Annotated in this window: 60 protein-coding genes (1 of these 60 cut by a window edge); 10 read left to right on the forward strand and 50 right to left on the reverse strand. The window is 42.0% G+C overall.

What is annotated here, in order from left to right; all coding sequences use genetic code 11:
- From J2X07_RS12105 to J2X07_RS12125, 5 genes are all read right to left on the reverse strand, one after another.
- Positions 1–304, reverse strand: partial view of an extracellular solute-binding protein gene (locus J2X07_RS12105; protein WP_310258961.1) — the start only. 974 nt of this gene lie to the left of the window's left edge; the window shows 304 of its 1,278 coding nt (coding positions 1–304); the start codon lies at positions 302–304; its stop codon lies off the left edge, out of view.
- Positions 305–481: 177 nt separating this feature from the next.
- Positions 482–1,534, reverse strand: coding sequence for a Gfo/Idh/MocA family protein (locus tag J2X07_RS12110; RefSeq protein ID WP_310258962.1), 1,053 nt, complete (start codon positions 1,532–1,534; stop codon positions 482–484).
- Entirely contained in the window at positions 1,531–2,595 is a 1,065-nt protein-coding gene (locus tag J2X07_RS12115; RefSeq protein ID WP_310258963.1) for a Gfo/Idh/MocA family protein, read from the reverse strand. Before J2X07_RS12115 ends, J2X07_RS12110 begins: the two co-directional genes overlap by 4 nt.
- Before the next feature lie 118 nt (positions 2,596–2,713).
- Positions 2,714–3,202, reverse strand: coding sequence for a GNAT family N-acetyltransferase (locus J2X07_RS12120; RefSeq protein WP_310258964.1), 489 nt, complete (start codon positions 3,200–3,202; stop codon positions 2,714–2,716).
- A gap of 17 nt (positions 3,203–3,219) precedes the next feature.
- Positions 3,220–3,828 carry an SGNH/GDSL hydrolase family protein gene (locus tag J2X07_RS12125; protein WP_310258965.1) on the reverse strand — a complete coding sequence of 203 codons (609 nt, stop codon included), beginning with the start codon at positions 3,826–3,828 and terminating at the stop codon, positions 3,220–3,222.
- Between the two features lie 145 nt (positions 3,829–3,973).
- Here J2X07_RS12125 and J2X07_RS12130 point away from each other — a divergent pair, with 145 nt between their 5' ends.
- Entirely contained in the window at positions 3,974–5,005 is a 1,032-nt protein-coding gene (locus J2X07_RS12130) for a class I SAM-dependent methyltransferase (RefSeq protein ID WP_310258966.1), read from the forward strand.
- 17 nt (positions 5,006–5,022) lie between these two features.
- Entirely contained in the window at positions 5,023–6,063 is a 1,041-nt protein-coding gene (locus J2X07_RS12135) for a hypothetical protein (protein WP_310258967.1), read from the forward strand.
- Positions 6,064–6,486: 423 nt separating this feature from the next.
- Here J2X07_RS12135 and fabZ read toward each other — a convergent pair whose 3' ends face one another.
- The 4 genes from fabZ to J2X07_RS12155 all read right to left on the reverse strand — a co-directional run bounded on the left by fabZ (position 6,487) and on the right by J2X07_RS12155 (position 9,009).
- A complete protein-coding gene (fabZ, locus tag J2X07_RS12140; protein WP_310258968.1) occupies positions 6,487–6,912 on the reverse strand; it encodes a 3-hydroxyacyl-ACP dehydratase FabZ in 426 nt (141 codons plus the stop codon).
- Between the two features lie 133 nt (positions 6,913–7,045).
- Positions 7,046–7,339, reverse strand: coding sequence for a DNA-directed RNA polymerase subunit beta (locus tag J2X07_RS12145; RefSeq protein WP_310258969.1), 294 nt, complete (start codon positions 7,337–7,339; stop codon positions 7,046–7,048).
- A gap of 15 nt (positions 7,340–7,354) precedes the next feature.
- Positions 7,355–8,167, reverse strand: a complete 813-nt coding sequence (locus tag J2X07_RS12150; protein ID WP_310258970.1) for a flagellar hook-basal body protein — start codon at positions 8,165–8,167, stop codon at positions 7,355–7,357.
- Between the two features lie 11 nt (positions 8,168–8,178).
- Positions 8,179–9,009: a flagellar hook-basal body protein gene (locus J2X07_RS12155; protein WP_310258971.1), complete on the reverse strand. Its 831-nt coding sequence runs from the start codon at positions 9,007–9,009 to the stop codon at positions 8,179–8,181.
- Positions 9,010–9,221: 212 nt separating this feature from the next.
- Here J2X07_RS12155 and J2X07_RS12160 point away from each other — a divergent pair, with 212 nt between their 5' ends.
- A complete protein-coding gene (locus J2X07_RS12160) occupies positions 9,222–10,283 on the forward strand; it encodes a P1 family peptidase (RefSeq protein WP_310258972.1) in 1,062 nt (353 codons plus the stop codon).
- A 204-nt stretch (positions 10,284–10,487) separates the two neighbouring features.
- Here J2X07_RS12160 and J2X07_RS12165 read toward each other — a convergent pair whose 3' ends face one another.
- The 4 genes from J2X07_RS12165 to spoIID all read right to left on the reverse strand — a co-directional run bounded on the left by J2X07_RS12165 (position 10,488) and on the right by spoIID (position 14,817).
- Entirely contained in the window at positions 10,488–11,489 is a 1,002-nt protein-coding gene (locus J2X07_RS12165; protein WP_310258973.1) for a rod shape-determining protein, read from the reverse strand.
- Between the two features lie 189 nt (positions 11,490–11,678).
- Positions 11,679–11,945: a sporulation transcriptional regulator SpoIIID gene (gene spoIIID, locus J2X07_RS12170; RefSeq protein WP_026677325.1), complete on the reverse strand. Its 267-nt coding sequence runs from the start codon at positions 11,943–11,945 to the stop codon at positions 11,679–11,681.
- A 523-nt stretch (positions 11,946–12,468) separates the two neighbouring features.
- Entirely contained in the window at positions 12,469–13,425 is a 957-nt protein-coding gene (locus tag J2X07_RS12175) for a M23 family metallopeptidase (protein ID WP_310258974.1), read from the reverse strand.
- Positions 13,426–13,788: 363 nt separating this feature from the next.
- Positions 13,789–14,817 carry a stage II sporulation protein D gene (gene spoIID / locus J2X07_RS12180; RefSeq protein WP_396194132.1) on the reverse strand — a complete coding sequence of 343 codons (1,029 nt, stop codon included), beginning with the start codon at positions 14,815–14,817 and terminating at the stop codon, positions 13,789–13,791.
- A 509-nt stretch (positions 14,818–15,326) separates the two neighbouring features.
- Here spoIID and J2X07_RS12185 point away from each other — a divergent pair.
- Complete coding sequence (locus J2X07_RS12185) at positions 15,327–15,941, forward strand: DUF3298 and DUF4163 domain-containing protein (RefSeq protein WP_310258976.1); 615 nt, start codon at positions 15,327–15,329, stop codon at positions 15,939–15,941.
- Positions 15,942–15,994: 53 nt separating this feature from the next.
- On the opposite strand, the gene J2X07_RS12190 is transcribed toward J2X07_RS12185, so the two are convergent.
- The 16 genes from J2X07_RS12190 to J2X07_RS12265 all read right to left on the reverse strand — a co-directional run bounded on the left by J2X07_RS12190 (position 15,995) and on the right by J2X07_RS12265 (position 32,511).
- Complete coding sequence (locus J2X07_RS12190; protein WP_310258977.1) at positions 15,995–17,662, reverse strand: M4 family metallopeptidase; 1,668 nt, start codon at positions 17,660–17,662, stop codon at positions 15,995–15,997.
- 456 nt (positions 17,663–18,118) lie between these two features.
- Positions 18,119–18,265, reverse strand: coding sequence for a lmo0937 family membrane protein (locus tag J2X07_RS12195; RefSeq protein WP_310258978.1), 147 nt, complete (start codon positions 18,263–18,265; stop codon positions 18,119–18,121).
- A gap of 571 nt (positions 18,266–18,836) precedes the next feature.
- The gene (gene murA / locus J2X07_RS12200) at positions 18,837–20,147 is read right to left on the reverse strand and encodes a UDP-N-acetylglucosamine 1-carboxyvinyltransferase (protein WP_310258979.1); all 1,311 of its coding nucleotides are present in this window, start codon (positions 20,145–20,147) and stop codon (positions 18,837–18,839) included.
- A 30-nt stretch (positions 20,148–20,177) separates the two neighbouring features.
- Positions 20,178–20,924, reverse strand: a complete 747-nt coding sequence (locus J2X07_RS12205; RefSeq protein ID WP_310258980.1) for a YwmB family TATA-box binding protein — start codon at positions 20,922–20,924, stop codon at positions 20,178–20,180.
- A 118-nt stretch (positions 20,925–21,042) separates the two neighbouring features.
- A complete protein-coding gene (locus J2X07_RS12210) occupies positions 21,043–21,276 on the reverse strand; it encodes a DUF1146 family protein (protein ID WP_310258981.1) in 234 nt (77 codons plus the stop codon).
- A 387-nt stretch (positions 21,277–21,663) separates the two neighbouring features.
- Positions 21,664–23,193, reverse strand: a complete 1,530-nt coding sequence (gene nuoN / locus J2X07_RS12215; protein ID WP_310258982.1) for an NADH-quinone oxidoreductase subunit NuoN — start codon at positions 23,191–23,193, stop codon at positions 21,664–21,666.
- 3 nt (positions 23,194–23,196) lie between these two features.
- On the reverse strand, positions 23,197–24,717 hold the full coding sequence (locus tag J2X07_RS12220) for a complex I subunit 4 family protein (RefSeq protein ID WP_310258983.1): 1,521 nt from the start codon (positions 24,715–24,717) through the stop codon (positions 23,197–23,199).
- Positions 24,714–26,594, reverse strand: coding sequence for an NADH-quinone oxidoreductase subunit L (gene nuoL, locus J2X07_RS12225; RefSeq protein WP_310258984.1), 1,881 nt, complete (start codon positions 26,592–26,594; stop codon positions 24,714–24,716). Before nuoL ends, J2X07_RS12220 begins: the two co-directional genes overlap by 4 nt.
- A 16-nt stretch (positions 26,595–26,610) precedes the next feature.
- Positions 26,611–26,925, reverse strand: coding sequence for an NADH-quinone oxidoreductase subunit NuoK (gene nuoK, locus J2X07_RS12230; protein ID WP_310258985.1), 315 nt, complete (start codon positions 26,923–26,925; stop codon positions 26,611–26,613).
- On the reverse strand, positions 26,922–27,437 hold the full coding sequence (locus J2X07_RS12235) for an NADH-quinone oxidoreductase subunit J (protein ID WP_310258986.1): 516 nt from the start codon (positions 27,435–27,437) through the stop codon (positions 26,922–26,924). Before J2X07_RS12235 ends, nuoK begins: the two co-directional genes overlap by 4 nt.
- Positions 27,434–27,853 (reverse strand): NADH-quinone oxidoreductase subunit NuoI, encoded by a 420-nt coding sequence (gene nuoI / locus J2X07_RS12240; RefSeq protein WP_310258987.1) that lies wholly within the window; start codon positions 27,851–27,853, stop codon positions 27,434–27,436. Before nuoI ends, J2X07_RS12235 begins: the two co-directional genes overlap by 4 nt.
- A gap of 254 nt (positions 27,854–28,107) precedes the next feature.
- A complete protein-coding gene (gene nuoH, locus J2X07_RS12245) occupies positions 28,108–29,109 on the reverse strand; it encodes an NADH-quinone oxidoreductase subunit NuoH (RefSeq protein ID WP_310258988.1) in 1,002 nt (333 codons plus the stop codon).
- The gene (locus J2X07_RS12250; protein WP_310258989.1) at positions 29,109–30,209 is read right to left on the reverse strand and encodes an NADH-quinone oxidoreductase subunit D; all 1,101 of its coding nucleotides are present in this window, start codon (positions 30,207–30,209) and stop codon (positions 29,109–29,111) included. Before J2X07_RS12250 ends, nuoH begins: the two co-directional genes overlap by 1 nt.
- Positions 30,210–30,212: 3 nt before the next feature.
- Entirely contained in the window at positions 30,213–31,634 is a 1,422-nt protein-coding gene (locus tag J2X07_RS12255) for an NADH-quinone oxidoreductase subunit C (protein WP_310258990.1), read from the reverse strand.
- A complete protein-coding gene (locus J2X07_RS12260; RefSeq protein ID WP_310258991.1) occupies positions 31,631–32,146 on the reverse strand; it encodes a NuoB/complex I 20 kDa subunit family protein in 516 nt (171 codons plus the stop codon). Before J2X07_RS12260 ends, J2X07_RS12255 begins: the two co-directional genes overlap by 4 nt.
- Positions 32,137–32,511: an NADH-quinone oxidoreductase subunit A gene (locus J2X07_RS12265; protein ID WP_310258992.1), complete on the reverse strand. Its 375-nt coding sequence runs from the start codon at positions 32,509–32,511 to the stop codon at positions 32,137–32,139. The genes J2X07_RS12260 and J2X07_RS12265 overlap by 10 nt, the downstream gene beginning before the upstream one ends.
- Positions 32,512–32,736: 225 nt before the next feature.
- Here J2X07_RS12265 and J2X07_RS12270 point away from each other — a divergent pair, with 225 nt between their 5' ends.
- Together J2X07_RS12270 and J2X07_RS12275 are read left to right on the forward strand one after the other, a co-directional pair.
- Positions 32,737–32,934, forward strand: coding sequence for a hypothetical protein (locus J2X07_RS12270; protein ID WP_310258993.1), 198 nt, complete (start codon positions 32,737–32,739; stop codon positions 32,932–32,934).
- A gap of 75 nt (positions 32,935–33,009) precedes the next feature.
- The gene (locus J2X07_RS12275) at positions 33,010–33,351 is read left to right on the forward strand and encodes a DUF1722 domain-containing protein (protein WP_310258994.1); all 342 of its coding nucleotides are present in this window, start codon (positions 33,010–33,012) and stop codon (positions 33,349–33,351) included.
- A gap of 98 nt (positions 33,352–33,449) precedes the next feature.
- Here the strand turns inward: J2X07_RS12275 and J2X07_RS12280 are convergent, their stop codons facing one another.
- From J2X07_RS12280 to J2X07_RS12345, 14 genes are all read right to left on the reverse strand, one after another.
- Positions 33,450–35,114, reverse strand: a complete 1,665-nt coding sequence (locus J2X07_RS12280) for a glycerol-3-phosphate dehydrogenase/oxidase (protein ID WP_310258995.1) — start codon at positions 35,112–35,114, stop codon at positions 33,450–33,452.
- Between the two features lie 273 nt (positions 35,115–35,387).
- Positions 35,388–36,890: a glycerol kinase GlpK gene (gene glpK / locus J2X07_RS12285; protein WP_310258996.1), complete on the reverse strand. Its 1,503-nt coding sequence runs from the start codon at positions 36,888–36,890 to the stop codon at positions 35,388–35,390.
- A 21-nt stretch (positions 36,891–36,911) separates the two neighbouring features.
- Positions 36,912–37,739 (reverse strand): MIP/aquaporin family protein, encoded by an 828-nt coding sequence (locus J2X07_RS12290; protein ID WP_310258997.1) that lies wholly within the window; start codon positions 37,737–37,739, stop codon positions 36,912–36,914.
- Positions 37,740–37,950: 211 nt separating this feature from the next.
- A complete protein-coding gene (locus tag J2X07_RS12295) occupies positions 37,951–38,496 on the reverse strand; it encodes a glycerol-3-phosphate responsive antiterminator (protein WP_310258998.1) in 546 nt (181 codons plus the stop codon).
- Positions 38,497–39,066: 570 nt separating this feature from the next.
- Complete coding sequence (locus J2X07_RS12300) at positions 39,067–39,474, reverse strand: F0F1 ATP synthase subunit epsilon (protein WP_310258999.1); 408 nt, start codon at positions 39,472–39,474, stop codon at positions 39,067–39,069.
- A gap of 22 nt (positions 39,475–39,496) precedes the next feature.
- Positions 39,497–40,885: a F0F1 ATP synthase subunit beta gene (gene atpD, locus J2X07_RS12305; RefSeq protein ID WP_310259000.1), complete on the reverse strand. Its 1,389-nt coding sequence runs from the start codon at positions 40,883–40,885 to the stop codon at positions 39,497–39,499.
- 59 nt (positions 40,886–40,944) lie between these two features.
- Complete coding sequence (atpG, locus tag J2X07_RS12310) at positions 40,945–41,799, reverse strand: ATP synthase F1 subunit gamma (RefSeq protein ID WP_310259001.1); 855 nt, start codon at positions 41,797–41,799, stop codon at positions 40,945–40,947.
- Positions 41,800–42,036: 237 nt separating this feature from the next.
- The gene (atpA, locus tag J2X07_RS12315) at positions 42,037–43,536 is read right to left on the reverse strand and encodes a F0F1 ATP synthase subunit alpha (RefSeq protein WP_310259002.1); all 1,500 of its coding nucleotides are present in this window, start codon (positions 43,534–43,536) and stop codon (positions 42,037–42,039) included.
- Between the two features lie 19 nt (positions 43,537–43,555).
- Positions 43,556–44,107, reverse strand: a complete 552-nt coding sequence (locus tag J2X07_RS12320; RefSeq protein ID WP_310259003.1) for a F0F1 ATP synthase subunit delta — start codon at positions 44,105–44,107, stop codon at positions 43,556–43,558.
- Positions 44,104–44,628 carry a F0F1 ATP synthase subunit B gene (atpF, locus tag J2X07_RS12325; RefSeq protein WP_310259004.1) on the reverse strand — a complete coding sequence of 175 codons (525 nt, stop codon included), beginning with the start codon at positions 44,626–44,628 and terminating at the stop codon, positions 44,104–44,106. The genes J2X07_RS12320 and atpF overlap by 4 nt, the downstream gene beginning before the upstream one ends.
- Before the next feature lie 109 nt (positions 44,629–44,737).
- A complete protein-coding gene (gene atpE, locus J2X07_RS12330) occupies positions 44,738–44,953 on the reverse strand; it encodes a F0F1 ATP synthase subunit C (protein ID WP_310259005.1) in 216 nt (71 codons plus the stop codon).
- A gap of 80 nt (positions 44,954–45,033) precedes the next feature.
- Positions 45,034–45,744: a F0F1 ATP synthase subunit A gene (gene atpB, locus J2X07_RS12335; RefSeq protein WP_310259006.1), complete on the reverse strand. Its 711-nt coding sequence runs from the start codon at positions 45,742–45,744 to the stop codon at positions 45,034–45,036.
- A gap of 6 nt (positions 45,745–45,750) precedes the next feature.
- A complete protein-coding gene (locus tag J2X07_RS12340) occupies positions 45,751–46,137 on the reverse strand; it encodes an ATP synthase subunit I (protein ID WP_310259007.1) in 387 nt (128 codons plus the stop codon).
- A complete protein-coding gene (locus J2X07_RS12345) occupies positions 46,134–46,355 on the reverse strand; it encodes an AtpZ/AtpI family protein (RefSeq protein WP_396194111.1) in 222 nt (73 codons plus the stop codon). Before J2X07_RS12345 ends, J2X07_RS12340 begins: the two co-directional genes overlap by 4 nt.
- Before the next feature lie 302 nt (positions 46,356–46,657).
- Here J2X07_RS12345 and J2X07_RS12350 point away from each other — a divergent pair, with 302 nt between their 5' ends.
- The gene (locus tag J2X07_RS12350; RefSeq protein WP_310259008.1) at positions 46,658–47,056 is read left to right on the forward strand and encodes a DUF3889 domain-containing protein; all 399 of its coding nucleotides are present in this window, start codon (positions 46,658–46,660) and stop codon (positions 47,054–47,056) included.
- Between the two features lie 293 nt (positions 47,057–47,349).
- Here the strand turns inward: J2X07_RS12350 and upp are convergent, their stop codons facing one another.
- From upp to J2X07_RS12365, 3 genes are all read right to left on the reverse strand, one after another.
- On the reverse strand, positions 47,350–47,979 hold the full coding sequence (gene upp, locus J2X07_RS12355; RefSeq protein ID WP_310259009.1) for a uracil phosphoribosyltransferase: 630 nt from the start codon (positions 47,977–47,979) through the stop codon (positions 47,350–47,352).
- 600 nt (positions 47,980–48,579) lie between these two features.
- The gene (locus J2X07_RS12360) at positions 48,580–49,326 is read right to left on the reverse strand and encodes an ABC transporter permease (protein ID WP_310259010.1); all 747 of its coding nucleotides are present in this window, start codon (positions 49,324–49,326) and stop codon (positions 48,580–48,582) included.
- Entirely contained in the window at positions 49,323–50,240 is a 918-nt protein-coding gene (locus J2X07_RS12365) for an ABC transporter ATP-binding protein (RefSeq protein ID WP_310259011.1), read from the reverse strand. The genes J2X07_RS12360 and J2X07_RS12365 overlap by 4 nt, the downstream gene beginning before the upstream one ends.
- 215 nt (positions 50,241–50,455) lie before the next feature.
- On the opposite strand from J2X07_RS12365, the gene J2X07_RS12370 reads away from it, so the two are divergent.
- A complete protein-coding gene (locus J2X07_RS12370) occupies positions 50,456–51,556 on the forward strand; it encodes an acyltransferase (protein ID WP_310259012.1) in 1,101 nt (366 codons plus the stop codon).
- A 23-nt stretch (positions 51,557–51,579) separates the two neighbouring features.
- On the opposite strand, the gene glyA is transcribed toward J2X07_RS12370, so the two are convergent.
- Positions 51,580–52,815: a serine hydroxymethyltransferase gene (gene glyA, locus J2X07_RS12375; protein ID WP_310259013.1), complete on the reverse strand. Its 1,236-nt coding sequence runs from the start codon at positions 52,813–52,815 to the stop codon at positions 51,580–51,582.
- Between the two features lie 199 nt (positions 52,816–53,014).
- On the opposite strand from glyA, the gene J2X07_RS12380 reads away from it, so the two are divergent.
- Positions 53,015–53,461: a hypothetical protein gene (locus J2X07_RS12380; RefSeq protein WP_310259014.1), complete on the forward strand. Its 447-nt coding sequence runs from the start codon at positions 53,015–53,017 to the stop codon at positions 53,459–53,461.
- 11 nt (positions 53,462–53,472) lie between these two features.
- Here J2X07_RS12380 and J2X07_RS12385 read toward each other — a convergent pair whose 3' ends face one another.
- Positions 53,473–55,011: a gluconokinase gene (locus tag J2X07_RS12385; protein ID WP_310259015.1), complete on the reverse strand. Its 1,539-nt coding sequence runs from the start codon at positions 55,009–55,011 to the stop codon at positions 53,473–53,475.
- Between the two features lie 194 nt (positions 55,012–55,205).
- On the opposite strand from J2X07_RS12385, the gene J2X07_RS12390 reads away from it, so the two are divergent.
- A complete protein-coding gene (locus J2X07_RS12390; RefSeq protein WP_310259016.1) occupies positions 55,206–55,673 on the forward strand; it encodes a GNAT family N-acetyltransferase in 468 nt (155 codons plus the stop codon).
- Positions 55,674–55,867: 194 nt separating this feature from the next.
- Here the strand turns inward: J2X07_RS12390 and J2X07_RS12395 are convergent, their stop codons facing one another.
- On the reverse strand, positions 55,868–56,440 hold the full coding sequence (locus J2X07_RS12395; protein WP_310259017.1) for a TIGR01440 family protein: 573 nt from the start codon (positions 56,438–56,440) through the stop codon (positions 55,868–55,870).
- A 32-nt stretch (positions 56,441–56,472) separates the two neighbouring features.
- Positions 56,473–56,913, reverse strand: a complete 441-nt coding sequence (rpiB, locus tag J2X07_RS12400) for a ribose 5-phosphate isomerase B (RefSeq protein WP_310259018.1) — start codon at positions 56,911–56,913, stop codon at positions 56,473–56,475.
- Positions 56,914–57,017 lie beyond the last annotated feature (104 nt).

The following is a 57,017-nucleotide window of genomic DNA, read 5'->3' on the forward strand; positions in this document are numbered from 1 at the left end:
TGTCCATTCTCATGAGGTCAGGAGCAGCATTCCCAGATACACCGGCAATGACTTGTTGTTTTAAACCTTCATAAGGCATGCGCGTCAATTTCAATTTTATATTTGGATGTTCTTTTTCAAACAGCGGTTTAATCTTTTCTTTTAAAACCTTTTCTTCTTGATCACTGTAAGTATGCCAATATTCAATTGTTACTTTATCTCCTGAGCTCTTGTCCGTTGAGTTATCAGAAGATGAACAAGCACTAACCAGCAGCAATGCCACAATGGATAATAAGCCTAACAGTTTTGAAAAAAGCTTTTGCATCTTTTACTCCCCCTTTTATTGTTAATTTCATTATGAATAATTTTTGTAATATTTGTAACCGCTTTCATTCCAAGAATGGTGTATTATCTACCAAAACCATCTACTAGTTTTGTTAAACAAATAAAAATGGTGTACGATTTCTCTTTTTAGAGAGAAAATATACACCATCTTGTCCATCTATTTTTCAATTTTGCTGTAAGAAGCTTTTTCGAGAATTTGATCCATTACGACTTGTGTGAGATGACCATCATAAAAATCAGGCTGATCAACAGGAACATATGGTTCTGCTATCCGATCTGCCCATTTCCATATTTCATTTTGTGAAGTAAGGCGCCACGGCCGGAAATTTTCTTCACAGCTGCCTTCTTTTACAATCCACGTGTGTTTCTTTTTCGTATCATTGGTGACATTGAGCGTAATACCAACCTCTGTGGAGAGAAGTTCCATCTTCCCTTTATCACCATAAACGTTGATTTTTATCGTTTGACCGTTGCTTCCTTGATATCGGACCCAGCTTGTCTGGAAACTTGCATGTGCACAGTTTGGAAGTTGTGCTGTAAAAAAAACTGAATCAGGAGCTCTTTCTGTCTCATTCGAATCTTTTTTTATCACTTGAACGGATGCATCTAGTGGATGTATAGTTCCTTCAAATAAAAATTGTGCAAGGTCAATAAGATGCGAGCCTAAATCAGCCAGTACCCCGCCGCGCCCCCCGATCTCTACTTCACCTCTCCAACCTGGTGATGAATGTATACCGTAATCTCCTGTATATTCAAAATCCGCTTCCAATATGGATCCAATTTTGTTCCTGACCAAATAGTCTTTCATTTGTTTTACCGCAGGATTTTCACGATATGTAAAATTTACTGCATGAATGATAGCTGATTTTTGCACACTTTCAACGATTCTCTTTGATTCTTCCATATCCATAGCCAGCGGTTTTTCACATATAACGTGTAATCCTTTCTTCACGGCAGTTAATACGATATCAGCATGTGTGTTGTTAGGGGTAATGATGCAAATACCGTCTAATTCCTCTTGGTCAACCATCTCTTCAAAAGAAGTGTAAGTAGCAGGAATATTATATTTCTCAGCCATTTTTTTCGCATTTTTCCCGTTTTTACTGCATATCGCACTTAGGCTTACAGTCGGATGCATTTGGAGAACAGGCAAATACCACAAATCTGCAAACCAGCTCGCTCCTATGATCCCAACTTTAACACTGCTCATTTAATTGCCTCGCGTTCAGTGAACGTTTTGGCGCTTTCAATGATTTCATGCAGTACTTTTTGATTCTCAAAGCCATCATAAAAATTTGGACAGTCTTCCTGCGAATTTCCTTTTATTAAATCAATAAAGTCTTCTAATTGGTTTCTTCTGTAAGTCACCGGAACTTCTACAGTTGTTTTTTCTCTTGTTTTTTGTTCATGATTAAATTGTATGAGCTTTATCTCATCAGGAAGTTCACACGAAAGCTCCATTGTACCCTCATCACCAAACAGAGTAACTTCCAGAGCGTTTGAAAAACCAACCGCATTACGAGTTGTCATAAACTGACCGACAATATCATGATCAAGCTGGGCAATAAACGCAGAATAATCATCCACATCCACTTCATTAAGCTCAGATGATTGATTGATGGATGCCCTTTCTTTTACAAAAGTCCTGTTTAAACTTTTTACTTGTATAAATTCTCCTGCAAAAAATCGGGCAGCATCTATCATATGGGAACCAAGATCACCGAGAGCACCTGATCCAGAAAGCGCTTCCTTAAAACGCCATGTTAAAGGCGTTCCGGCTGCTGGAATACCCCAGTCTTGCAAATAACGTACGGAGATGTGTCTGAGTTGTCCTATGGTATTTTGGTGCAACAATTTTTTGGCGTATCGAAACGCAGAAACATAACGGTATGAGAATCCCACCATACAAGGAATCGGTTGTTTTTCGTATAAAGTTTTAAGATCTTTGGCTTCTTCAAAGTTCAATGTAAATGGTTTTTCTGTCATGATTGGCTTTTGGTGTTCTATACAGCTGCTGATGATTTTGGCATGCAGATAGTTTGGAACGATCGAAATGACCGCATCCACTTCAGAATCTCTTATTAGTTCCTCGTAATCTTCATATCTTTTATGCGAGGGAATATCTAGTTTATCGCCAATGGTTTGGAGCTGTTCTTTATTTACATCTGAAATAGCACTTACAGAAACGTTCTCTAACTGTGATAATAGGTAAATGTGGTGATTCGCCATGCCACCCAATCCAATTAAACCTATCGAAATATGATTTTTCATCTCATGCATTCCTCCTTTAGTATTACCCCCTCTATACAAGAGAAAGCCAAAAAAACCTTCTCTAATAAACAAGTTTAGTAAAATAGACACTAAAATCGGATGATAAAACGAAAAATAATTATTGTTTTTTGATATCGTAATGCATCACATACTGAGGTCCAGCTGGTCCATGTTTGATCTGACCTCGATCTTCAAAACCTGCTTTTTCATACACTTTCTTTGCTGTTTCATTTTTAAAATTCACCGAAAGAATGAGCTCATTAATTTCAGGAAAGTTTTTTGAAACAAACTCCGGCAGCTGTAGCATTGCTTCCTTCGCATATCCTTTTCCCTGTTCTACTTGATTAATGGAAAGCGCGCGTATCACCATCGCGTTTGTGTTTGATGTATAGTCCCTGATGTTTTCTCCTTCATGCAGCACGAAAAAGCCCACTGCTTTTCCGCTGATGTCTGTGATGACAATGGGATATCGTCCAGGGTCTTCGTTACATTTTCTTAAGGCGTCTACCGGCAGCGCTGTAAATTGTTCTTGTTCGAGAGGCAAATAGAAAGCGAGTAATTCTTCATGATAAGTTTGATCGTAAAATGAAAGTGAGCCATTTTTCATATGTAATCCCCAATTCCTTATAAAATTTCTTTTACTGCTTTTAACCAAGCATTCGCCATAAGTTCGTTGCCTATTACTTTCATATGTACACCGTCTGTTGTTAATGCGGCTTCGGGCTCGTTTTTTAAGTGCGTGATAAAAACCTCATGTGTTGGAACATGAATGGCATCAAACTCCTCGACCAATTTTTGAACGATTTCTACATAAGAAATGAGCATTTGGTTGCCTTTTGACTCAGGGTTTTCTTCGATTATTGTTGGTTCCATGAGGACAATTTGTGCAGATGTATTTGTTTTGAGCTGTGTTAAAAGCTCTCGGTAAACAGCTTCAAACTTTTCTGTGCCTACTTGATTCAAGTCAGGAGAATCCAGCTGTCTCCAAACGTCGTTAACTCCTATTGAGATCGAAACGAGATCTGGTTCAAGATCAATCACATCCCTCTTCCAGCGAAAAGCAAGATCTGTCACGCGATGACCATTTACACCTTTGTTTATGATCTGTATCTCTTTGCCGCTTTTTTCAAGGTGCTCTTTTATCATCCTCACATATCCATTTCCAAGTCTTTCTTGGTCTGCGTTTTTATTAGAAGCTGTAATGCTGTCTCCAATAAAGATAATTTTTTTCATGTGCATGCCTCCATTTTTAGGGGTCTGTCCCGGGGTCAGACCCCCTTCTTATTTGTTTATATTTTATCATGAAGCTATAAATTTAAAGGGTTTTACACTCTTTTTTGGAATTAGTAAGAAAAGATCCTTTTGTAGGAGGAAAAGTATGCTTGAAACAGCTGTTAATCGATCTGTAACGTTTGGCCAAACGGAAATGACCCCTTCTTTTCGTATGGATTTGCGCAAATATAATCAAAAAGAATACGAGAAATTTGTAAAAGTAAATACAGTGAACGATTGGTCCCAGGTTTCTTGGAAAAACATTGGCAAGCCTTACGAGGTAACCAGTTTTTCAAAAGAAAAAACGGAGTGGGAAAAGGAGCATGGTGAAATGCTTCCTGTTCATACGTCATGGACGATGTTTAATAAATCTTTTCACGAGTGGTTCACAAAAGATGTCCCTGCTGAGATGGATGCCAAGAAGCGTGATTTTTTTTACAGTTTAAAAAGCTTTAAGCCTTCAGAGATAAAGGCTGCACTTGGTGATTATGCCAGGATCCATCTTTGGAATTACGCGCACCGCATTCAAGATGGCATTTGGGATCCTCGGGGTAAACGCGCTTTGTTTGAGGGATTGGACGTTCTAAAGCCTCGCATTCTTTTTCTAGGTGCCGCTGAAGGATATGAAGCCATGCAATTGTCGGCCATGTATCCAGGAGGAGAGGTGGTTTTGGTCGATTATGATCCGTTTTGCAGGGATGAACGGTTCGGAGAGTTTCCTGATTCTTATCCATTTTTAGGGCGAAATCCGAGCACTGGCGGGGATAAAGTTTATTATAAAAATGATTTCAACATCTCATATGTAGTCGATGATATTCGGAATCTGCCATTCGGTCACGAGTTTGATATTGTACTGAGTGTCGGCTTGCTCGAGCACTTTCCAGATTCAATGAAAGCGGAAGTCGTCGAGTGGCATCGGAAGTTTTTAAAACCTGGCGGCTATATCGTGATGACGACACCGCGCGCCCAGCTGCGATCCAAGCTGTACTATGAAATCATGGCCGACGTGATGAACCACACGTACCGCGAGCTGATGACACTTGAACAAATGGGTCTGTATTTGTACGAAAACGGTCTGGATATTATGAAGCACGGTTATATAAAAGTGCATAACGGAATCGTGGCAAAAGCGAAGTAAAAAGGCAGGTGATCCCTATGAGAATTGAAACGGCGCGTTCGGCTGCAGCTGAATGGGTGATGAAATTCGCCAGTGATGAGTCTTGGTTTCGTGGTGCTTATTTTAGCGGTTCTACTGTATCAATGCCAGATGATGCTGTACTGCCCGTCGGATCTGATGTAGACGTTGTGATTGTAACAGCACTGGACGATCCGCCTCTGAAACTTGGAAAATTTACTTATCAAGACACTTTAATTGAGGTCACATATCTAGCCTGGAATCAGCTTATGTCTGTTGATGAAGTATTATCATCCTACCATTTAGCAGGAAGCTTTCGCACGGATACTATTATTGCAGATCCTACAGGCCATTTGAGCAAGCTTCTTAAACTCGTATCTCTCCATTTTGCGGAAAAAGTGTGGATTCGCCGCCGATGTGAGGATGCTCGGAATAGGATTGAAAATGGGCTGCGCGGGTTTGATGATTCTTTGCCATGGCATGATCAAGTAACGAACTGGCTGTTCCCTGCTGGGGTAACGACACATGTTCTTTTAGTAGCAGCCCTTCGTAATCCAACTGTACGATTGCGTTATTTAGCCGCACGAGAAGTTTTAACGGAATATGGATATGAGGATGTATATGCGAAGTTGCTGATTTTGTTAGGATGCGCCGATATGAGTGCCGAGTGTGTGATGGAACATTTGTCTGCGCTTGAACGAACTTTTGATGCTGCAGCAGCTGTTGCGAAGACGCCTTTCTTTTTTAGTTCAGATATTACAATGGAAGCACGATCAATCGCTATCGATGGCAGCCGTGAACAAATTCGGAATGGAAACCATCGTGAGGTCGTGTTTTGGATTGTGGCGACATTTGTACGCTGTCATAAAATATTGGCTGTTGACGGAAGTGCTGAACTGCAGCGCGAACTGAATCCTTATTTTGATGCTGTTTTGAGAGACCTTGGCATTACGAGTTCGGATGACTTACTGCGTCGGAGCAAAGAAGTTTTGGAGTTTTTGCCACGATTGTGGGAGACGGCTGAAAGGATTATAGAAGCGAACCCGTTACTAATAAAATAGGAAAAAAATGACCTGAAAACGGCAAAATCCATCATGTTTTCGCCATTGTTATTAACTAATGGTATAAAAAATAAGATAATTAAGGATTTTTACCTGTAATAGTAGATTTCTGCATAGGAAATCTACTATTTTTATTTTTTCAGAGCAAGTGTGAGCAATCTATGAGCGTAAATTGAAATTCTATGAGTAAAATCTCTAATCCTATGAGCAAAAAGGAAATTCTATGAGCAAAAACCCTTTTTTTATGAGCGAATGTGTAACAGCTAAAATAACACGTACCGTAAAACTCCATTAATAACATCAGTACTAAAAAAGGAAAGAGCCAAGCCGTAGTTACGCTTGGCTCTTTCCCTTATTTTGCGCTGAGTGTCCACCCCACAAATACAAAACCGTGGTTTTGTATTTGTCTGGGGTCTGTACCCCCTACTTGCCTAGGGCGAAGGTGATTTCGACTTCGCATGCGACTTGGCCGTCAACTGTTGCGATGCCTTTACCTTTTCCGATTGCTCCACGTACACGCGTCATCTCGACTTCCAAACGAAGCTGGTCTCCAGGAACAACTTGTTTCTTGAAACGGCAGTTGTCGATTCCCGCGAAGAATGCTAGGCGACCACGGTTCTCTTCTTTTTTCAGCATGGCAACTGCACCGACTTGTGCTAATGCTTCAACGATCAGTACACCAGGCATCACAGGATATTCAGGGAAATGTCCGTTAAAGAACTCTTCGTTTGCAGTAACATTTTTAATTCCGACTGCACGCTGCCCTTCATCTACCTCTAGGATGCGGTCAATCAACAAAAATGGGTAGCGATGCGGGATTATCTCTTTAATTTCTTCAATCGTTAACATGGTTCATCCACCTTTCAAAATTTCTTATTGTTGTTTTACTTATATTATAACGTGGTATTGTTACCTGGTACTAATCCAAATCAAAAGAAAAACAATGACGATTACTTATAGCCATTGTTTCCCTATTATATCTTTACACATCTTTTTGTACAAGGTCGACGATATGAGTCCATGTTTCTTTTTCAAACACATTCATCGGTTTGCCGTCGCCAAGAACGCCATAGCCTACCATCGTTCCCACAACAAAACAAACGATAATTCCGCAGATCAATAGCAATAAACGCAGCCAAATCGGGAAGCTTCTTTTTCTTCCGCGGTTGACCAGCTTTTTCTCCTCATCACGCGAAGATTTATCACGCTCTTGATAACGCTGTGTTTTCGGTTTATTTTCTTTTTTATTCATATCTTGCATTTCGTTCGGCATCATATAAACCTACCTCATTTAGCGAAGCCCGTTAACTAACCCCATCATCTGGTCAGCCATTGTAAGAGAACGCGCATTAAATTGATAAGAACGTTGTGTTTGAATCATGTCAGTCATCTCTTTAGAAATATCTACGTTGGATGACTCTAATGCTCCTTGCTGTACAAAGTTTCCTGATCCTGCACCTAATTGCTGAAGAAGCTGATTCAATGGAATACCTTGTGGAGCTTGAAAATTTTGTCCAACAGCAAGCATAAGCTGCGGCCGAACAATATTTACGAGTGAAAGCTGTCCAGATTCAACAACTGTTCCATTATTTAACGTTACCGAAACTTGACCATTTTGTCCAATGGAAATTTTCTGGTTGTCAGCAGGAATCGTAATCGGTCCATTTACACCCATCACCAGGTTGCCTTCAGATGTTACGAGCTCCATTACATTTGGATTGTTCGCAGATGGTGATAAATAAAATGCACCATTTCTCGTGTATTGTGTCCCATCTCCGGTTTGAATTTGAAAAAACATCCCCGGCTCATTCAGCGCGACATCCAGCGTACGGCCCGTTTGCTGCAGTGCCCCTGCGTTTAAACTTACAGAAGTGGAAGAAGCACGTGCACCCGTTCCGAGTCTCGTTCCATTCGGAGTCGTTCGTCCTACTTCGGCATCATTTAGCTGGTTACTTTCAATCTGCTGAACTAGAAGATCGGAAAACTGTACATCGCGGCGTTTATAGCCGTTTGTGTTGCTGTTCGCCATATTATTTGAAATGGTATCGAGCTTTTGCTGAAGCTGTCCCATTGTCACCGCTGCTGAAATCATAGATTGATTCATGATTTATCCCCCTAGCCGATCCGGCCGACTTCGTTTGCTGCTTTTTCCATCGAACGATCATAGGCTTGCAGCACTTTTTGATTTGCTTCAAATGCACGGTATGCCGTCAGCATATCTGTCATCGTAGATTCTACATTAACATTAGAACGCTCCACGAAACCTTGCTGCAGCTGAAACGCCGCTTCAGGATTATCGATGGCGCTTTTTGCTGTTCCACCGTTCAGCTTGAAAAGTCCGTTTCCTTCTTTTACAAGTTTGTTAGGGTTTGCTATTAGAGCAACATCGATCTGACCCGCGATTCTTCCATTATCCAGAACCGTACCATCTTTATTCACTGAAAAATTCTCATTTGTAACGTTAATTCGGTTTCCGTTTTTTCCGAGAACGTAATAGCCTTCTGCTGTAACTAAATCACCGGATGCATCAACGGAAAAATGACCGTTACGAGTAAATCGTTCTTCGCCATTTACGTTTAATCGGAAAAACAATCCGCCAGGGGTCTTTGTTTCAGGATCTAAAGGTACTTGGCTTTGCAAAAGCGCCATATCCGTTTTGATCCCTGTTTCACTAAGGTCACCTTGGAGGAAGTTCGGAGTCGTTTCTTGTACATAGACTCCTGTTCCAAGACCTGCTTGTCCTAGCGAGTAGTTGTTTGGAATCGATCTGCCGTTTAGTTTCGTCTCTCCCATATGCTGCAAAAGCATCGTTGGAAACGTGCGCAGACTGGCGGTGTCTGCTTTATATCCAGGTGTATTGGCATTTGCCATATTGTTCGTTAATATCTCTTGTTTGCGCTGCTGTGCCAGCATGCCGGATGCAGCGTTATAAAAACCTCTTAACACGGAGTATTCCTCCTGTAATTGTAATCTGGACACAAAATGTCTCTTCGTAAATATCGACAGTTTTTTACATTCCTTAATACAATTCTGCGAACAATGGCGAATTCCTTTTTAAAATGAGGAATTTGTACTAAAAGATGTTCTGATAATGCAGGAAGTTGCTCGTGATAAAATGAAAGAATCTTTTACTAAATGAAATTGAGGGTGATTGTTTGATGTTTCATCAAAAACGAATACATGATTATGGAGTGAAAATAGGACGCCTAAAAAAAGGACCCTTAAATGCCATAACGGATGTGGAAGGCGTTACAGTCGGACATGTTACCCTTAGTGATGGAGACATGCAGACAGGGGTTACCGCCATCATTCCCCATTCCGGTAATATTTTCAAAGAAAAATTGATTGCGTCGAGTCATGTAATTAATGGGTTTGGAAAAACGATGGGGACGGTTCAAATGCAGGAGTTAGGTGTGATTGAAACACCCATCATATTAACGAACACATTAAGCATCGGGACAGCCGCCGACGTATTGATCCAATACATGCTCGAACATAATCCTGAGATCGGCCGTTCAACCGGAACCGTAAATCCGATTGTAGGAGAATGCAATGACATGCTGCTGAATGATGTCCGTGCTCAATTCATTAAAAAAGAGCATGTTTTCCAAGCCATTCACAATGCTTCTACTGAATTTTTGGAAGGAAGTGTTGGCGCGGGGACAGGCATGCTTTGTTATTCCTTAAAAGGAGGCATAGGTTCAGCATCTAGACGTATTTCTTTAGCACATGGAGAATATACAGTCGGCGTGCTCGTGTTATCGAACTTTGGTATTTTGAGTGATCTCATGATTAACGGCAGATCGATCGGGCAAGAGCTGAAGGAAGCTCTATTGCGTTCATGGGAAGAAAAAGATAAGGGTTCCATTATTGTCATTATTGCGACTGATCTTCCTGTTTCTGAGCGTCAGTTGAACCGTCTAAATAAAAGAGCTGTTGCGGGATTATCACGAACAGGATCAATCATCACTCATGGCAGTGGCGAAGTTGTGATCAGTTTTTCCACCGCAACAAAAATTCCACATGACAAGCCATCGCACTGTTTAACGATCCCAACCATTCATGAGGAAGATATGGATGAAGTTTTCCGGGCTGTCGTTGAGGCAGTTGAAGAATCTGTGCTAAATTCTTTAGTGACGGCTACTCATGTCATCGGAAGAGATGGGAATGAACGGCCTGCCTTTCAAGATTTGCTAAAGGAATTTGATATTCATTTGTGAGTGTTTGAGACTGCGCGCGAATTTCGAATTTTGTCAGTTCGTGGTTAAATACCATTTAATGTGGAATTAATCAGATTTACCGAGGATAAAACAAAATTAACGTGGATATATGGACCACGGATTTCCAACTGGATCACAGTCAAATAAAACAAAAAAACTGGCTATCTCGTGCAAAATCCACACGTTTATGCCAGTTTTCCTTTATTAAAACACTTTTCTTTTCGCGATTTTATCCATATGTTCAAGCATTAAGCCAGTTCCTTGTGCTACTGCTCTCATTGGCTCTTCTGCAATCAATACAGGTACTTTTAACTCTTCGGCAAATAGCTTATCGATTCCGTGAAGGAGCGCTCCTCCACCTGTCAACATGATACCGCGGTCGATGATGTCTGCTGAAAGCTCTGGCGGTGTTTTCTCCAGAACGCTTTTCGCTGCCTGAACGAGAACCATCACAGGCTCCATCAATGCTTTTTGAATCTCTTTTGAGTGTACTGTGATTGTGCGGGGCAATCCAGACACCATATCGCGTCCGCGGATTTCAAGCTCTTCTTCACGAGCACCAGGGTAAACAGTAGCCACGTTCAGCTTAATGTTTTCAGCTGTTCGTTCACCGATCAATAGCTTATATTCCTTCTTTATGTACTGAAGAATTTCAGCATCGAACTTGTCCCCTGCCATTTTAATAGAAGAGGAGGTGACAATATCGCCCATACTCAAGACAGCAATATCCGTTGTGCCACCACCGATGTCCACAACCATATTACCGCTTGGCTGGAAGATATCCATCCCCGCCCCGATTGCTGCAACTTTAGGCTCTTCTTCTAAAAAGATATGCTTCGCGCCGCACTTTTGCGCCGCTTCTCTAATGGCTTTTTGTTCAACAGACGTAATGTTTGTTGGTGTGCAGATTAAGATTCTTGGTTTGGCAAACACGCCCTTCACTTTAATTTTGTTAATAAAGTGTTTCAGCATTTGCTCTGTTACTTCAAAGTCAGCAATAACGCCGTCTTTTAACGGACGAATCGCTACGATATTACCTGGTGTACGGCCAACCATGCGGCGAGCTTCTTCTCCAACAGCAAGCGCTTTCCCGGTGTTCGTGTCAATCGCAACAACTGATGGTTCATCGAGTACGATCCCTTTTCCTTTTACGTAAATCAGTACATTAGCGGTACCAAGGTCAATTCCAACGTCCCTTGTAAGCATTTTTTATCCTCCCTGTTAAACAGTCCATACTTTATAATGACATTTATAGTAAAAAATCGAAGTTCTATCCAATTTATCATTATAGCATAAGTATGTCGAATTAGGAGAAAAATTGTCAAAAATACATCAAAAAGACGTTTTTACAAGGTACATAACGTTTTCTGTATCAGCTTGCATATACTTGAAGGGTTATTGAACAACTTCCTCTGCGCCTTTTTTATATTTTACGCGCGTTGCTTCTCCACCCCTTAAGTGGCGGATGGACTTATGGTATTCGAGGATTTCTTTTACGTTATTTGCAAGATCAGGATTAATTTCAGGCAGCCGCTCGGTGAGATCTTTATGCACCGTGCTTTTGGAAACCCCGAATTCTTTTGCGATCATGCGAACTGTCTTTCTTGTCTCCACGATATACCGTCCTATCTTGATGGTTCGCTCTTTGATGTAATCGTGCACACCACTCGCCTCCCTAAAATGGATGTGAGAGATGCGATAGAGACTTGTATGATCAAGCTACGTGACAAGTTTTGTTGTCATCTTCGGCTTATAAGTTACAACATCCATTCCCCTTTTTCCACCGCAGCCATAGTACGATTTCTCACCGCTCACCCTCAATTGAATTGTAGGTTTTGTAACATCTTATTAACCAAGTTTTGGTTATATGCCTAAATCTCAACTGGGACAAGGGGAAATGTCCATTTTCGTGAAAAAACCTACATATCCTCTTGTGAAAATAACAAAGAATGTTTATTCCATAGGCTTGTCTTAAAAAGTTCTTTTCAAAAAATAACTACGTTTTGTGAGCAGACCCCGTTGATAAAGATGTTGCTTAACTCCAGATCCAGTTAGCCCGTTCACGCTCACATTCTTCTTTTTGAAAAGCAATCAAATTAACCTCTTATTCACAGTAGCAGCCTATAAAAAAGAAAAAGCCGACTCCTTCATGGGGTTAGCCATGTCAGCGTCAGCTTGTCCTTTATTAATCTTGTGCACCTGAATCATCTGCAGATGTTTTTGTTCCTGATGGAGCAGCATCACTGTCTTCAGAAGACTGCGTGGAAGATTCTTCTTTTTCGTTGTTGGCATCTTTGCCATCTTTCCCGCTTTTGCCTTCATCTTTTTTCATGTCTTTGCTGCCTTTATCATCAGCTTTTGGTTCTGGTGATTTTTTTTGTTCCGCAGGCTTTTGCTCTTTTTGCTCTTCTGCTTTCTTTTCTTCCTGCTTCTTCATTTCTTTACGCTGACTGTCAACGTCGGTTGCAAGCTGTGCAACGGATTGGTCCAAAGCCATTACAGGGTCAACTGCTTCTCCGTCTTTGCGTACTTCGAAGTGTGCATGAATTTTTGAATCCTTGTCATATGCGTTCTGTCCAGCTTTACCAAGGACTGTACCTTGTTTTACTTGATCGCCTTCTTTTACAGAAGCAGATGCGAGTGATGAATAGTGAGTTACAACACCTTTGTCATGTTCAACCTCTACTACCCAGCCTAGTGCAGGGTCTTTGGCTACTTTTACAACATTTCCGCTTAAAGCGGCAGTTACATCAAACGATTTTCCGTTTTCAGCTGCTAGATCCACACCGCGGTTTTGATAGTAGATATTGTTATAGAATACTAGAGCTGCTTCTTGTTCTTCTGCTGTGGAATCACTGCTGAAGAAATCTTTTACAACTTCCACGGATTCAGGATCAGCTACTGGCATTTGGAATTTTTCTTTTGTGAGTGAAACTGGTACTGCTGCTCCGTTATCTTCAAATGCACTTTTCGGAGTTGTGTTCTCCTTCTCGTTTTTCGCATCGTTTTGATACCATAGAACAGATGTTAAAATAACTGCGGCAAAGCTAAGATAAACTGCAGGGTATACCCAACGTTTTTTCATTTTCTTCATACCTTTCATTGGTACTGGTTTTTTTGTTTGTTTTTCTTCTTCTTTCATTTTTCATCACCTCAGCAACAAGTTTGAACAGAATTCTGAAAATATATACTTTGGCGGAAAAATTTTTTGAAAGTTTTTTTCGACATATAGGAAAACCCCTGTTTTGAAAGCTAAAACAGGGGTTTCGAGTGATTAAAATTCGTCGATTCCACATTTATTAATTGGATATCCAGGTTTTCTCGTCACATAGCCAGGATTTTGATCAGCAATCCCACATTTTTTCTGATATAACCACGGACAGCCAAAATACGACAAACCCAACAGGAAAAACCGCATCAAGCCAAGCGGCATAATGCGGTTTGAGCGAGGGGGTCTGTCCCGGGGACAGACCCGGGACAGACCCCCTTCTTTTTTACTATTCTCTTATTTTTGATAGGCTACTCCCTTATCAATGAGAGGCTTGTAATCGGCTATTGCGATCCCTTTGTAATAATAGTTTAGTATGTCTTTGTATGTTTTTCCTTCCTTCGCCATTCCGTTCGCACCGTATTGGCTCATCCCGACTCCATGGCCGTAGCCTTTTGTCGTGATTGTGACCTGCTTGCCTTTCTTCGTTATCTGGAAATCGGTCGACCGAAGTTCCAGCTTCTCTCTTATTTCTTTACCGGTAAACTCTTTTTTTCCGATTGCGAATTTACCGATCCGCTTTCCGCTTGTGGATGAAACTACTTTTCCGATTTTCCCATCCTTTGATAGGGAAACCCCGAGCTTTTCCTCTACCAGACTTACGGGCAGTTGAACCGTCTGTTCAAATTTCGGTGCTTTTTTGTCCCAAGGACTTTCTACACTTCTTAAGTAAGGGTACTTATTTTTCCAATAATCTTCTGAATCGACCGTGAATCCGTTGCTCATTGAGAAAAAACTCGCTTGAATCGGCTGTCCTTCGTACGTCAAGATCTGCCCTTTTGTTTCAGTAACAGCTTTAACGACTTTTGATAGCTTATCCGCATACTCATCTCCCCAGATTTTTTTGAGTTCTTCGTTTCCTTTGTACACCTGATGCTGCACGGTATCAGAGACGACTGCTTCTACTGGCAAACTATCATCCTTAGATTGCGCGTACATCGTTTTCACAATATACGTTCTTGCTGTCAACGCCTGTGCCTTTAAAGCTTCTACTTCAAACTCTGCCGGCATCTCACTCGCTACCACACCGGTTACATACTCTTCTAGCGGAATGTTTTCGACAGTATCCATTGAACTTCGAAAGACCGGAACGACAATGTCTGAATGCGGGATTTCCAAAGCTAGCATTTTCTCAGTTGGTTTTGCCCGGCTTTCTTTCTTCCAATCAGGAGGTGCTGACGAAAATGGCAGGACAAGTATGGCGGGAATGAGGACGATAACAGCAATAAAAATGGCGATGATCCAGAGCAATGGCTTGATTTTCATATTCACTTTTCCGATGCCCTCCTATATCGTTTCTACCATACAACTTATACAAAATCGGTAAGACTTAGAACATGAAAACTAGTATTTTTACAATTAAAAAAGACTCGACTGACTTTATGCTTTATCCGCCCGTCTTTGTTGCACTTATGCTATGAACCTAAACTTGTTACCACGTCGATTTATATAAAAGACTATTTTCTAAAATGGTTACTTTCAGCTCATATCAACATTGACAAGTTGATTGGAGTGCAAGGTGCGAGACTCCTACGGGATAGGTGGGACAGGTGAGACACTTAATGGTGCATAGCACAAATGTGGCTCACCGCCCGCCCCGTGGAAAGCGAGTAACCTGAAACGGAAATCAACCACTTACAAGAGCATCAAAGTATACGAAAACAGCCTATTGAAAAATGGTTCTATTATTATTCTGCGAGTTTTGTTTACAAGGCGTCTGATACAAGCTTCATTTTGCATAAAATAAATGGATGATCATTAAAGGGGTGACTGTGATGGCAAATTTCGAAGCTCCTGTTTTGGTTCGGACACGTACGTATACTCATAATCAAATGAGGATTTATTATCCAGAGATTGATGGACAGATCAATCCGCGAATTAAACACCATGTGAATCAGCAAATCATTCACATGAATCAGCAGCTTGGAGAGATGCAAAATCCTGAGGCACGGCCTGGTATGTATGGAGAGTTCGCTGTTAAAACAAACGAAAAAAACATACTGAGCATCGGTTTCAGCAATTTTGCCTATACCCCGCATGCCGCACATGGAATGACGTACATTAAGTCACTGACGTGGGATTTGACAACGGGAAGAACGTACAGCTTGAAGGATTTATTCAAACCAAACAGCAATTACGTGGAGGTTTTGAATCGAAACATAAAAGAACAGATCAAAAGATTGAACATTTTCACGCTGGAGCCCTTTAAAAGCATCAGTCCTGATCAAGACTTCTATATCGCGGATAAAGCGCTCGTCATCTACTTTCAGTTATATGAGTTAACCGCATACGCTTATGGGTTTCCGATGTTTGTTATTTCCGTTTTTGACCTGCAGGATGTGATTGATGAAAATGGACCTTTAGGGAAAATGGCGGTGAATGGGCTGTAAAAATAAAAACCCTGATCCGCATTGCAAAGATCAGGGTTTGTCACGATTTAGTTTTAGTTTACGCCAACTGCGTCGTAAGATTTTTTCACGGAATTCACTTCTGCTGAAGACGCTCCGTAAAGGTCAGCTGCTGCTTGTACAAGTGCCGCTCTCGCTTGGCTGAACGTAGATGATGATGTTAAATAAACTGTGTTTGCTCTGTAGTAGATCGCTCCTACTTTATCGTTTCCGATACCAGTTACCGTCACTCCGTAATGCGTGCCGCCTGCTGCCAGCAAGTAAGCTGCTTTGTTGATGATACCGCTGTTCGTATGAACGCCGCCATTATCACTTGTACCTGTGTAGCGCTTAGAATAGTGATCGGGATCACCGTATTTCGTCGGATCACTCATAGAACGAAGCGCATCGTTGGCAGTACCCGGTGTGTAGATGTCTTCTCCGATCAAATAATCAGGGTTGTTGTTTTTATAGAACTCTACTAGAGTACCGAAAATATCGGAAATGGCTTCGTTTAATGCGCCTGACTCATTTTGATAGACAAGATTAGATGAACTTGATGTAACCGCATGTGTTAATTCATGAGCTACAACATCCAGTCCGCCAGATAAGGAGATGAAAGTTGTTCCGTCCCCATCGCCGTATACCATCTGAGAACCGTTCCAGAACGCATTGTTGTAGTTTCTGCCATAGTGTACAGTCGATTTGAGCGCCGCACCTTTATTATCATAAGAGTTACGGCCAAATACGTTCTTATAATAATCGTAAGTGGATCCTGCGTAATAATGAGCATCTACAGCCGCTCTGTCATAAGTGGCGTTAAACTGGTTATCGGCGTCTGCCCAAAGCTTGCCAGGAAGCTGCTGACGATTAGCACCATCGTATGTAAGAATACCGTTGCCTCTCGTATTGTCCTGCAAGTAATATGTTCCGCTTGATAATAGTGTGTTCAGAGATTTTGTATCCCCTAGTACTCCTGTTCCAGATCCCACTGTGTTTGTTCCGGTTAATGAACCGCCTCCGCCAGGCTTAGCCGCTTGCGGTCCGTTTACTTCATCTAGATTGTTATAGGAATTGAGAATTTCTCCTGTTTTAGCGTCTACAAAATAGTTATAGTTCCCCGGTTTAGGAGATAAGAAGTTTAAGTTAACGAAGTAAGCATACGTTGCTTTATCTCCTTGTGTATACACAACCAAGTCTGAGGTTGGTGTTTTTTCATATGTTGGCGTATAGCCCAAGTCATCAGCTGCGATGGTTACAGCTTTGGATGCCGGAATTTTTTTACCAAATCCTAATCCTTGTTGATCCTGCAAATTTGGGATCACACTTCCAGAGAATACAACCAGCTCTCCTTTATCATTCACATGTGCTACTTGGGTAGATCCCCAAACAGGAACTCCTTTATATGATTGCTGAAGACGAACAATTTGGCGTCCTGACGCATCTTTTGTAACGGATTGTACCGTAAAAGCGTCCCCCGCTTTTTGGCTGCCGATTTTGAATGTTTTTGATTCTTTTTGAATGTAGGACATAACTACGTCCTTAGCCGATTGACTCGACGCGTCCGTTAACTTCCCTGATACAAATGAAGGTGTGCCTGTAGCGCTGTTGTACTCTTTTACAGACAAAACATTAAAAGGTGTTGCTGCAGATGCTTGTCCACTTGCAAAAGGACTTACTGCAAGTCCAAGTGTTAATCCCCATGCCACTAGTTTCTTGTTCATCCTGTTATCCCCTTTACCTCATTAGTAGTTTGAAGCTTTTAAAGCCCAGTGAATCTATATTACCACCATTTATTTTATTTTCAAACTATTTCAAAAATTTTGATAGTTTATTACTAATTATCTGCATTTTATAGAAAAAACAGGTTATTGGAACTAGTTTCGTTCGATATCTGCTTGGTTCTTTTTACGTGAAAGGGGCTTAGTTACTGCTGCAATGGAAACGGAGTATAAAGAAAAAGAAGAAGATACTGAACAGTTCGGTAAATAAATTTCAATTACATAAAAAAAGCTGGATCAGCCACCTAAAAGGAAGGTGAAAATCCAGCTTAGCTACTTATTTCTACACGATTGAACACTTATTCTATACGAATGTCTTACATATCTACATCCCGACATCATAAGACAATCACTCTTCATAAAAAAACAGCTAACCCAATGAATGAGTTAGCTGTTTCGTCACCTGGACTTTCTGCCTCTAAAAAAATTGATTAAAAAGACAATCAGTGCAATTACGAGAAGAATATGAATGATACCGCCAGCTACTTTAAATACTACGCCTAATAGCCATAGTACAAGTAAAATTCCAATTATTGTCCAAAGCATAAGTTCGACTTCCTTTCTATTTATATAGGAAATTGGTATACGGTTATGATTCCCGAACTCTCTTTGAAATAAACAATTCAGTCGTTTTTATTTTTTGTGACTTAACGGGATTCTTCAAGAAGCTTACAAATTTAGAAATCATAGTTTCTGATAGTAATTGATTTCCTTTTCAAACTGTTTGCTTTCTGCATGCTATGACCCGACTCGTAGTCTTGCGAAATAGAGGAGTCTCACCTTCTGCTTCAATTTATTTTCTTTAAAAAACTTCTTGAAAATATTTTATTAGTAACAGTCTTTTAGAAAAGGTGTTTCTAAGACTGTTGCTTTTGAGCTTCTTTCAAAGTCATCATTGATAAATTGATTGTAGTGTAAGGTGCGAGACTCCTGGGGGAACAGTGGGACAGGTGAGACACTTCAGGTGCCAAAAGCACGAGGTGGCTCACCGCACACCCCCCCGGAAAGCGAGCATCCAGAAGCGGAAATCAATAACTTCCAAGAGCAATAATGTATGCAAAAAAGCCGACTCGCTGGCGTAAATCGCCTTTGAGTCAGCTTTTTCAGGAATAATATATTATGCTAAATTACTTTTTAATGATTGCTCTGTTGCTGGTTTTGTTTGTACATCTTCATTAACACGCTCAATATCAGCGCCTAATGCTGCTAGTTTTCCTGTGAAATCAACATATCCACGATCAATGTGCTTCAGTTCCGTAACACGTGTGTAACCGTCTGCGACAAGCCCAGCCAGTACAAGTGCTGCGCCGGCACGAAGGTCAGTTGATGCTACTTCTGCACCTTGAAGGTTTACAGGTCCGTTAATCACTGATGAACGGCCTTCGATTTTAATATCTCCGTTCATACGGCGGAATTCTTCCACGTGCATGAAACGATTTTCAAATACAGTTTCCGTAATAACGCTTGTTCCGTTTGCACGAAGCAATAACGCCATCATTTGAGACTGAAGATCTGTCGGGAACCCTGGATGCGGCATTGTTTTAATATCAACAGGCTTTAATTCTTCAGGTCCGCGAACACGAAGTCCTTGACCTTCTTCTTGAATTTGAACGCCCATTTCTTCCATTTTTGCGATTAAAGGACGTAAATGCTCTGCGATTGCATTTTCGATTAAAACATCACCTTGCGTGATTGCTGCTGCTACCATATATGTTCCTGCTTCAATACGGTCAGCGATAACTGCGTGCTCAGCGCCTGAAAGCTCTTCAACACCAACGATACGGATTGTTCCTGTACCTGCACCAATTACAGTTGCGCCCATAGCATTTAAGTAGTTCGCTAAACAAACAATCTCAGGCTCTTTTGCTGCGTTTTCGATTACTGTCGTTCCTTCTGCAAGTGTTGCTGCCATCATGATGTTCTCAGTAGCTCCTACACTTGGGAAGTCCAGATAGATTTTAGCGCCTTGTAATCTGCCATCGATTTTAGCTTCGATAAAGCCGTTTCCGATTTTGACAGCTGCGCCCATTGCTTCAAAGCCTTTAAGATGCTGGTCGATCGGACGTGATCCGATTGCACATCCGCCTGGCAATGCGATACGGGATAGTCCCACACGCGCAAGCAACGGTCCCATTACTAGGAATGACGCTCTCATTTTTCTTACATATTCAAAAGGTGCCTCTGTTTTCAATTCATTTGTAGCATCTACATGAATTTGACCATTTTCAAAGACTACATCAAGATTTAAATAACGTAACACTTCGTTGATTGTAAATACATCAGCGAGTGCCGGGACCTCTGTAATTGTACTCTTGCCTTTACTTGCTAAAATGGATGCTGCGATGACAGGAAGTACGGCATTTTTAGCTCCTTCAACTCGAACAGAGCCTTCTAACCGCCTACCACCACGGACAATGATTTTTTCCAACGATATTCCCCTCCGCGTCCAATTTGTATATTAATATTCAGACGTAATTATTGGTGTGCCAATTGTGACAGTAGTTTTACTGCCCATTCCTTCAGTTCTCAACGCCACCTGAAGATTCATTTTTTGGTTATGACCAGTATAAATCGCTTGTTCCCACTGCTCAGTATATGCAGATAGTGACACAAACGTCTCTTCCTTTAGCCCTTCTACAGAAATTCCAGAAAAAGATTGTACCAGCTCATTTGCTTTAAAATACAAATCACCCACCATTTTATCACCGTATGTACCTGTTACACAAGAGAAAATATTGGGATTTCCTCCAATTGAGTCTTTTGTACGGTTCTTTAATAATGTCTGGATTTCTTTCCAATTTTGATTTGTATTTACAAGTCCTTCAACCGCATAAATAAAATACGATTGCATTTGCTGTTTTTGGGGGTATGTGATGACCGTAATCTTCTCAATGACTTGCAGGTCCTCGTTTTGAAGCTGCCCAGATATTTTTTCATGTCCAGCTGCATCTTCCTTTACCACCCAGTTAAATTCTGGCCACTTGCGTTTTAGCTCTTCTGCTTGATTTAAATACCCTAGTCCATTGGAATCAAAACCTAATTTTCCTCTGAAATACATCGTCCATTTGTCAGGCTTTGCACCATCTTTTATTAAAACGTCTATTATATGTGGAATTTCGTTGGTTTCATCGTCTGTTTTCGCATATCCAGAAGTTATCCATATAAAAAGCAAAATTGCTGTAATCGCTAATGTCCATTTTTTCATCCCCGGCACATCCTCTCTATTTCTCATTATTGCCAAGAAGAAAAAGGATATCCGTGGAACTTGTAGTCATTTTCCGACAATTCTGTTTACTTCAAGTTCAAAAAGCAAGCGAACAAAATCATCCAAATAATTGACTTAGATTCGTGGAAAACTGTAAATACTTTAAAAAGAAATCGCTCACTAGACTTGCGATGCTAATAACAAATAATATATACAGCACTCGTGCCTGAACGACTTTTCCTTTTCTGATCCATGCATCAAAGTTGAAAGCTTGCATAGCCCACCAAACAATAACTAAAAAAATCAAATGTACGATAATATGCAATAAAGCTTGCTGACCTATTTGAACCATGTCGTACGGACCTCCTATTACATATTTCGACAACCTTAATATTAATTCTTTCTACATATATTAGATAGTTACTTTTTCACTAGTTTTCCCTTATGAAAACGCTTAAATAAATATTGTTCATTTTTTCGTAATAATTGATGGAAATAGCCTGATAATTGAGCTAAAAAATGTCCTTAATTTCAGCTTGAAAATGAATTTCGTTTTAGCTGAAGTTTCCGTTCTTGGTTTGTCGAATTTTGTTGTCTCGTGTTTATAATAAAAAAAGTATGGCATTCCACCGAAAAAGTCTCGTATTCTTCAACAAAAGTGTGGAATCTTCTTATTTCCAAACAAAAAATTTCCCTGCCATCTTCTTCAGACAGGGAAATTCATGAAAAGTAGTCTTAGTTAATGCACATGATCAGCGATATCTTCAATTCGCATAAAGAATTCGTTAATATCGAAGTTTCCATAAAAGAAATTCAATGCGAGCTCTGGCATGATACCGAGTATGACGGTTGAAACCGCACAAAACGCTAATACAACTGCCAAGCCTGGAGGAACAGAAATCTTCGCTTCTTCCCCGTCTCGGAAAAACATGACTGCCATCACATTAAAGTAGTACACGTACGAAATGAGTGTTCCAACCATCATGACACCTGCGAGCCAATAATGGGCAGGCTGTCCGCCGAGGGCTCCCATAAAGATTCCGAACTTCCCGACGAATCCTGCTGTGACCGGAATACCAGCGAGCGATAAAAGAAAGATCGTCATCGGAACAGCAAGCCATGGCGACCGCTTGAACAGTGACCGGAACACGCTGATGTCATTGGACTTCGCTTGTGTTGTTAATACTTGAATAATGGTAAAGGCTCCGATATTCATAAACAAGTAAGCGAGCAAGTAAAACCAGATGAGCTCAAACATTAAAGATGAGTTGGATACGAACGGAACTAGAATGTATCCCGCTTGAGAAATGGATGAATAGGCAAACATCCTCTTTATGTTTCTCTGCTTTAAGGCGGTTACGTTACCGATAATCATCGTTACTGCGGCCAGGACCATTACATATGGCTGAACTTGGAGCAATAAAGAATCACCTTTGATTCCTGCGGCTGCAATAAACGTGATAATGATCAGTCTCAGCATGATCACAAATCCTGCTGTTTTCGATACAACGCTCAAAAATGCCGTGACCGGTACAGGCGCTCCTTCGTAAACATCAGGTGCCCACATGTGAAGTGGTGCTGCCGCAATTTTAAACGTTAATCCGGCAAATGTAATAAAGAACGCAAACACAAGCAGAAAGCCATGTTTCAATATTTCTGGATCCTGCATGTTTTGAGCGATCAAAAACAAATTGGTTTCGCCCGTCAGACCGAAAACATAACTCATACCGAACAATGTGATCGCTGTTGCGATTCCGCCAGAAACCACATATTTGAACGCCGACTCGTTGCTTCGTTTGTCGCGTTTTTCAAGACCCGCCATGATATAGGAAGATAATGAAAGCAGTTCGAGACCGACAAACAGCGTGATTAAGTCCGCACTCGATGCCATCATCATCGCACCTAACAAAGCGGTCAGAAGCAAATAGTAAAACTCTCCCCGATTTTCTTCGATGTCGTCTTTTTTATAGCTTGCTGCGAGCACCAATACGAGTCCCGTACCGAGCAGCATTAAGATTTTAAAGGCGACCGAAAACGAATCCAGGCGATACGTATCAAACAAAATCGAAGTCACTTTATGATCGAGCTGCATTAATACTGAGACGAGTGCCGAGATGACTCCAGCACCTGTAAGCCACGCGATTGGTTTACGGCTCGTTTCTTTTTTCATAAAAAGGTCGATCACTGATAAAAGTGTTGCTGTACCTAAAATGATAAATTCAGGAGCCATAGCACCCCAGTCGAATGATAAAAGCGTATCTAGATCCATCGATTAGCCCCCTAACCCTAGCAGAATGGCATCTAATGCTGGACGGAGCATGTCGCTTAACCAAGCAGGATAAATTCCGATAAAAAGAATCACCGTCAGTAAAACAAACGCTGGGATTCGCTCTGCCGAAGATAAATCAGGATAGCCGGATTGCTGCTCATTTTCTGACCCGAACGTGATCGCCATTACCGCCCGCAGCACGTATACAGCCGTTAAGATAAGACCTAGCGTTCCGACTGCTGCCAAAATCGGCATTTTATGAAACAATCCTAAAAATGCCATGAACTCACTAATAAAGCCGCTCATCCCAGGGAGTCCTAATGAAGCGAGACCTCCCGCTAAAAGAACACCTGCGAGTATCGGCATGTTTTTCGCCAGTCCTCCAAATGCCTTCAGCTCAGAAGTTCCTGACCGCTCATATAATGCACCAACTAAGAAAAACAGCAGGGCAGAAATGAGACCGTGCGAGACGACTTGGAAAACGGCTCCCGTTACACCTGCGTCGTTTAGCGCCGCAAGCCCAATCAGCACAATTCCCATATGTGAGACGGAGGAATAGGCGAGAACGCGTTTGAAATCTGTTTGATTGATCGCAATAAATGCACCGTAAAGCAAGTTGATAACGCCGAAAAGGCCGATCACAAAAGCTAAAGAATGAAATTCCTTTGGAAACATTCCTGCCCCAAAGCGGATTAATCCGTATGCTCCGATTTTCAAAAGAATTCCAGAGTGGATCATTACAATCGCAGGCGGCGCTTGAACGTGAACGCGCACCATCCAGCTATGTAACGGAGCGACGGGAAGTTTCACTGCAAATGCGATCAGAAGCGCGATCAGCATGCCCATTTTAAATGATTTCGTAATAAACATTTGATCCAGCTGAGCCTGTGGCAATGCTAACGTTTCTGCCAGTCTGTCAAAATTCATCGTACCCGTCTTCATAAACAGGACCACGAAAACAATCAATAAAATCGCCGATCCAATTCCGTTATAAATTAAAAAGCTGTATGCCGCTTTTTCTTTTTCTAAATAGCCCCAGCGCCCGATCAGGAAAAACATCGGAATCAGTGTGAGTTCAAAGAAAATAAAGAAAAGGAATAAGTTTTGAGAGGCAAAAACACCAAGCATCCCGACTTCTAAAATGAAAAACAGAATGAAATAACTTTTCCAGTTTTGCTTAATCGAGAAAGAAGCGATAGCCGCGAGCAAACTGACGACTGCGGTCAAAAGAATGAGCACCATTGAAAGTCCGTTGATTCCGACTTCATACAAAATCGGGTAGCTCACTTCTCCTTTTGACTGAAACACTTCATATGAAATCCAGCGATACGTTTCTGTCAGCTGCAGATCTGAACCTTTTATGTCGAACGCCGATAATGTGACCAATGCCGTACCCAGCACGAACAGCGTTCCTAAAACACCGATCGTTTTGATTGATTTCTCATCGCTAGAAGGTATGAATAATAGGACGAGTACTCCTAATAAGGGGGAGAAAATCAATATCGTTAAAAGCCATGTATTCATGAGAAATACCCCCCTGTCAATGCCACGATCAGCAATAAAAGGACGATGCCAAAAATCGCAAATGTTCCATAAGATTGAACCTGGCCGTCTTGCATGCGCGAGCCGAATTTGCTCAAAGACCTAACAGATGCTGTAACGGCCGAAACAAGCCCTTCAACAACATATCGGTCAAAAAGTACACCGAGCTTACTGAGTCCCCGAGTTCCTTTGACGACCGTTTGATCATATCCTTCATCCACGTACCATTTGTTATAGACAGCGTCAGAAAGACTCGGCAGTACCCGCGTAAGCCAATCTCTCGAGATTGTTTTCTTCTGATAGATTAAGTAAGCGAGCAGAATGCCTAAAAGAGCCACGCCTGTTGCCACAAACGGTATCCAGACAGGTGTATGATGTTCAGCGTGCGAAAGATCGACTGGACCTTGCGCTAAGTAATCTGTTAAAAAAGTCCCAAACCAAGATGTGTTCACATAACCGGCTACAATTGCAAGAAGTCCCAGGACAATCATCGGAAACGTCATGACGCTTGGTGATTCGTGAACATTTTTCACGTTCGAATGTTCTGTTGAACGCGGTTCTCCGGTAAAAACAAGGAAAAATAAGCGGAACATATAGAACGCGGTCATGAATGCTGCGATAACCGCTAGCCAAAACAGTCCGTACTTGCCGTCTGCATATGTGCTCGCTAAAATTTCATCTTTACTGAAAAATCCTGATAAAAGGGGGACGCCGGAGATTGCGAGGGCACCGATTAAAAAGAGAGGTCCCGTCAACTTCAGCTTTTTCCAAAGCCCGCCCATTTCCTCAATGTTCTGTGTATGTACTGCATGAATGACACTTCCTGCTGCTAAGAATAGCAGCGCTTTAAAGAACGCATGTGTTGTTAAATGAAACACACCCGCCACATAGCCTGACGCTCCAAGTGATAGCATCATGTAGCCTAGCTGGCTGACCGTCGAATACGCCAGCACGCGTTTAATGTCTTTTTGCATCAAACCGACTGATGCTGCAAATATAGCTGTCACTCCGCCAACTACAGCAACGATCGTCAATGCCGTATGTGATGCTTGAAACAATGGATACATTGTCGCGACTAAGTAAACCCCTGCCGCTACCATCGTAGCTGCATGGATGAGAGCAGAAACCGGCGTCGGACCTTCCATCGCGTCAGGAAGCCATGTATGAAGCGGGAGCTGACCTGATTTTCCGACCGCTCCTACAAAAATACAGACCGCTGTTAACGTCAGCATGTTCTGTGCAATTTCTCCGTTTTTTATAGACGCGAAAATTTCGTCGTATTCGAAACTGCCAGCCTGCCAAAATAGCAAAACCATTCCGATAAACAGACCAACGTCACCAATCCGTGTCATGATAAAGGCTTTTTTAGCTGCTGCCTTCGCCTCTGGTTTGAAATAGTAGAATCCGATTAATAGAAACGACCCTAATCCAACAAGCTCCCAAAACATATATAACTGCAATAGATTCGGAGAGAGTACTAACCCTAGCATCGCAAACGAAAACAGTCCTAAATAAGCAAAAAATACAGGAAAGCGCTCGTCGCCATGCATGTACCCTTTGGAATAGATGTGAACGAGGAAACTGACAAGTGAAACGATGACGAGCATGAGTGCATTAAGTGGATTCACTTCATAACCCATCGTTATCATTTTCTTTCCTAATTGAAACCAAGTTCCCTCTACTTTTATCCCGCCGCCATGCCATACCGCTAAAAACACGCCGATCGACAGGACGAGTGAAAGCCAGGTTAATAAAACACCAATCCAAGCGGTGCTTTCTTTCACGGATTTTCTAAAAAGCAATAATAAAATGAAGGATAAAAGCGGGAACAACGGTATAAGCCAACTCATCTGCAACATTTCGCTATCTCCTCTCCTACCGCTTCATCGTGTCCATTTCGTCCACATTTACCGTCTGTCTATTGCGGTAGAGCGCAATTAAGATCGCCAGTCCGACAGCTGCTTCAGCCGCCGCAACTGTAATGGTAAACAAAGCGAAAATTTGTCCCTTTAACCCTGGGAATAACGAGTATTTTGCAAAAGCTACTAAATTAATATTCACGGCATTCAGCATCAATTCGATCGAAATTAAAACGATAACTGCGTTTCGTTTCGTGAGTGCACCGAACAAGCCGATACAAAACAGTATCAAGGCAAGCATCAAGTAAGCCGTCAATGGAACACTGCTCATTTCTTTGCCCCCTTTTCGTCATCTGCATCCCTTTTTGCTAGAATGATAGCTCCGATCAATGCCACTAAAAGTAATACAGACGTCAGTTCAAACGGAATCACATAATGGGAGTAGAGCTCCACCCCGATTTTCTTCGTATTATCCACGTGCAGCTCGACATTTTGCTGGCCAAAATTAAGATCTTTAATCTTTCCGTACATGATGAGGAAAAAAAGTCCGATCGTCAGAGCAGTCAGCCACACTTTTAATCGAGGTGTCTTCTTTTCTTGTTCCTGATGCTTTGTGAGCATGATTCCAAACAGCATTAAAATCGTTATTGCCCCAGAATAGATCAGCACTTGCACGACTCCTACAAATTCGGCGGATAACGTAATATAAATTCCTGCTATCGCAAGAAATGTAAAAATAAGCGCGACAACCATGTGTACGACATTCGTTAAGTTGATCAGGAGAACACCGCCGGCAATGGCTGTAAGCGCGAGCAGGAAAAAAGCAATCATTTCACCTGTCATGCTTTGTTCTCCTTTCGAATGTTTTCATCGTTTTCATCGAGCCACTCGAGATTTTTAAATAGCTCGTCACGGCTGTATTCAGCAAGTTCGAACTGGTTCGTCATGACGATTGCTTCTGTCGGGCAAACTTCGGTACACAAGTCGCACAAAATGCAGATCTCGAAATTAATATCGTACGTGTCGATAATTTTCCCTTTTTTTGCGGGGTCTGGGTGCGGCTTGCCTGTTAACTGAATGCAATCTGTCGGGCAAATTTGCGCGCATTGGTTGCAGACGATGCATTTTTCGGGATAAAACTTTTGTATGCCGCGAAAACGGTCTGGCATGTTGATCGGCACATCCGGGTAGCTTGTTGTGATGTTTTGTTTTGTTAGGTTTTTAACGGTATAACCTAATCCTTTTACAAGACCTTTCATCTTCTGATCACGCTCCTTGAGCTTTGGTCTTTCGTTGCAGCTTTGAGAGAAATTGATATCCGTTTTAGGCTGTTCGCTTTCCGCAGGGCAGGCGGTGAGCCACATTCGAACGTTTCACTTTTAAGTGTCTCACCTGCCCACCTGTCCCGCAGGAGTCTCGCACCTTACACTCCTATTAACTTGTCGATGAAGTCTTAAAACCAAATAGACGGTTAGTGAACAACCTTTTTGGGAGACAGCTTTAATAGAACAACCTATAAAAACAGTTCTTTTACAGCTGCACTGACAAAAATGTTTAATAAGGCTAGTGGAAGCAGTACTTTCCACGCGAAGCCCATCAGTTGATCGGCACGCATTCGCGGCAGTGTTCCGCGGATCCAGATCATAAAAAATACGACGATGCTGAACTTTAGGCCGAACCAGATCACACCTGGAATAAAGCCTAAAAACGGAATCGGATTCCAGCCGCCCAAGAATAAGACAGTTGTCAGTGATGCCATCGCGAACAGATACACATACTCTGTGAGCATGAAGAACGCCCAGCGGAAGCCGGAGTACTCGACATGGTATCCCGCTACTAGCTCTGATTCTGCTTCTGGCAAGTCAAACGGCGTACGGTTCAATTCTGCGATTGAAGAAATCAAAAAGACGATAAAGCCGATTGGTGTTAAAAAGATATAGGCGATGTTTTGCTGTCCGGCCACAATGTCGTTTAAGTTCAAGCTGCCTGCAAACAAAATGACGCCGATTACTGAGATGACGAGCGGAATTTCGTATGAGATCATCTGTGCTGCAGAACGCATGCCGCCTAGCAATGAATACTTATTGTTGGAAGCCCAGCCACCCATTAATATTCCGATTGTCGATATCCCGGAGATCGCTACGTAATACAGAAGTCCGACTCCAAGGTCCGCGAACTGCATGTTCTTTGAAAAAGGAATCGTCGCAAGCACCATGAACGCAGGTGCAAAAGCGAGTACAGGAGCTAAAATAAAGAGCGGCCGGTCAGCAAGCTTCGGAATGGTGTCTTCTTTTATTAATAATTTAAAAACGTCAGCAACGGTCTGGAGCAGCGCGTATTTTCCGCCAACACGGTTTGGACCGGTACGCATCTGCATGAACCCGAGCACTTTCCGCTCTGCTAAGATGGCGTACGTTACGAAGCCTAAAACCGTCATCAAAAGAGCAGCACCAAGCGCAAAAAAAATCGCAACGTGCATCCACCCGGGCTGTGCGTGTAAAAGGTCTTGCATCATTAGCCGTCAACCTCCCCGAGCACAATGTCGATTCCGCCCAATATCGTAATCAAGTTGGAAATATTTTCGCCGACTAAAAGCTTTGGCAGGATCTGCAGGTTATAAAAAGACGGTCTGCGGAACTTTAAGCGGTAAGGCTCCTTCTTTCCTTCTGATGCGATGTAACAGCCGATTTCTCCACGAGGCGATTCGATTCTGACGAAAGCTTCTCCTTTTGGAGGTTTGATGATGCGCGGTACTTTTGCCATGACGGGTCCTTCTTCAGGAAACTGTTCAACCGCCTGCTCTAAAATTTTTAATGATTCTTCGATTTCCTGCATACGGCATTGATAACGCGCCCATGCATCGCCTGTATGAAAGACGGGTACATCAAAATCAAATCGGCTGTATATCGAATACGGCTCATCTTTTCGAAGGTCCCACTGTGTGCCGGTGCATCTCAAGTTAGCACCACTGAGCGAAAAGTTCAGCGCTTCTTCCTTCGAATAATAGCCGATTCCTTTTACACGGTTCAGAAAGATTTCATTGCCTGTAACGAGGTCATGGTAACCAGCAAGTTCTTCCCTCATGTAAGGAATAAAATCACGAACCTTTTCGATCCATCCCTCTGGAGCATCCCATTTCACGCCGCCGACACGCATGTAGTTGAACGTCAGCCTGGCTCCGCATATCTCGTTCAGCATATTAATGATGGCTTCGCGTTCACGAAACGCATATAAAAACGGGCTCATCGCGCCGATGTCGAGCAAATATGTACCAAACCAAACGAGATGACTTGCGATTCGTCCAAGCTCCATCACGATGACACGCAAAAATTCGGCACGTTCCGGAATTTCGAGGTTCATCATCGTTTCTACGGCATGACAGATGACATAGTTGTTTGTCATCGCCGCTAAATAATCCATGCGGTCTGTGTATGGAATAATCTGCGTGTATTGCAGATTTTCAGCTAATTTCTCTGTTCCGCGGTGCAGATAGCCGATTACAGGTGTTGCTTCAATAATCGTTTCTCCGTCAATTTTGAGTACGATCCGGAAAACACCGTGTGTACTCGGGTGCTGCGGACCTACGTTGAGGAGCATTTCTTCTGTCCGGATCATACGTTACACCTCCACGTCATGCGGTTCATAATCTTTTCGAAGCGGATGACCCACCCAGTCATCCGGCATCATGATGCGCGTCAAATTCGGATGACCTTCAAAAATAATTCCTAATAGATCGTACGTTTCGCGTTCTGGCCAGTTTGCTCCCTCCCATAACGGGGTAATTGAATGGGTAGTTGCACTGTTTCTATCAATTTTTACTTTTAATGCGACAGATTGCCGATTTTCATATGAATAAAAGTGGTTGTACACTTCAAAATGCGTTTCAAAATCAGTACCGTGCATTTCAGAAAGATAGTCGAAATGAAGGGCTTCATTGTGTTTTAATAGATCTGCAATTTTATAATAGCTCTCTGGTTTTGCCACTAGCGTTGGCACGTCTTTTGACAGCTTGTTTATATAAGCATCCTCTAAAACATGTGGTCCGAGTTGCTCTTTGATGACTTTTACGTAGGTGTCGAGGAATGGCTGATTAGGTGATGGTTTCTCTGGTTCAGCAGGTTCTTCTGCTGCATTTTTCGCATTTGCGGCGGCACGTGCTTTAGCTGCGGCTGCAGCTTTCGCTTTCGCGGCAGCGATCGCTTTTGCTTTTTCGTCGTCTCCCGCTCCGGCGGTTTCTGCGGCTTCTCCTCCGCCTGCGTCTCTGAGCGCTTTTGCTTTGGCAGCAGCGGCGGCCTTCGCTTTCGCGGCTGCAGCGGCTTTTGCTTTTGCGGCAGCTTTCGCTTTTTCATCTTCTCCCGCTTCTGCGGTTTCTGTTGTATCTGATTCGCCTGCATCTCTAAGCATTTTAGCTTTTGCAGCTGCGGCGGCCTTTGCTTTCGCGGCAGCGGCAGCTTTCGCCTTTGCGGCTGCGAGAGCTTTTTGCTTCGCGAGATCGTCTGTCTCTTCTAGAGAAGAGTCTGGTGTTGAAGCAGCGTCAGCCTCTTTTTCTGCCATACGCTGTTTAGCAAGCTCGAGTGCTTTTGCCTTTGCTTCTGCGGCTGCTTTTTTCTTTAACTCTTCTTTTGTGAGCTCAGGTTCTGAAGCAGGTTCCGAGTTTGCAGCCTCTTTTTCCGCCATACGCTGTTTAGCAAGTTCGAGTGCTTTTGCCTTCGCTTCTGCAGCTGCTTTTTTCTTCAGTTCTTCTTTTGTGAGCTCAGGTTCTGAAGCAGGTTCCGAGTTTGCAGCCTCTTTTTCTGCTTTACGCTGTTTGGCGAGTTCGAGCGCTTTTGCCTTTGCTTCTGCGGCTGCTTTCTTTTTCAACTCTTCTTTTGTGAGCTCAGGTTCTGAAGCAGGTTCCGGGTTTGCAGCCTCTTTTTCCGCTTTACGCTGTTTGGCGAGTTCGAGCGCTTTTGCCTTTGCTTCTGCGGCTGCTTTCTTTTTCTGTTCTTCTATTGATAACCCGTCATTTGTCGGATTTTGATCATCACGCTCTTTGGTCATTCACTCATCACCTTCTTGCCGGTCTTTGCTTCATAACGAATTTTTTCTTGAAGTTTATTGATGCCGTATATCAGTGCGGCTGGGTTTGGCGGACATCCTGGGATGTACACATCTACAGGAACGATCTGATCGACCCCTTTTACAACGGCATATGATTTTATGTAAGGACCGCCTGCTGTCGCGCATGATCCCATCGCGATCACCCATTTTGGTTCCGGCATCTGCTCATATAAGCGCTTAAGGACCGGCGCCATTTTTTTCGTTACTGTACCCGAAACGATCATGACATCCGATTGTCTTGGAGACGTACGGAATATACTTCCGAATCGGTCCAAATCATAATGTGAAGATCCTGTTCCCATCATTTCAATCGCACAGCATGCAAGCCCGAACGTAAGCGGCCACAGCGAATTACTGCGCGCCCACGCTTTCACTTGTTCGAGCGTGACCATAAATACGTTTCGATCCAGCTCAGCTCGTTCAGCTGCTGTCAGTTCCCAGTTTATGTCCATTTAAGCACCTTCTTTTTCCATGCGTATACGAGACCGAGCGTTAATAGAACGACGAAGATCGCCATCTCGATAAGTGCAAAGATTCCAAGTTTGTCATAGGCAACAGCCCATGGATATAAAAACACTGTCTCAACATCAAAAATAACGAACATGAGCGCAAACAAATAATAGCGGACGTTAAATTGAACCCAGCTTTGGTGAAAAGGTTCGATCCCGCTTTCGTAAGTGGTGTACTTTTCTTTCGACGGCTTGTAAGGACGCAGGAAACGGCCTGCTGTCAAAGCTACAGCCGGCAAAAGAATGCCTAACAAAAGGAATACGGCCACGATGAGGTAATTATTCTGATATAAATGATAATGCTCCATTCTGACTACCCCCATAAAAACTCAGAATTTTTCAAATTGTGAAACCGCTTTAATTATAACAAATTCCAAATTTTGTGTCGATGAAACCTATTTTGAATATATTCACTTTAAAAAGATTGTTACCTTATTTTTCTACAGAAAAGTTCACAATCCTGTAATTTCTAAATGGGTTTATTTAGAAAATAAGCAGTATGATTAAAGTGAAAAAGTAAGGGGGAAGTTATTATGAATTTATGGTGGATCGCATATTTTTTAATTGTTGTGATTTCAATAGGCGGCTTAGTGGGCACAATCTTGATTTCCCGCACACAGGATGAGAAATACAGCAGCTCTACAAAAGAAAACCTCGTACGGCTGACATCTATTTATGCGGTATTAATCGTCATTTCATTGATTGCACTTGCTCTTTATGTATATATGTAATACAAGCCTTTTTAAGGAGTGATTCTTATAAAAAAAGAAACCGAATTACAATGGGCCAGCGAGAAATACACGATAATGGCAAAGGGTTATGCTTTTTATAAGGATATTCAAGGAAAGATGCGGGACGCTGCGGCTGATGAGGATTATAGGGAGATTCAGCAGCTGATTGCAAAATACAAAAGTAATCCGTATCAGGTGAAAGCAATGGTAAATACACTTGAGCATGTCTGGGGTTATTTTAAAAAATCAGCGGAAGAAGAGGATAAAAAACACTTTTTTTCCTTACTGCATCAATTAAGTGCTTCTGAGATTGAAAAGATGGATGATATCCCTAATGAAATGATGCTCTTTCTTCACTATTTGCTTGAAAAATATCCATCAGACTACTTAAAGCAATCTACATTTATTAAAAAATAAGGATGTTCCCATCAATTGTGCGGGAACATCCTTTTGTTTATAAAAAATCAGAAAAAAAGAAAAAACCTGCATCTCTACAGGTTTTCTCCCCTTTCATCCTACGCTTTCATCGCTTCAATTGACAGTCTTAACTGCTCTTCAAACGCTTCAGCATGTTCGTGTTTTTGGTCTTCCGTCCAGCTCAATTTATCTGCCATACAGTTGATGACGCCTTCTTTCCATTTGTAGACCGTGTCGATATCAAAGTATAAAGCAGAGATACGGCGGATTAAAAAGTCGGAAGGTGTTGATGCCATTTCATAATCCAGTGCATATAGAAGTGATGCATATAAACTTCTAGGAATGTTATAAGCTTTGGCTTCTTCTCCTCGCTCTTTTAAGAATCCGTAAACGACATCAATGTTTGTTCCGTAACGCTGAACAAGCTCGCTTGCCTTCGCTTCTTCTAGCCCTAAGCCTATCCCTTCCTGCACTTTCGAACGGAAAAAGTCAGCAAAGTTTTCGCTGCCGCCCATTTTACCGCCGGACAACTCCATATGTTCTGTTCGGCAATCCGGGAATTTAGTATCATCCTCATCATTAAGCTGATCGCGAACAATATCCACTACTTTTTCAGCCATTTTACGGTATCCAGTAAGCTTCCCGCCTGCAATCGTCAGCAAGCCTGACGGCGAATGGAATACTTCATCCTTTCTCGAGATCTCAGAAGGACCTTTTTTCGGTTCATGGATCAGCGGTCGCAGACCAGACCATGATGATTCCACGTCATCACGTGTAATTTTTACATCTGGGAACATAAAGTGGATCGCATCCAGCACATAATTTAAATCTTCTTCTGTCATGCCAGGGTTCGCAAGGTCTCCCTTATAGTCCGTATCTGTTGTTCCTACATAGGTTTTTCCTGCTCTAGGAATCGCAAACGCCATACGGCCATCTTCTGTATCAAAATAAACAGCTTGCTTCAGCGGGAATTTTGACCCATCGATGACAAGGTGGATTCCTTTTGTATGGTGAATTTCTTTTCCCGTTTTCGAGCGGTCTTCCTCACGAAGCATGTCAACCCAAGGGCCTGTCGCATTGACGATCTTTTTCGCATAGATCTCATGTGTTTCACCTGTTAGCTGATCTTGAACTTTTGCTCCGATTACTTTTTTACCGTCGTAAATAAAGCCTGTAACTTTCGTGTAGTTAACAGCTGATGCACCGCGAGAAACAGCTTCTTTCATAATTTCAAGCGTTAGCCGGGCATCGTCTGTTTTGTACTCTACATAATAACCGCCGCCTAATAGTCCGCGCTTTTTCAGCAATGGCTCATGCTTCAGTGTATCTGAAGCTGAAAGCATTTTTCGGCGTTCTTTTCGTTTTACACCTGCTAAAAAGTCATATACTTTCAAACCGATTGAAGTTGAAAATTTACCGAATGTACCATTTTTATAGATCGGAAGAAGCATCCATTCAGGCGTTGTTACATGCGGTGCATTTTCATAAACAACCGCACGCTCTTTCCCTACTTCCGCTACGAGCTTGATTTCGAACTGTTTTAAATAGCGCAATCCGCCATGGACGAGTTTTGTTGAACGGCTGGACGTACCCGCAGCAAAATCCTGCATTTCCACAAGTCCTACTTTCATTCCGCGTGTTTGTGCATCTAATAAAATACCTGCACCCGTTACGCCGCCCCCGATTACAAGCAGATCGAGCTTTTTCTGCTTCAAATTCTGTATAGTCTCTTGTCTTTTATAGGTTGAAAATGCTGATGCCATTTTCTCTTCACTCCTTATCTATTTAAACCGTTGGGGTCAATTTGCTACATGTAGTTTTCCCGTAAATCTTAACAGCAAACAAAGAAAACCTGGCTGTTGGCTTCTGTCAGTCTTTGCCTGCGGACAAATTATTCCTTATTGACAGTACAAAAAAAGACCACAAGAACCCCGCATGTATTGTACGAGGTTTTGTGGTCTCTCCTGATCTCCAACCGGTCCGATATTAACTTGACTATAGTATAACGCAATATCAATCTTTTTCAAGTCATATACTTATTTTTGTTTTTTATAAGCACGAGTTGCTTCTACAGCGTTCTTCCAGCCGTTATAGAGGTCGTTGCGTTCCTCTTCTTCCATATTTACGTCGAAATCTTTGTCTACTTTCCACTTTTCTGCGATTTCGTTTCGATCTTCCCAGAAACCTACAGCTAGACCTGCTAAGTAAGCTGCTCCAAGTGCTGTCGTTTCGTTAATCTTAGGACGTTCAACCGGAACATCTAAGATATCGCTTTGGAACTGCATAAGGAAGTTATTCTTAACAGCCCCGCCATCTACACGCAATTTTTTAAGCTCGATGCCAGAATCGGCTTCCATCGCTGTCAGAACATCTTTTGTTTGATAAGCCAATGACTCCAGTGTCGCACGAATAAAATGTTCTTTTTCCGTTCCTCGCGTTAATCCAAAGATCGCACCACGGGCTTCTGAATCCCAGTAAGGTGTTCCTAATCCTACGAAAGCAGGAACAACGTATACACCATCAGTTGATGAAACGCGTTCTGCATACTGTTCACTGTCAGCTGCATTTTTCAGCATGCGAAGTCCGTCACGAAGCCACTGAATCGCAGAACCGGCTACAAAGATACTGCCCTCAAGCGCGTATTCTACTTTGCCATCGATTCCCCAAGCGATCGTCGTAAGCAATCCGTTTTTAGATGGAACTGCTTTTTCACCTGTGTTCATGAGCATGAAGCAGCCTGTTCCGTACGTGTTTTTCGCCATTCCTTTTTCATAGCAAGCTTGACCGAACAGTGCTGCCTGCTGGTCGCCGGCGATTCCTGAGATTGGAACATTTGTGTTGAAGAAATGATAGTCGATCGTTTCCCCATAAACTTCTGAAGACGATTTTACTTCTGGAAGCATCGATTTCGGTACTCCTAAAATCTCAAGCAATTCGTCATCCCATTTAAGGTCATAAATGTTATACATCAACGTTCGTGAAGCGTTTGAATAATCTGTAACGTGTGATTTACCGCCAGTCAGCTTCCATACGAGCCACGTATCGATCGTGCCGAATAACAGATCCCCTTTTTCCGCTTTTTCTCTTGCTCCTTCTACGTTATCCAGAATCCATTTTACTTTTGTTCCTGAAAAATAAGCATCGATCAGCAAGCCTGTTTTTTCGCGGAATTTATCATTGTGTCCTTGTTCTTTTAACTCTTCACAAATATCCATCGTCTGGCGGGATTGCCATACAATCGCATTATAGACTGGTTTTCCTGTGTTCTTATCCCACACTACAGTCGTTTCGCGCTGATTCGTAATTCCGATTGAAGCGATTTCTTTCGGGTCCGTATCTGTTTTGGAAAGGACTTCTGCCACAACGGCCAAGATCGTTCCCCAGATTTGTTGTGGATCGTGCTCTACCCAGCCTGGCTTCGGAAAATGCTGCGTAAATTCTTTTTGGGAGATTTCAACGACTTCTCCTGCTTTGTCAAATAGTATAGCTCTTGAACTTGTCGTTCCCTGGTCGAGTGCAATGATGTATTTTTTCTCCATACTAAAACCTCCTCGTGTATTTTAGTTTTCGATTTTATTTCCATGCGGAAGTGCATGTGTTCCTCTGTTTCCTAACATAAATGTAATTCCTAAAATTCCTAGTGAAACGATTGTCCAAATCCAAAAAAGATTTGTCACTTTTCCAGTAAATACAGCTTGGTAAAATAATGCGCCAAACACTCCGCCTAATACAGGGCCAACAACCGGAATCCATGAATACGTCCAGTTTGATCCGCCTTTTCCAGGTATCGGTAAAATAAAATGTGCTATTCTCGGGCCAAGGTCACGTGCCGGATTGATTGCATAACCTGTTGGTCCGCCAAGTGATAACCCAATCGCGACGACTAAAAATCCAACGATCAATGGGTTTAGTCCGTCTGTGAATTTATTCGCTCCGATTGATAAGATTCCTACTAACAAAACGGCTGTCCCGATAAATTCCGATAATAGATTAGAAAATGTATGCGGAATCGCTGGGTCAGTTGAAAAAACGCCAAGCTTTACCGCAGGATCATCGGTTGCTTTCCAATGAGGCAGGAAATGGAAGTAGACTACCATTCCGCCAAGCATTCCGCCAAGCATTTGTCCGATTATATATTTTGGAACGTCACTCCAGGCAAATTCACCAATTGCGGCAAGTCCAAGCGTAACTGCCGGATTAAGATGTGCACCACTAAACTTACCTACAGCATAAACAGCCATCGCAACGGCAAGTCCCCATGCAAGGGCGACGACAATCCATCCTCCGCCCTCAGCCTTTGATTTAGTCAAGGAAACGTTTGCAACAACGCCGCCACCAAATATGATCAAAATCATTGTTCCGATTAGTTCTCCCATGAATGCTGACATGACTTTTCCTCCTTATGCAGACGAAATATATTTTCGTAGTATAGTTTATTTTTGTAAACGTGTTCATAAAAACAGAAAGAGACCCAGCAAAAGACACCTATAGTTTTGCTATAAGTTACCTCTTGTGAATCTCCATGTTCTCCGTCACGTTTATGAACTTGTCTCCATTATACCAAGGATGTAAACGTTGTCAAATTATTTTAGGAGAACATTAAATCCAAAGCTGAGGATTTGATGTTGTGACTGCTTCAGCCCCGGCTTCAAGTGCTTCGGTAACATTTTCCACTGTTCGAATGAGTCCCCCCGCAATGACAGGAATACCCGCCTCTTTCCGCACCTCTTTTATTATTTCCGGCATGATGCCAGGCAAAACCTCTAAATAGTCTGGCTGTGCCCTTTCAATAACTTTATAGCTCGTCTCAAGTGCCAAAGAATCAAGTAAAAATAAGCGTTGTACCGCAATCATGTTCTTCTTTTTTGCACGGATAATACAATTGGAACGAGTCGAGATAATCCCTGCCGGTTTCATCTCCTGCGCCAAAAACTCGACCGCGTATTCATTCGCTTTTAATCCATTAATGAGATCCAGATGAACAAGTACTTTTTTTTCATGCTCGTTCGCCATCGAAATCATAAATTTCAGCTGGCTGATATGCGTATCCAAACAAACGATATATGTATATTTGCTTTTAAGCAGTTTTTCAAAATCCCGCATTTTTCTTGCTGCCGGGAGTATGGATTGGCCAAGAAAACTCATAATTTGTTCCTCCAATAGTGTGTTCGATGATTGAAAGAACACTTTTTATAGATTTCCCCACTAACATCATTTGTAAAACGCCTGTTTTACGACATTGTACAGTTTTCGCACTATGAGAATGATTTCGCGGCTGCCGAATAAGACTTTTGATAAAAAAGTTTGTAAAGTTGAACGAAAAAAGGAAAACTTGGCGGATGCCAAGTCTCATTATGGAATAAAACGCACTAAAGCAAAGATTTTTGGCAAAAAATTGTCTTGAAAACGTAGATCTGCTGGTGAATCATTGAATAATTGCTCATAAATAGGGAGCTTGGCGGGTGCCAAGCGTCATTTTGGAGAGTTGTTCGTCACTTGGAGCCATGAATCTCACGAGAAATCACAATAATCTCACGGGTTTTCCTGATAATCTCACGAAAAAGTACCATAATCTCACGGAGATGAGCCATATACTCCCGAGTCGACATCATTTGAGGAGATTCGAACTCCAACCACGCTCAACGACACGCTACAAAAACAAAAAAACCTCCAGCTCACGTTAAATGAGCAAGAGGGTTTTTCATATATGAGTTATTATCTTTTAGCAGCTACATCGATACGGTTAACCGCACGCTGTAGTGCAAGCTCTGCACGAAGTGAGTCTAGCTCATCTTGTTTGTTGCCTGCGAGACGCTGTTCGGCACGTTCTTTTGCTGCACGTGCACGATCCAGCTCGATGTCGCCAGCAACTTCAGCAGCTTCTGCTAAAATTGTAACTTTTTCAGGTCGCACTTCAATAAATCCACCGCTAACGGCCACGTATTGTGTTTTCCCGTCAACCTCGTGCACACGCACGGCGCTGATCGTTAAAGGAGCTACAAGAGGGATGTGACCTGGAAGAATTCCAAGTTCCCCACTTTTTGCTTTCGCGCTGACCATTTTCGCATTTCCTTCAAACACAGGACCATCAGGGGTTACTACGCTGACTTGAATGGTTTTCATCCAATCTTACCCCTTTCAGGCATTAGGCCAAAGTTTTTGCTTTTTCAAGAGCATCCTCAATAGAGCCTACGAGATGGAATGCTGATTCCGGAAGATCATCGTATTTTCCTTCAAGGATTTCTTTGAATCCACGAACTGTATCTTTAACAGGAACGTATGAACCTTTTTGTCCTGTAAATTGTTCTGCAACGTGGAAGTTTTGGGACAAGAAGAACTGGATACGGCGCGCACGGTGTACAACTAGCTTGTCATCTTCTGAAAGCTCGTCCATACCAAGGATCGCGATGATATCTTGAAGTTCTTTGTAGCGCTGTAAAGTAGCCTGTACTTTACGTGCTACTTCGTAATGCTCTTCTCCAACGATTTCAGGAGAAAGTGCACGAGAAGTTGATGCCAATGGATCTACCGCTGGATAGATACCCATAGCTGTTAATTTACGCTCAAGGTTTGTTGTTGCATCTAAGTGAGCAAACGCTGTAGCTGGAGCCGGATCCGTATAGTCATCGGCAGGTACATAGATGGCTTGGATAGATGTTACTGAACCTTTTTTCGTAGATGTGATACGTTCTTGAAGCTGACCCATTTCAGTTGCAAGTGTCGGCTGGTAACCTACCGCTGATGGCATACGGCCAAGAAGGGCAGATACTTCAGATCCTGCTTGCGTGAAACGGAAGATGTTATCTACGAAGAAAAGAACGTCTTGTCCTTCTTCATCACGGAAGAATTCAGCCATTGTCAAACCAGAAAGAGCGATACGTGCACGTGCTCCAGGAGGCTCGTTCATTTGTCCGAATACCATTGCCGTTTTTGCGATAACACCAGAGTCGCTCATCTCGTGGTAAAGGTCATTTCCTTCACGAGTACGTTCACCAACACCTGCGAATACGGAGATACCTCCGTGTTCTTGTGCGATGTTGTTAATTAGCTCCTGGATAAGAACGGTTTTACCTACACCCGCACCACCGAAAAGACCGATTTTTCCACCTTTTACGTAAGGAGCGATAAGATCAACTACCTTGATTCCTGTTTCAAGAATCTCAGTTTTTGTTGTTAATTCTTCAAAAGAAGGTGCTGAACGGTGAATCGGGTCGCGGCGAACATCTGCCGGTACTGCTTCACCAAGGTCAATGTGATCACCTGTTACGTTAAATACGCGGCCAAGTGTTGCACTTCCAACTGGTACAGAAATCGGTTTCCCAGTGTCTGTGATTTCCATCCCACGAACAAGACCATCCGTTGAATCCATTGCGATTGTACGAACCATGTTATCACCAAGGTGAAGTGCTACTTCTAGTGTTAAGTCAACACCCTCAGCGCTAACAGTTAAAGCGTTAAGCAATTCTGGAAGCTGGCCTTCAAACTTTACGTCAACGACCGGTCCAAGAATTTGAGTAATATAGCCTTTATTCATCGGTTTCCCTCCTATCTTACTTTGCACATGATGCACTTTAAGACTTTTTTTATTAAAGTCTATTCAAGTGCTGCTACACCGCCGACGATTTCCGTAATTTCCTGAGTGATGGCTGCCTGACGCTCACGGTTATACGAGAGGTTCAATTGGCCGATCAGTTCATTAGCGTTATCCGTTGCATTTCTCATCGCTGTCATACGAGAAGCATGCTCGGCTGCTTTAGCATCAAGTAAAGCACCATAGATCAAGCTTTCTGCATATTGAGGAAGAAGCACTTCGAGGATCTCATCCTCTGATGGTTCATACTCGTAAGAAGAACTTGATTTTTTTCCTGAAGCGACATCTGTTAACGGTAAAAGTTTCTTCTCCGTCAGATCGCTCTGAATGGCACTTACATAATGGTTGTAATACATGTAAAGTTCATCAAACGTACCGTCCGTATAAAGACCGACTGCCTTCGATGCGATCGCCTTAATTTCAGCAAAGGATGGCTGGTCTGCCACACCTGTAATACTGTCCAATATAGACATCTTACGGCTTTTGAAAAAGTTTACACCGACTTTACCGACTACGATCAATGCATACTCGTCAGGTGACTTGTGACGCTCTTGAATCGTACGGTAAACGTGACGCAAAATATTTGAGTTATAAGCTCCTGCCAATCCACGGTCAGCTGTAATGACGAAGTAACCCGTCTTTTTAACCGGCCGTGTTAAAAGCATGGAATGTTTAGCGTTGCTTCCAGATGCGATGCTGCTGACCACTTCCTGGATCTTGTTCACGTAAGGGCCAAATGCGCGTGCATTTTGCTCAGCTCGGTTTAGCTTAGCAGCTGAAACCATCTCCATCGCTTTTGTGATCTGCATGGTCTTTTTGGTTGAGTCCATGCGGGCTTTGATATCTTTTAATGCCATTCATTTTCCACCACCTTTTAGCGGAGGTTTAAAACTCGTGCTAACATTCCTGTCGTATTTCTGCGTTCACTTGTTTCTCCGGTTCTCATTTAGCGAACTAAATTCCGATCCTCGAAACTGCGTCGCCTTGAACTACTCCGACCTGTTAACCCAAGTTTTAAACAAACCTTATTATTAAGCTGGTTGCAGGGTACGGGTTTGCCGTACCTCTGCTTTTGGGTCTATTTATAAAAAATCTTACGCGAATGTCTTTTTGAATGCTTGAATTGCTACGTCTAGGCTGTCGTCTTCTGGAAGTTTACCTTTTGTCTTGATTGCATCAAGAACGTCTTTAGAGTTTGCTTCCATGTGTGCGTATAGAGCTTCTTCAAAGCGGCTTACATCTTCTACAGCTACATCATCGATGTAACCGCGAGTTAATGCAAACAAGATGGCAACTTGGTGCTCAACTTTTAGCGGCTTGTGAAGTCCTTGCTTAAGTACTTCAACAGTACGTGCACCACGGTTAAGTTTTGCTTGAGTTGCTTTATCAAGGTCAGAACCGAACTGAGCAAATGCTTCAAGCTCACGGTATGAAGCAAGATCCAGACGAAGTGTACCAGATACTTTACTCATCGCTTTAATTTGCGCTGCTCCCCCTACACGAGATACGGAGATACCTGCGTTAATCGCCGGACGAACACCGGAGAAGAACAAGTCAGATTGTAAGAAAATCTGTCCGTCTGTGATCGAGATAACGTTTGTTGGGATATAAGCAGATACGTCAGATGCTTGCGTTTCGATAAACGGAAGCGCAGTGATTGATCCGCCGCCTAGCTCGTCATTCAACTTCGCTGCACGCTCTAATAGGCGTGAGTGAAGGTAGAAAACGTCCCCTGGATAAGCTTCGCGGCCTGGAGGACGGCGAAGCAGCAATGAAAGTTCACGGTATGCAGCAGCTTGCTTAGAAAGATCATCATAAATGATCAATACGTGCTTGCCATCCCACATGAACTCTTCAGCCATAGATACCCCAGCATATGGAGCAAGGAACAACATTGGTGCAGGCTGTGAAGCAGATGCTGATACAACGATTGTGTAATCAAGCGCTCCGTGTGAACGAAGTGTTTCTACAACGCCCGCAACTGTTGATTCTTTTTGTCCGATCGCTACATAGATACAGATCATATCTTGATCTTTTTGGTTAAGGATCGTATCGATCGCTACAGCTGTTTTACCTGTTTGACGGTCACCGATGATAAGCTCACGTTGTCCGCGTCCGATTGGCACAAGAGCGTCAATCGCTTTAATACCTGTTTGCAAAGGCTCATGAACGGATTTACGCGCCATTACGCCTGGTGCTTTTTGTTCGATCGGGCGAGTCTTAGTAGTTGCAATTGGACCTTTGCCATCGATAGGCTGTCCAAGAGGGTTAACTACACGGCCAAGAAGCTCTTCACCTACAGGAACTTCCATGATGCGTCCTGTACGTTTTACTTCGTCACCTTCACGAATTTCTTGGTAAGGCCCAAGAATGATGATACCTACGTTGTTTTCTTCAAGGTTTTGGGCCATACCCATAACACCGTTAGAGAATTCAACTAGCTCACCAGCCATAACGTTATCTAATCCATGGGCACGGGCAATACCGTCACCGACCTGGATAACTGTACCCACATCATTAACTTCGATCTCAGATTGATAGTTCTCAATCTGTTTTTTTATTAAAGCACTGATTTCTTCAGCTTTAATGCTCATGAATTTCACCCCTATCCTTCTAGCTTCCGTGCGAAGCTAATTGACGTTCCATTCGATTCAACTTTCCGCTGATACTGCCGTCAAAAATACGGTTACCAATACGGATCTTAACGCCTCCAACTAGTGAAGGGTCAACAATATTATTAATGCGCAATGCTCTTTTACCGACTTTCGCAGCAAAGGTTTGCTCCATTTTTTGCAGTTCATCGTCTGTTAAAGGACGAACAGAGTAAACTTGTGCGTCGGCGATGCCTTGTGCCTCATTTGCTAATTCAATGAACTGTGCCGCCATTTCTGTGATAAACAGGTAACGGTTGCGATCTACCATTAGGAAGATCGTGTTCATTACTGGTGTTGAAAGTTCAGCCCCAATGCTCTCTTTGATCAATTCTTTCTTTTGACCCTTCGTAACTTTAGGGTGAGATAAGACTTTCTGAAGGTCTTTGTTGCTCTCTAAAACATGTTTCACAACACGAAGTTCTGCCACAGTTTCTTCAAGTTTCGCAACTCCAGCCACTTCATAAAGTGCTAATGCATAACGTTTTGCTACGATTACTTTATCTTTGCTCATCGAGACTCGCCTACCTCTTGAAGGTATTCGTTAATGAGCTTCTCTTGACTGCTTTCATCAAGTTCTTTTGCAATCACTTTAGAAGCGATCTTAACGGATAAAGCAGCAACTTCTTGACGAAGTGTAGCAACCGCTTTTTCTTTTTCAGAGGCAATCTCAGCTAATGCACTTTCCTTCACACGCTCAGATTCTTCACGGGATGCTTTAATGATAGCTTCACCTTGAACTTCGCCTTGTTTTTTCGCATTATCGATAATAGCCTTTGCTTCTTCGCGTGCCTTTTTCAACTCTTCAACTTGCTCTTCAAGATAGCGTTTTGCTTCTTTACGAGAGTTTTCAGCCGCATCAATCTCACTGCTGATATGTGATTGGCGCTCCTTCATGATCCCCATCAACGGGCCCCAAGCGAATTTGCGCAACAATACTAATAGGATTAAAAATGCAGCCAACTGGTAAACGATATCACCTGTGTTCAAGGCTGGGTGTTCACCTGCAGCAGCACCTAGAATTAAGAATTGCACAGCATTTCCTCCTTTCAGTCGTCATACATAAGGAATGGCGAAGGGTAGTCCCATACACGGAAACTTGCTTCGCCATTATAGAAATCATAATAAACAATGCTTGTTATGATTATTTAGATCCAAGTGCGATAAACGCAATAACTACACCGATGATTGGAAGTGCTTCAACTAACGCAACCCCGATGAACATTGTTGTTTGAAGAGTACCACGTAATTCTGGTTGACGAGCGATCCCCTCAACTGTACGACCTACGATTAAACCGTTACCGATACCAGCACCAAGTGCCGCTAGACCTACCGCGATTGCAGCTGCAATAAGATTCATGATAAAATTTCTCCCTTCTGATTCCCCAAAAAATTTTTATGAAAATTCGCTTCTATATAGAAGCTTGATATTTCCCAAGATTAGTGATCGTGGCTCACTTTGTGTGCCAGGTAAACCATTGTCAGCATCGTAAAGATAAATGCCTGGATTGCTCCTACGAAAACGGAGAAACCTTGCCAAACGATCAATGGGAAAATCCCAAGAACGCCTGCAAAAATACCGATTTTCGTTAATCCTACTAAAAGTGATAAAAGCATCTCACCTGCGAATATGTTTCCGTAAAGACGAAGACCAAGCGTTAATGTGTTCGCAAATTCTTCAATGATCTTTAGCGGGAACAAGAACTTCATTGGTTTGAAGTACTCTGCTCCATATTCTTTGAATCCCTTCATCTTTACACCGTAATAGTGTGAAAGCACCACTACCATAACTGCTAGAGTTAATGTAATAGTCGGGTCTGCAGTAGGTGATTTCCACCATAAGTTTCCATCCACAGCTACTGCAAAAGGTAATCCCAGCATGTTGGCGACAAAAATATACATAATAAGTGTAAGTCCTAAAGCAAGAAAACGTCCGCCAGTTTGCCAGTCCATTGTGCTATTGATGATTCCTTTTACGAAATCGACTACCCATTCAAGGAAGTTTTGCATTCCACCTGGTCGCATTGACAAAGTTCGAGTAGCCAGTACCGCAATAAGGAAAACAATAACGGATGAAACTGTGATCATCAGTACGTTAGACATGTTAAATGTCAAACCGAGAAATTCTTTTGTAACTGCACCATGTTCCATCTATGTTCACCTCTTTTCCTTTGGAGTACGTATAGCAATAGTTAGTGAATCTATTAACATGATAATGTAGATTGAGACCAATCCAACTACCACACTTAATAAATGAAAATGTTCTGGGTATTTCATCGCGATGAGCACCGCTAACCCAGCGAGCATGAGTCTGGAAAGTGAACCGAGCGTCTTCACTTTTCTTTTTTGGATAACGGCTTGTCCAAGTCGTTCGATTTTTGCATACATACTCCATAAATTATAGAGGCTGAACACAGTCCCGAGAGCTAGTCCTAAAAATATCGACTTATAGGGCGTTACCGCATAACCGAGGAAAAAAATTGAGAGTACATATAGCGTGTACTTTATGTATCTAAAGAAAACTGATTTGTACTCATTCATCATTGCCCGTCCCCTGAAAACTTCGATATTAAGCGGATCATTCCGAAAACACCTGTTCCAAGACCTAGAAACAACCCGATGATAAGGAAAAGTGGAGTCGTACCAACGGCTTCATCCAGCCATTTTCCTCCAAAAAGTCCAATTAAAATACAACCAACAAGCTGAGAAAGAATGCCAGTCATTAAAGCCATTGCTTTATAAGGGCGTTTCCCGTTGCTCATAAGGCGGACTCCTTCCATTTCGGAAATAGGTAATATTTTCATCAAGAAAATTTATGCAAAACCCTTGAAATGACAAGAATGTAAACCTTACCATATTCCCTTTGTAAGAATACAATAGTGACATTTCTATGTCAACGACTTACGGGACGGTTTATTAAATAAATTGTGGAAATTTTGTGGCTTGTTTTATTTGTTTATTATTCACTTTGTTTACTATCTTCTTACATCTTTTGCTTCTATCTGAATAAATAAACCTATTTGATAAATACTTACATTAAATATATGGAAGGAGCTTAATTATAATGAAGCAGAAGGCAACCATTTTTATGATTATTTTTGCTCTTTTTTTATCAGTTGGCTGTATGAAAAAAGAAGAAAAGAAAACTTCAATGCCTAAAAGAGAAAATATGGGTACGTACGATGCCCAAAACAGAAATACACCATTGAACGTCGACACGAATTTGAGCAGAAAAGATTATGCCAAGTGGGGCAAGCTTGCGCTGGAGGAAACGAAAAAGGAATATCCGAACAGCCGTATCAGTGATTATCAGTACGACGTGCGCCGTATCGCTCCTGATGGAACAATCACCGACTGGTTCGATTTCACCGTTTATCAAGAGAATAGGAAGCATCTCGTTAAAGTCGGAGTTATGCATACAAAAGACAAGCTAATGGATTATAAGTTCGAGGAAAGAAGCTAAATAAGAAAAAGAGCGCTAGTTCATGGTATGGAACTAGGGCTTTTTGCATTTTTATTGAGTAGCGAACTCGATTTTGGGATGTAAACTGTCACTTGATCGGGAATTCCACACTTTTGATATATAATCCCAGACTTTTTACTTATCATCCCAGACTTATTTGGGATGATCCCACACTTTTTCTCCGGAATTCCACACTTTTAACGAATAAACCCGCGAGCCTTCAATTTTCGACAACCCTTCACTGCCTCATAAAAAAATCCCCCAGAATTCATCTGAGGGATTTTAACATTGTTTTATTTCGTTCCGAACAATCGGTCACCTGCGTCACCTAAGCCAGGAACGATGTATCCGTGGTCGTTTAATTTTTCGTCTAATGCTGCTAAGAAGATATCAACATCCGGGTGCTCTTCTTGAATGACTTTTACACCTTCTGGAGCTGCAACTAAGCACATGAGCTTAATGTTTTTAGCGCCGCGGTTTTTAATAGATGTGATCGCTGCTGAGGCAGATCCGCCTGTTGCCAGCATTGGATCGATGACGATGAAGTCGCGCTCTTCCACATCTGTTGGAAGCTTTACGTAATATTCAATCGGTGTTAATGTCTCAGGGTCGCGGTATAAACCAACATGTCCAACTTTTGCAGCCGGGATCAATTTAAGGATACCATCAACCATGCCAAGACCCGCTCTAAGGATCGGTACTAGCCCTAGTTTTTTTCCGGCGATTGTTTTCATTGTTGCTTCAGCTACTGGCGTCTTTACGGTTACTTCCTGTAGTGGAAGGTCACGTGTAATCTCAAATGCCATCAGCCCCGCTACTTCGTCTACAAGCTCGCGAAATTCTTTTGTACCCGTGCGTTCGTCTCGAATGTATGTTAACTTATGCTGAATTAACGGGTGGTCCAGGACGTATACATTACTCATGTTAAAGCACCTCTCCTTTATGTAACTTTATTCTTTTCGTTCATTTCTAAAAGCATCTCTAGAATTGTACAGAAAATCCTCATTCACTTCAAGCGAAATCAAGATAATATCAATAAAGGTTTTGACTCCAAATTTTTCATATTTACTATTCCCGTTTTTAACGGATGAAACTACCAAAAGTGATTTGTATCGGTTTCCTGTTTTACGGTACGTATTTTTTATCCTGTTACAAGATTGCTCATAGAAAATAGGTTTTTGCTCGTAGAATCTGGTTTTTGCTCATAGAAATTGGGTTTTTACTCATAGAATCTGGTTTTTGCTCATAGATCTTTGACTCTCACTCATAGGAACAAATCATTAAGATACTGAAAAGCAGAAATCTTGTTTCCCCTCATAAATCGCGCTTGTTTACCATTAGAAGTAGTAATAGAACAGATTCCCATCGCGAATTTCACCTTTTTTCATTTTTATATTAAGTTTTACCTTATATTTTGTACTGTTTTATAAAATCAGAACACAAAAATGGGACTGTCCCAAGTGTCAGATCAACTGACTAGTGACAGCCCCTAGCTTTTTTGCTTTTAGCGAATTAGGATTGGCTTATTCGTTTTTCCCGCTCCACCTGAAAAATTTTGATGCGAGGAAAATGGATACGACAGATATCCCGAGTAGAACTAAAGCTGAAGTCTGATGCTCCCAGATGGGACCAGTGTTCCATGACGCCCTCATCAGATCAATCACGTAATAAAGAGGCAATATCTTTGCGACATATTGCAGCACATTCGGCATAGCATCCAGCGGAAACGTAGCACCTGACAAAAACAGCATTAAATTTAAAAATAACGAACTAATCGCAGCTGCCGTTTGGGTATTTTTCGCTAGAGAAGTAATAAACAAGGCAAACGGAAAAAAAGCTGCTACAGCTAAAACAAGAGCAATCAACGTACTGCCTAAATAACGGGGTGCATGCAAATCTAACATCAAACTTCCAAAAACGATCAATACAACCGCAGATAGAGAGAAAATTACCGTGCCTTGTACCGTATGGGCAAATAATATTTTCCAAGGTGCTATCGGTGTAGATTGATACCTTCTCAGAACACCTGTCTCACGATAACCGGTCAGTACCGTTCCTAATGTAAAAAAGGCTGTCGTAACAATATTCACACCGATCCAAGAAGGAACAAAATAGCTTGCAAAAGTCATATTTCCATAATCTTGGTTGCCAAACATCGAACCAAACAGCCAAATCATGAGAACAGGAAATAAAAAAGTCCAAAATACCTGTACTTTTTCACGAAAGAACATTTTCGTTTCGAGAATTGTTAAACGCCATAAAGCCGTCATGCCGTTTGACCTCCTTCCAAATAATGAACGAACAGATCATCCAGCGTACCCCGTTCAAATTTAAAGTCCGAGATATGATAATGTCCTTCTTCTGCTTCTTTAAAAAGAAGATATGAACAGCTTTGAAGATTTTCTGCGTAAACTTTGATCGTATCTGATAGTTCATCATGTTCGACTTTCATGATATCCGGCATCGCTTTTAAAATTTCAACCGGAAAATCAGGACTGCGAAAGCTTACATATTGGGAGGAAATGTCTTCTACTAAACGATTCGGTTCATCCAGGGCACGAAGCTCTCCGTTGTAGATCATCGCTACTCGGTCGCAGAGTTTCTCTGCTTCTTCCATGTAATGAGTCGTTACGACAATGGTCGTTCCTTCATCACGCAGTGAGCGAATAATACTCCACATCTCCCTTCTTGCATGAGGATCGAGTCCCATACTCGGTTCATCTAAAAAAAGGATATCCGGCTTATGTAAAGTCGCAAGGGCTAATGTTACTCGCTGTTTCCATCCACCTGATAAGTCATCAAAATACTTGTTCATTTTTTCTTCGAGACCTAATAGTTTGATGATCTGATTGTTCGTATTATTTTGATCATAAATCGAGCCAAAAAGCTGTATCGCTTCTTTTACCTTCATCTTTTTCTGAATCGATGTTGCCTGAAATTGAACACCGATTCTGTTGTTTAATTTTTTTCGTTCCTTTTCTGGATTCATTCCTAGAACTAAAACTTCTCCTTCGTCTTTTTTACGGAGACCTTCTAGTATTTCAATCGTGGTTGTTTTTCCTGCACCATTCGGCCCGATAATGCCGAATATTTCACCCTTTTTAACGGAAAATGAAAGATTGTTTACAGCCTTTGTCGACCCGTACCTTTTACTTAAATTGTTAACCGAAATAACTTCTTCCACGTTCACCACTCTCCTTACCATAATCTTTCAATATTTATTCAGAATTTTCCTTTTTATTATCTTCTTAATAAATCCGTCATTACTCTGATTTAAAAGAGGGTGAATCCCTTTTATTTACAGTGATTGAACCCTAGTTTTATACAAATCTTCCACGAACGGTATAGAAGTGAAATAATTAAACGGTTTAAATAAATTTTTCTAGAAAGGGTGTAAAGGTGAATACACTAAAAAACAACAAAGAATATTTCAATGAAATTCACTTTTTAAGAGCATTTGCGTGTATCGGTGTACTTTTTGTGCACATTTCAGCCACCTATTTCACTCAAGCTGGAGAAGTATTCAATTCGTTTACGTACTTTTTTAATCAGATCGGCCGTTTCGGAACACCGACATTTGCAGTCATTAGTGGCTTTTTGCTTTTTAATCAAGTGAATAAAAGAGGGTTTAAATTTAAGAAATTTGTGGTTTCCCGGACAACGAAAATTATCATGCCATTTGTGGTCTGGAGTATTTTTTATCAATTCGTAACTGTATTTCTTTTAGGTGGAAAGCTTCCAGAGGATTCTAAGGTTCTATTGTACAACTTCACAATGGGTGAATCTTTTTACCATCTCTATTTTATGGCGATTGTTGTTCAATTTTATTTACTATTTCCGCTCCTGCAGTTCATACGAAACGGTTTTGGCTGGTGGATTGGTTTAATCGTATCTGCAGCGGTCAGTCTTTACTTTTCAAACGTAACGGAGATTCCTTTTTTTACAGGTATTCTTGAAAAAGTCATTATCGATAAGGTATTTCTATTACATTGGATTTTTTACTTTGTATTTGGCGGGTTCATGGCTTATTATTGGAAGCCGATCTCTGCTTGGTCTAAAAAATATTCGCATGTATTAGCTCTATCCGTTGTAGCTATTTATGTAGGAGCAGTAGTTGAATATAAAATGATTGGATCAATTTCATCACAAAGAGAAACGAATTTGATCAACATTCCTTTATTAAGCTTTGCAACGATTGGCTTATATTATTATTTAGCAAAGGTTGACTGGGTAAAAAGCTCTCTCCAAACAATCGGGCAGTTTTCTATGGGAATTTATTTAATTCATCCTTTTACCTTAATCATGCTGAAAAAAGTTCTTCCTGCTGACGTTTGGCAGACCGAGATGATGCCGATTATGTTCTTCGTCGTCTTATTCGGCACACTCGCATTTGTAAAACTCATCCAGCAGCTGCCTAATCATCAATATATCATTCCGATTCCTGCTAAAAGAAAGAGCAATAACCAAACGGATATACAAAGAAAACCAGTTTCTGCTTAGAAACTGGTTTTCTTACTTCTATTTTATTCGTAAAGCTTATATTTACCTGCTAGTTGTTCTACTCGTGCTTCTGCTTCTTTTAGTACGGTTTCATCTTCCACGTTTTTCAGTACTGAAGCCATGATTGATGCGATTTCATCCATATCTTCTTCTACAAATCCGCGTGATGTAACAGCCGCTGTTCCGATACGGATTCCGCTTGTTACAAAAGGGCTTTCTTTATCGAATGGAATCGTGTTTTTGTTTACTGTGATTCCGATATCATCCAAGGCTTTTTCAGCCACTTTCCCTGTTAACGCAAGCTCGCTCACGTTGATCAGGATCAGATGGTTGTCCGTTCCGTCAGAAACAAGTGTCAGTCCTTCTTTTTTCAAAGAATCTGCAAGACGTTTTGCGTTTTTCACGATTTGTTCTGCATATTGTTTAAACTCATCTGTTAACACTTCACCGAACGATACCGCTTTTGCAGCGATCACGTGCATTAATGGTCCGCCTTGGATTCCTGGGAAAATCGACTTGTCGATTTTCTTCGCGTACTCTTCTTTACATAAAATCATACCGCCGCGAGGTCCGCGAAGTGTTTTATGCGTTGTTGTTGTAACAAAGTCTGCATATGGCACTGGGTTTTGGTGAAGGCCAGCTGCAACAAGTCCTGCGATATGAGCCATATCTACCATCAGGTAAGCTTCAACTTCATCTGCAATTTCACGGAATTTCGCGAAATCGATCGCACGCGGATATGCACTTGCACCTGCAACGATCATTTTAGGACGATGCTCAAGCGCTTTTTGGCGAACATCTTCATAATCAATTACGTTCTTTTCTTTATCAACACCGTATTCAACAAAGTTGTATTGAACACCGGAAAAGTTTACTGCACTACCGTGAGTTAAGTGGCCGCCGTGAGAAAGATTCATCCCAAGAACAGTATCACCCGGTTCTAAAACTGTGAAGTAAACGGCCATGTTTGCTTGTGCACCTGAGTGCGGCTGAACGTTCACATGATCCGCACCGAAAATTTCTTTCGCACGGTCTCTTGCAAGGTTCTCTGTCACATCGACATGTTCACAGCCGCCATAGTAGCGGCGTCCCGGATACCCTTCTGCGTATTTATTCGTTAATACGGAGCCTTGAGCTTCCATTACGGCTTGGCTTACAAAGTTTTCAGAAGCAATTAATTCTATTTTCGTACGCTGGCGATGCAGTTCGTCCATGATGGATTGATAAACTTCTTGATCAGCTGATTGTAAATGTTTCATTTTTCGCTTCCCCCTCACCTTATGTCAAAAGTTATTTTGATAGTAACATACCTTCTCTATATTACACATTTCTGCTTCAACTTGTAAGGGTTTTGCGACATCTTTCATAAACGTTTGAAAATTCATTTATTTGTATACGTTTTCCGTGATATGATGGACTAAACAGAGAGAAGAAGATTGTAAAGGGGTGTCATACATCATGATGAAAAAGTGGTTTGGAGCGAGCCTCCTAATTTTAGTACTAGCCTTAACAGGTTGCAGTGAGGATAAAGCAAAAACAGAAGAAAAACCGAAGTCTGAGCAAAAAGAAAAAAACACAGTCGCTGAAGATATGGCAAAACAGCAGGCAAAAGTCATCAAGCACATGAAAGATACTGCGGTAGAGCTAGATCCAAAAGCATTAGAAGCCGATTCGAATGCCTATGACAAAAAAATTATTAAAGCAACAGGTAAAGTGAATTCAGAAGCCCAAAAAATGGGCGGCAGCTTTGAGTTCAAAGTTGGCGAAACGAAATACAAGGTTATGAATTTTACGATGGACTCATCCATTGCCCAAGGTGCTGAAATTACCATCTACGGCAATGTAAAAGATGGAAAAGATCCTAAAACTGGCTTAACTACCTTAAATGCTACTTATGTAGAATAGAAAAGAGCGGATTATTGTCCGCTCTCTTTTTTGTGCTTATTTTGAAATTCATTCAATCCCTTATAATTGGGCTTTAGTGCCTGTGATAACGCCTGGTACAGCCGGAATAATTCTTGGTAGACTTCCCTATTCTCCTTATTCGGCTGAATGGTTTCATATTGCTTTGTCTCTTCCTTCACCTCGTGCAGCTGGCTCGTTAATCCAACAGCATATCTTCCCAATAAGACAGCCCCAAGGCAAGAACTTTCCGTATTTTCCGGAATCGAAACTTCTTTTTGAAAAACATCAGCCAGAATCTGCTTCCATATCGCTGACTGTGTGAACCCGCCCGTGGCAAAAATTTTGATTTCAGCTTCTGCAGCTGTTTGTGTTTTCACTAGATTGTATACATCAAAAAGGTTCAGAATCGTCCCTTCCAGCACCGCCCGCAAGAGATCATCTTTTTCGTGGCGCAATGTCAGGCCAATAAAGGATCCTTTCGCCTGCGCATCCCATAATGGGGCACGCTCACCTGTTAAGTGCGGCAAAAACAGCAGTCCTTCTGCACCGGCTGGAGATTTTTCTGCTAACTTTGATAACATTTCATACGAGTCTTTCTCGTTTTTCTTTTCTTCCAGCAAATCATGTACCCACTGAAACGCAAGCCCTCCATTGTTGACCGGACCGCCTGATACCCAATGGTTTTCCGTAAGCGGGTAGCAGAACGTTCTTCCTTCAGGATCTAAAATGGGTTCAGGTGTTGTCGTTCGAATCGCACCGCTTGTTCCGATTGTAACCGCAACATCCCCAGGCGAAATGGCTCCTACTCCTAGGTTTGACAGCGGGCCATCAGTAGATCCGATCACCACTTTTACCTCTGGACCCAGTCCGCACCCCTTTCCGATCTCCTCAGATAAGGATTCCCAATAATACGTAGCCGGCTTGATCTCAGGCAATTTTTCTATCGTTACGTTTGCCATATTCATTAACTTTTCATCCCACTGCAGGCTCGTTAAATTCCAAAGTCCAGTTGCTGCTGCAGATGCATAATCCGTCTTCCAATCGCCAAACCAGCGGAAAAGTATGTAATCTTTAATCCCAACAAATTTTGCCGCTTTTTGAAAAATGTCAGGAGATTCATGTTTCAGCCACATTAATTTAAATAGCGGGGTCATCGGATGCACTGGCACACCCGTGCAAGTATAAATATCATCTGCCAGGCCATTCTCTTTCGCTTCCATCACAAAAGGCTCACTTCGCGTATCCGCCCATGTGAAGCTGTTTGTTAATGGGGCACCATTATCATCCACCGCGATCAATGTATGCATCGCCGTACTAAAAGATAGAAACCCGATCCGGTCTGCTTTATCTCCGCTCTTTTTTACCGTTTCTTTTAAGGAATGAACAACTGCCTCATAAATTTCGTCAGGGTTCTGCTCAGCTGCTCCCGGCTCTTCTGCCAATAAAGGATAACTTTTTGAATGATAGGCTGTGACCTCCCCAGATTCATCAAAAAGAACAACCTTTGCACTTGTTGTTCCGATATCGATTCCGATTGCATAATCTTTCAAAATGTAAATCTCCCTTCCAAGCCAAACAGCGGAATAGTCATATCTCCTGCTCTTCTCTATTCTTTCTCATTTATGCTACTAAGAATCCTACCATAAAATCATCAGCACTTCTCAATTTTAGGGTATCCCCTTATCGTGATTATCCTGTATGCTAAGGATAGAAAAATATCCCAAATGATTGGAGTTGCGTCCATATGACGGCTATTCAGATTCGTCCTGCTGTTCTTGAAGATCTCGTCCCTTTGCGAAAATTGATGTTCTCGTACATCGTTGATTTTTATAAAAGTAAAAAACCTGAAAGTGATAAGGTCGAGGAACTGATTCAGCATCTTCTTGATCACCACACTGATGGAAAGCAGTTTGTGGCGGAAACAGAAGATGGCACATTAGCCGGGTTTGCCACTCTGTATTATTCCTTCAGCACAACACGTGTAAAAAAAATAGCAATTTTGAACGATCTTTTCGTAGATTCATCTTTTCGCGGCGCTGGTTTGGGTGAGGAGCTGTTTCAGTATGTGCTGGCATACACAAAAAAAGAAGGTTTTGCTTATATGTCATGGCAAACGGCAGCAGATAATAAGCCAGCTCAGGCACTTTACAGCAAAATGGGCGGTAAAAACATCAATCACGAGTGGATTCATTATGAAATTGAACATAATTAGTGAGCTTGGCAGCTGCCAAGCCTCTTTTTTAGGAGTGATCGATCGTCTTGGATCAATAATCTCGCGAAAAAACAGCATAATTGCACGAAAAATTTGTAATACTCGCGAGAAGACTTCGTTCACCATATTTCGACATCTACACTGCTCTCACAAAAACAAAAAGCCCTCACTAGGAGGGCTATCCACTTCAAATGTTAAAAACAACGGATGTCTTCTTTGCTCGGATAGACAGCTCGTTCGCCGCCGATCAGCTTCGGGCGGGTTTTGGCCAGCGTTACATGGGCTTCGCCGACTTTCTTCACTTCGCTTCTCACAGGCACGGCAACATGCTTGAGGTGCATACCGATAAAGGTGTCACCGATGTCTATGCCTGCGTCCGCTTTTATATATTCAACGATTACGGGCTCATTCATATGGTGAAAGGCGTGTGTAGCCAGAGCACCGCCTGCCGAACGAGCGGGAACAACCCGAACCTCATCATAGCCTCTTTTATCTGCTTCCTCACGCTCCATGACAAGAGCACGGTTTAAATGTTCACAGCATTGAACGGCTAACGCAACACCCGTTTCTTCCTGGAATGCTAGTATACCTTGGTATAGTGCGCCTGCTGTGTCCATTGTGCCTGACGTACCAATTCGTTCTCCAATTACTTCGCTCGTACTTGCACCTACCACTAATAATTGTGAAGATTTTAACTGTGCTTGCTTTTGCAGATCATGCAAAACACTCAGGACTTGGTCTTGAATTTGTTGGAGCTCATCGCTCATTTGTGGTCTTCCTTTCGTTTTTGGGTCAAAGGTTATTGACCTTCATATTGAGAGATTTTGTCCACTCGGCGACCGTGGCGTCCGCCTTCATATTCAGTTGTCAGCCACACTTTTGCAATTTCCAAAGCGAGACCTGGACCGATGACACGTTCACCCATGGCGAGCACGTTGCTGTCGTTATGCTGTCTTGTTACCTTTGCACTGAACAGATCATGAACAAGTGCGCAGCGGATGCCTTTAACTTTGTTTGCTGCAATACTCATTCCAATTCCCGTTCCGCAAATTAAGATTCCGCGATCCGCTTCACCGTTTGCTACTTTTTCTGCTACAGGAATGGCATAATCGGGATAATCGACAGATGTACTGCATTCACAGCCAACATCTTCTACTTCCATGCCAAGTTCTTCAATCATCGTTATAATTTCTTTGCGTAATCCGACTCCAGCGTGATCTGAACCTATTGCTACTTTCATGCTGAATAGCACCTGCTCTCTCATCTTTTTTCCATTATATGCTGTCTAGATTGCCTATTCAATGTCCTTGCTCACCTATTTAGGACAACCTCATTCGATTATGA

This window comes from Fictibacillus barbaricus (genome assembly GCF_031457135.1).
In the GTDB taxonomy this organism is placed as follows: domain Bacteria; phylum Bacillota; class Bacilli; order Bacillales; family Fictibacillaceae; genus Fictibacillus; species Fictibacillus barbaricus_A.

What these genes read in the sequence shown, in the direction of transcription:
- J2X07_RS12110 (WP_310258962.1), bottom strand. Translation starts at nt 1,534, where the DNA reads ATGAGCAGTGTTAAAGTTGGGATCATAGGAGCGAGCTGGTTTGCAGAT.
- nuoN (WP_310258982.1), bottom strand. Translation starts at nt 23,193, where the DNA reads ATGGATCTAGATACGCTTTTATCATTCGACTGGGGTGCTATGGCTCCT.
- atpB (WP_310259006.1), bottom strand. Translation starts at nt 45,744, where the DNA reads ATGGAACATGGTGCAGTTACAAAAGAATTTCTCGGTTTGACATTTAAC.
- nuoH (WP_310258988.1), bottom strand. Translation starts at nt 29,109, where the DNA reads ATGATGCAAGACCTTTTACACGCACAGCCCGGGTGGATGCACGTTGCG.
- J2X07_RS12280 (WP_310258995.1), bottom strand. Translation starts at nt 35,114, where the DNA reads ATGGCATCAGCATTTTCAACCTATAAAAGACAAGAGACTATACAGAAT.
- atpE (WP_310259005.1), bottom strand. Translation starts at nt 44,953, where the DNA reads ATGAATCTTATTGCAGCTGCAATCGCGGTAGGTCTAGCGGCACTTGGT.
- fabZ (WP_310258968.1), bottom strand. Translation starts at nt 6,912, where the DNA reads ATGTTAACGATTGAAGAAATTAAAGAGATAATCCCGCATCGCTACCCA.
- J2X07_RS12395 (WP_310259017.1), bottom strand. Translation starts at nt 56,440, where the DNA reads ATGAGCGATGAGCTCCAACAAATTCAAGACCAAGTCCTGAGTGTTTTG.
- atpD (WP_310259000.1), bottom strand. Translation starts at nt 40,885, where the DNA reads ATGAATAAAGGCTATATTACTCAAATTCTTGGACCGGTCGTTGACGTA.
- J2X07_RS12390 (WP_310259016.1), top strand. Translation starts at nt 55,206, where the DNA reads ATGACGGCTATTCAGATTCGTCCTGCTGTTCTTGAAGATCTCGTCCCT.
- J2X07_RS12130 (WP_310258966.1), top strand. Translation starts at nt 3,974, where the DNA reads ATGCTTGAAACAGCTGTTAATCGATCTGTAACGTTTGGCCAAACGGAA.
- J2X07_RS12135 (WP_310258967.1), top strand. Translation starts at nt 5,023, where the DNA reads ATGAGAATTGAAACGGCGCGTTCGGCTGCAGCTGAATGGGTGATGAAA.
- J2X07_RS12115 (WP_310258963.1), bottom strand. Translation starts at nt 2,595, where the DNA reads ATGAAAAATCATATTTCGATAGGTTTAATTGGATTGGGTGGCATGGCG.
- glyA (WP_310259013.1), bottom strand. Translation starts at nt 52,815, where the DNA reads ATGAAACATTTACAATCAGCTGATCAAGAAGTTTATCAATCCATCATG.
- J2X07_RS12205 (WP_310258980.1), bottom strand. Translation starts at nt 20,924, where the DNA reads ATGAAAAAATGGACATTAGCGATTACAGCAATTTTGCTTTTTATATGG.
- J2X07_RS12125 (WP_310258965.1), bottom strand. Translation starts at nt 3,828, where the DNA reads ATGAAAAAAATTATCTTTATTGGAGACAGCATTACAGCTTCTAATAAA.
- J2X07_RS12380 (WP_310259014.1), top strand. Translation starts at nt 53,015, where the DNA reads ATGATGAAAAAGTGGTTTGGAGCGAGCCTCCTAATTTTAGTACTAGCC.
- J2X07_RS12270 (WP_310258993.1), top strand. Translation starts at nt 32,737, where the DNA reads ATGAATTTATGGTGGATCGCATATTTTTTAATTGTTGTGATTTCAATA.
- spoIID (WP_396194132.1), bottom strand. Translation starts at nt 14,817, where the DNA reads ATGAAAATCAAGCCATTGCTCTGGATCATCGCCATTTTTATTGCTGTT.
- J2X07_RS12150 (WP_310258970.1), bottom strand. Translation starts at nt 8,167, where the DNA reads ATGAATCAATCTATGATTTCAGCAGCGGTGACAATGGGACAGCTTCAG.
- atpG (WP_310259001.1), bottom strand. Translation starts at nt 41,799, where the DNA reads ATGGCATTAAAAGATATCAAAGCCCGCATGGACTCAACCAAAAAGACC.
- J2X07_RS12175 (WP_310258974.1), bottom strand. Translation starts at nt 13,425, where the DNA reads ATGAAAGAAGAAGAAAAACAAACAAAAAAACCAGTACCAATGAAAGGT.
- J2X07_RS12300 (WP_310258999.1), bottom strand. Translation starts at nt 39,474, where the DNA reads ATGAAAACCATTCAAGTCAGCGTAGTAACCCCTGATGGTCCTGTGTTT.
- atpA (WP_310259002.1), bottom strand. Translation starts at nt 43,536, where the DNA reads ATGAGCATTAAAGCTGAAGAAATCAGTGCTTTAATAAAAAAACAGATT.
- J2X07_RS12220 (WP_310258983.1), bottom strand. Translation starts at nt 24,717, where the DNA reads ATGAATACATGGCTTTTAACGATATTGATTTTCTCCCCCTTATTAGGA.
- J2X07_RS12340 (WP_310259007.1), bottom strand. Translation starts at nt 46,137, where the DNA reads ATGATGAATGAGTACAAATCAGTTTTCTTTAGATACATAAAGTACACG.
- J2X07_RS12185 (WP_310258976.1), top strand. Translation starts at nt 15,327, where the DNA reads ATGGCAAATTTCGAAGCTCCTGTTTTGGTTCGGACACGTACGTATACT.
- J2X07_RS12160 (WP_310258972.1), top strand. Translation starts at nt 9,222, where the DNA reads ATGTTTCATCAAAAACGAATACATGATTATGGAGTGAAAATAGGACGC.
- nuoK (WP_310258985.1), bottom strand. Translation starts at nt 26,925, where the DNA reads ATGAGCAGTGTTCCATTGACGGCTTACTTGATGCTTGCCTTGATACTG.
- J2X07_RS12295 (WP_310258998.1), bottom strand. Translation starts at nt 38,496, where the DNA reads ATGAGTTTTCTTGGCCAATCCATACTCCCGGCAGCAAGAAAAATGCGG.
- J2X07_RS12290 (WP_310258997.1), bottom strand. Translation starts at nt 37,739, where the DNA reads ATGTCAGCATTCATGGGAGAACTAATCGGAACAATGATTTTGATCATA.
- J2X07_RS12260 (WP_310258991.1), bottom strand. Translation starts at nt 32,146, where the DNA reads ATGGACATAAACTGGGAACTGACAGCAGCTGAACGAGCTGAGCTGGAT.
- J2X07_RS12210 (WP_310258981.1), bottom strand. Translation starts at nt 21,276, where the DNA reads ATGGTTCAAATAGGTCAGCAAGCTTTATTGCATATTATCGTACATTTG.
- J2X07_RS12360 (WP_310259010.1), bottom strand. Translation starts at nt 49,326, where the DNA reads ATGACGGCTTTATGGCGTTTAACAATTCTCGAAACGAAAATGTTCTTT.
- nuoL (WP_310258984.1), bottom strand. Translation starts at nt 26,594, where the DNA reads ATGTTGCAGATGAGTTGGCTTATACCGTTGTTCCCGCTTTTATCCTTC.
- J2X07_RS12265 (WP_310258992.1), bottom strand. Translation starts at nt 32,511, where the DNA reads ATGGAGCATTATCATTTATATCAGAATAATTACCTCATCGTGGCCGTA.
- J2X07_RS12190 (WP_310258977.1), bottom strand. Translation starts at nt 17,662, where the DNA reads ATGAACAAGAAACTAGTGGCATGGGGATTAACACTTGGACTTGCAGTA.
- glpK (WP_310258996.1), bottom strand. Translation starts at nt 36,890, where the DNA reads ATGGAGAAAAAATACATCATTGCACTCGACCAGGGAACGACAAGTTCA.
- upp (WP_310259009.1), bottom strand. Translation starts at nt 47,979, where the DNA reads ATGAGTAATGTATACGTCCTGGACCACCCGTTAATTCAGCATAAGTTA.
- J2X07_RS12120 (WP_310258964.1), bottom strand. Translation starts at nt 3,202, where the DNA reads ATGAAAAATGGCTCACTTTCATTTTACGATCAAACTTATCATGAAGAA.
- J2X07_RS12320 (WP_310259003.1), bottom strand. Translation starts at nt 44,107, where the DNA reads ATGAGCAAAGATAAAGTAATCGTAGCAAAACGTTATGCATTAGCACTT.
- nuoI (WP_310258987.1), bottom strand. Translation starts at nt 27,853, where the DNA reads ATGAAAGGTCTTGTAAAAGGATTAGGTTATACCGTTAAAAACCTAACA.
- J2X07_RS12350 (WP_310259008.1), top strand. Translation starts at nt 46,658, where the DNA reads ATGAAGCAGAAGGCAACCATTTTTATGATTATTTTTGCTCTTTTTTTA.
- J2X07_RS12165 (WP_310258973.1), bottom strand. Translation starts at nt 11,489, where the DNA reads ATGCTTACAAGGGACGTTGGAATTGACCTTGGTACCGCTAATGTACTG.
- J2X07_RS12145 (WP_310258969.1), bottom strand. Translation starts at nt 7,339, where the DNA reads ATGATGCCGAACGAAATGCAAGATATGAATAAAAAAGAAAATAAACCG.
- J2X07_RS12275 (WP_310258994.1), top strand. Translation starts at nt 33,010, where the DNA reads ATGGCAAAGGGTTATGCTTTTTATAAGGATATTCAAGGAAAGATGCGG.
- J2X07_RS12235 (WP_310258986.1), bottom strand. Translation starts at nt 27,437, where the DNA reads ATGACAGGTGAAATGATTGCTTTTTTCCTGCTCGCGCTTACAGCCATT.
- J2X07_RS12345 (WP_396194111.1), bottom strand. Translation starts at nt 46,355, where the DNA reads ATGAGCAACGGGAAACGCCCTTATAAAGCAATGGCTTTAATGACTGGC.
- rpiB (WP_310259018.1), bottom strand. Translation starts at nt 56,913, where the DNA reads ATGAAAGTAGCAATAGGTTCAGATCACGCTGGAGTCGGATTACGCAAA.
- J2X07_RS12250 (WP_310258989.1), bottom strand. Translation starts at nt 30,209, where the DNA reads ATGATCCGGACAGAAGAAATGCTCCTCAACGTAGGTCCGCAGCACCCG.
- J2X07_RS12255 (WP_310258990.1), bottom strand. Translation starts at nt 31,634, where the DNA reads ATGACCAAAGAGCGTGATGATCAAAATCCGACAAATGACGGGTTATCA.
- J2X07_RS12195 (WP_310258978.1), bottom strand. Translation starts at nt 18,265, where the DNA reads ATGCTTTGGACAATAATTGGAATTTTACTTGTACTATGGCTATTAGGC.